Here is a 54,522-nt window from a genome sequence, read left to right as displayed (position 1 = left end):
ACGGGACATATCAGCTTGCGTAAAGCTCTGGTAGCTGCCCTTGAGATGGTCGGGAAAGGGGATGAATTCAATCTCGCCTTTCCCCAACGTGTCGATCACCGTTTCGGCTATGGCGCGGAAGGGCTGGGCACGGCCGGTGCCGCAATTGAAGATGCCGCTTGAGCCCTGTTTCCACAGCCACAGATTGACGTCGGCAACGTCGCCGACGTGGATGAAGTCACGGCTTTGTTCGCCGGGTCCGAACCCGTCATAGGCGCCGAACAGTTTCGGGTTCTGGCCTTGTTCGACCTGGTTGAACAGATGGAAGGCGACGGAGGCCATGGCGCCCTTATGCGCCTCGCGCGGGCCATAGACGTTGAAGTAGCGCAAGCCCACGACCTGTGAATGGTCGGTATCGAAGGCGGTGCGCCCGGCGAACACGGTTCGCCTGACGTAATCGTCGAACAGCTTCTTGGAATAGGCGTATACGTTGAGCGGCCGCTCGAGCGCGGGATCCTCGCGAAACTCCGAGCCGCCGCCATAGACGGAAGCCGAGGAGGCATAAAGGAAAGGCACGCGCAGCGCCTGGCTTGCATGCAGCAGCCGTTTCGAGAAGGCGTAATTCACCTCCATCATGAATTTGCCGTTCCACTCGGTGGTGGTCGAGCAGGCGCCCTGGTGGAACACCGCCTCGATGCGGCCGAGCGAGCCGGCCTCCATGCGGTCCAGGAAATCGTTCTTGTCGAGATAGTCGGCGATCTTGAGATCGGCAAGATTGGCGATCTTGTGACCGTCGGTAAGGTCGTCGACGACCAGGATGTCGTCATGCCCTTCGGCATTCAGCGCGGCGACGATGTTGGAGCCGATCATGCCGGCGCCGCCCGTGACGATGATCATGAAGGGCCTCTGGTTGCTTGCGATTCCGGTCCTTATAGGGGAGGCTAGGCGGGCTGTCGACAAAGCCAGGCGCATGCGCCTGTCCTGCCACTTTTATGCGCTTGTCTGTTTTGTCTGTTTTGTCTATTATGGACAAAACAGGGTGTCCCATGAAAAACTATCCATCGACCGATCTGAAACAGAATCTTGGAGATGTGCTTGCAGCTGCCAGCCAGCAGCCGGTCTCCATCACTCGCCACAACAAGCCGAGATACGTCCTGATGAGCATCGAGACCTACGAAGCGCGCTTCGGCAACGACAGCCGCCGCGTCTACGCTGCGGAGGATGCCCCGACCGAACATGTCGAGATGCTCGAGGAGTACGCCGCGGAATTGGACCGTGATTAAACCCGCCGCTGCGGACGTCTGGCGATATCCATATCTTTGGCATCGTCAACACGGAGACGGCGAGACCGAAGGCCGGAAGTCACGGCCTGTGGCCTTTGTGGCTGTCCTTCCTGGGAAAGCCGGCGGTACGAACCTCTTCATCCTTGCAATCACTTCCACGCAGCCGGGCCGTGATCGCGTTGCCGTCAGCATTCCGGAAATTGAACGCCACCGTGCGGGCCTCGACCCTATGCCCCTTTGGGTCATGGTCGATGAGTACAATCATGATATACTGGAAGCGTCGGCCTATTTCGAGCCGGGTGCGCGAATCGGCGCGTTCAGCCCGTCATTTCACAAGAAAATTATGTTCGCTTTTACTGCGGTTGTCCGCACGGGTCAGTCCAAAGCCATCCCGCGCGCGGACTGAATCGACAGAACAGAGCACGATCGTGAGGGACCAAAAATGCCATCGACCGAACTGCTCATCGCGTTTTTCGCCACCACGGCGATTTTCGCCTACATTCCAGGCCCGGCCATGCTCTATGCGGCCGCGCAGACGATGGCGCGCGGCCGCTGGTCCGGCCTGACGGCGGCACTTGGCATTCATCTGGGCGGCTACGTGCATGTTTTCGCAGCGGCTGCCGGGCTGTCGGTGCTGTTTCATGCCGTGCCGACGCTCTACCTGGCGGTCAAGCTGGTCGGCGCGCTCTATCTGATCTGGCTTGGCGTCTCGCTGTTTCGCAAGCGCGTGGAGGGCGATGCGGCGCTGCCCGCGATCGAGCGCAAATCGGCACGGCGTGCCTTTTTCGAGAGCATCACCGTCGAGGTGCTCAATCCGAAGACAGCGATCTTCTTCATGGCGTTCCTGCCGCAATTCATCGACGCCTCGGCGGCGTTTCCGGTCTGGCTGCAGTTCGTCGTGCTCGGCACGATCGTCAATCTGATGTTCTCTTCGGCCGATATCGTCTGTGTGTTCCTGGCGGGCGCCGTGATCGGCCGTTTGCGGCGTTCGAGCCGCGCACAGCGGCTGATGCAACGGGCGGGAGGGGCTGTGCTGGTCGGGCTGGGCGTCCATGTCGCCCTGCAGAAGAGCTGACCGCCCGAGCCTACCGGGATCATGCCCTGCCGTTGCGCTGCGTGAATTTGCGGTATATCGGCTTTCGCCATGAACGATCCGACCAGTCGATTGATGAGCACTTATGAGATTGAAATCGGCCTTTTCCCTGTGTTGCCAGTGACATGATCAAGCACAATCCGCCTTCTCCCGAACCGTTGCACCGCGCCATTGCGCGGTTCGGCCAGGCCACAGTGCTGGTGGTCGGCGACTTCATCCTCGATCGTTTCGTCAACGGCGTCATCGAGCGGATCTCGCCGGAGGCGCCGATACCGGTGCTGCACGGGCGCGGCGAGACCTCGACCATGGGCGGCGCCGGCAATGTCGTGGCCAACATCGTTTCGCTCGGCGCTGCCGCTATTCCCGTCTCGGTCATAGGCACCGATGTGGCAGGCGATAGCCTGGTGCGGATGCTCGGCGAGCTTGGCGCCGATACGGCGGGCCTCGCGCAGGAGCGTGGTCGCATGACCTCGTCCAAAAGCCGCTTCAGCGCGCTCAACCAGCAGGTGCTGCGTTTCGACGAAGAGGAGATCAAGCCGCTCGGCGCTGCGGAGCGAGCCGGCCTGATCCGGCATTTCCGCGCCGCGCTGGCGCACGCCGACATCGTCATCCTGTCCGATTACGGCAAGGGCATCCTGCTCGACGGCGTCGCCGGCGACTTGATCGCCATCTGCCGCGAGGCTGGAAAGCCGGTGCTGGTCGACCCGAAAGGCCGCGATTACGCGCGCTATGCCGGGGCGACCGCCATTACCCCCAACCGCAAGGAACTCGGCGAGGCCGCCGGCCATGCGGTGTTCGCCGATGACGAGATCGTGGGTGCCGCACGCGAGCTGATTTCGGCACATGGTTTCGATTTCGTGGTCGCGACGCGCAGCGAAAAGGGCATGAGCGTGGTCGGCCCCGACGAGGCGCGCCACATCGCCACCCAGGCGCGCGAAGTGTTCGACGTTTCGGGCGCCGGCGACACGGTGATCGCGAGCTTCGCGCTGGCGCTGGCCGTGGGCGCCGATACGGTCATGGCCGCTTCGATCGCCAATGCCGCTGGTGGCGTCGTGGTGGGAAAACGCGGCACCGCGCGGCTGACGGTCGAGGAACTCACCGGCGCGCTGTTCCGTTCGCATGGGCCGACGGCCCACAAGGACGCCATCCTCGACGCCACGTCGGCCGCGCGCATGGTGGCGGCGTGGAAGGAAGAGGGCCTGAGCGTCGGCTTCACCAATGGCTGCTTCGACATCCTGCATGCCGGCCATGTCAGCTTGCTGCACGCGGCGCGCAGCCAATGCGACCGGCTGGTGCTCGGCCTCAACAGCGATGCTTCGGTGCGGCGACTGAAGGGCGCCGGGCGCCCGGTCAACGACCAGCACGACCGCGCCTGCGTGCTGGCAGCACTTGCCTCGGTCGATGCGGTCGTGGTTTTCGAGGAAGATACGCCGCTGGCGCTGATCGAAGCGCTGCTGCCCGACATACTGGTCAAGGGGGCCGATTACACGGTCGACACCGTGGTCGGCGCCGATGTGGTGCAGAAGGCCGGCGGACGCGTCGTGCTGGTCGATCTGGTCGCCGGAAAAAGCACCACCAACACCATTGGCAAATTGCGCGCCGGCGGCACCACAAACTGAGGGTTTCATGTCCGAGTTGAACGATTACCTTGTCCGCTCCGTGGCTGCCATATCAGCCATGGTCGAACGGGACCTGACCGGTGAGATGGAGCGGGCAGCGAGCGCCGTGGTGACTGCGCTTTCGTCGGGGAAAGCTTTGCTCATCGCCGGCAATGGCGGCTCGGCCAGCGACGCCATCCACATTGCCGGCGAACTGGTCGGCCGCTTTCTCAAGGAGCGCAAGGCCTACAATGTCATCGCGCTGCCGGCCAATGCAGCGGTGCTGACCGCCTGGGGCAACGACTATGGATTCGACACGGTGTTTTCGCGCCAGGTCGAGGCGCATGGCGCTGCCGGCGGCGTGCTCCTGGCGATCTCGACCAGCGGCAATTCGCCGAGCATCCTTGCCGCCGCCGAACAGGCGCGGAGGATGGATATGACGGTGATCGGCATGACCGGCGACACCGGCGGCAAGCTGAAGCCTCTGTCCGATATCCTGCTCAACGTGCCGTCGACCTCGACGCCGATCATCCAGCAGGGGCATCTGTGCCTTTACCATCATCTGTGCGAGGTGGTCGAAGCGCGCCTCAGCAATGGCTGATCCCACGACCTCTGGCCGCTTTCCGCTGGCGGAGCCGGGCCTATGGGTCGAGCGGGTCGGCTCAAGGGTGTTCGCCGCCGGCTCGCCGGCGCTGTTCCTCGATCGCGACGGCACCGTCAATGTCGATACCGGCTATCCGGATGATCCTGCCGAAATGGTGCTGCGCGCGGACATAGCCGCGGTGATAGCCGCCGCCAACCGGGCTGGCATTCCGGTCATCATCGTCACCAACCAGTCGGGCATCGCGCGTGGCTATTTCGGCTGGGGCGATTTCGCCGCCGTCAATGGCCGCGTGCTCGAGCTGCTGCGCGTCGACAATGCGTTCGTCGATATGGTCGTCGCCTGCGCCTATCACGAAGCTGGCTCCGGTGTGCTTGCGGTTGCCGATCATCCGATGCGCAAGCCCAATCCGGGCATGCTGCTGGAGGCGGCCGGGCGCCTCGGGCTCGATCTGCGGCGTTCGCTGATCGTCGGCGACAAGGAGGCCGACATGGAGGCGGGACAACGCGCCGGCCTCGCGCAGGGCTGGCTGGTAGATGGACAAGCAGCTGTCCGATCGGGCTTCACAATTCGGCCTTGGTGCGAGCGCGCGGATTTCGACGGCCTGCTCGCCGCAATAGCTGCGCTTGGCACCGCCTCGGGCGCGCCGTGACGGCTTACATCCGATCTTTGTCTCGCCAGGCTTCATAAAGCTTGGCCTCTGTCGCGAACGAATACAGCATCACCAGCATCGAATAGACGAACCCGTGCCGGCCGCACAGGAAGTAGCGCTTGGCCAGGTAGAACTTCAGAAAGTTGCCGAGCGGCGACAGCACCAGTCTTATCAGGCCGGGCTTCTTGGCTCGTTCGACAAGCGTGGCAACCTTGAGGCTGGAGTAGGTGTTGGCCCTTGCCAGATCCTCGGCAATAGTCATTTCGCGGCGATGCAGCAGCACGCCATTTTCTATCGTGCCGGTTTCGCCTGGCACCTCGAACGACTCATGGACCCGCAGATTGAGGTCCATCGTGGCCTTGTCGCGGCGGAAAAGACGCAGCAGCCTGTTGTGAAGCACCCAGCGGTGCGCATAGCCATAGCCCTTCAGCTTGTCGCGGCGTCTGATGTACCATCCGTCGAAGGCGTCATTCCCAAGCTGGGTCACATTCGTGATTGACTGCCTGAGCACGTCGTCGATGGCCTCGTCGGCTTCAATCGAAAGGCACCATGGTTGCGTGGCCTGATCGAGCGCGAATTGCCGCTGACGAGGAAAGCCCGGCCAATCGTTGTGAAACAGCCTTATCGGGTAGCCTTTGGCGATGTACCCGTTGACGACGTCCAGAGTGCTGTCCGTCGAGCCCGAATCGACGACGATGATCTCGGCGCAGAAATCGACGCTTTCCAGGCACTCGCCGATCATGTCGGCCTCGTTCATGCAGATGACCAGCGCCGAAACCGGGCTAGAAAATCGAGTCATCGTCCCACCCCACGGCACACTGTTCTCGGAATTGGGCTGCCCTGCGCCCCTGTTTACGCAATCCCGAAAGCGCTATGCGCTTTACCCGGGAAAACCGTTACATACTTTTTCTGGAATTGCTCTAGGAAACCAACAAGACGGCTACGGCAGAAATTCCGGCTTCACAGGAGAGCTATCGAACGCCAAAGCGGCGCTGATATGGCGAGGCCTTCAAGCGACATCGGCGAAAGCTCGTTGCGGTTCAGCCGGCTCAAGGCTGTGCGAACGAGACCAGCCCTTCGTCCTTGACCCGGCGGATGGTGAGCGCTGTGCGCACCGTGTCGACATTCGGGGTCGAGGTCAGTTCCTCGATGACGAAGCTCTGGAAGGCGCCAAGGTCGCTCGCCACGCAATGCAGCAGGAAATCGGATTCGCCCGACACCATCCAGGCGTCGCGTACGATCGGCCAGCCGCGGGTGCGCTCGGCAAAGATGCGCAGTTCGGCATCGGCCTGATGATGCAGGCCGACCAGGCAGAAGGCAACGACATCGAGGCCGAGCGCTGGTGCATTGAGCAAGGCACGGTAGCCACGGATGATGCCGGCTTCCTCCAGGCGCTTGACGCGGCGCAGGCATGGCGGCGCCGAAATGCCGACGCGGTTCGACAGTTCGACATTGGTCATGCGGCCGTCGCCCTGCAATTCGCGCAGGATCTTCCAGTCGATGGCGTCGAGGTCGGCCTTGAGCGGCATGGGGGCTCTCGATCATGAGGGGCAATACGCAAGAATCTTGCGTGATTTTGTAATTAAACGACTTCGCTGTCCATTCCATCCTTCGCCCGGAATATTTCGCGGGATCAGCGGCCGACAGGTGCGACAAAGCTTTCCGGGGACGAACACCAACTTGCCTTGCTGGCGTCGTGGGCAACACTTACATTACGCGCGACAATGATCGAGTTTTCCATGCCGCAATTGCCGGCAGCCCTCCGCAGAGGCTTTAGATGACCACCAAGCACGCGCCCGTTCTCATCATCGGTTCCGGCCCGGCCGGCTATACGGCGGCGGTCTATGCCGCCCGCGCCATGCTGAAGCCGATGCTGGTCGCCGGCCTGCAGCAGGGCGGGCAGTTGATGATCACCACCGATGTCGAGAATTATCCCGGCTTCGCCGACCCGATCCAAGGTCCGTGGCTGATGGAGCAGATGCTGAAACAGGCCGAGCATGTCGGCACCGACATCATCAACGACATCATCACCGAGGTCGACCTCAACGTGCGACCGTTCCGCGCCAAGGGCGATTCCGGCACGACCTATACCGCCGACGCGCTGATCATCGCCACCGGCGCGCAAGCGAAATGGCTGGGCATCCCGACCGAGCAGGACTTCATGGGTTTTGGAGTCTCGGCCTGCGCCACCTGCGACGGTTTCTTCTACAGGGGCAAGGATGTCGCGGTGGTCGGTGGCGGCAATTCCGCGGTGGAAGAGGCGCTCTATCTGTCCAATCTCGCCAGGAGCGTGACGGTCATCCACAGGCGCAGCGATTTTCGCGCTGAACGTATTCTGCGCGAGCGGCTTCTGAAGAAGGACAATGTCCGCGTCATCTGGGACACGATCGTCGATGAGATCACCGGCCGGCCCGGCAAGACGCCGCTGCCGCCCTCGGTCGAGGGGCTGAAGCTAAAGCATGCGGTGACCGGCGAGGTGTCGCACCTCAAGATCGACGGCGTGTTCGTGGCCATCGGCCATGCGCCGGCGGTTGAACTGTTCGCCGGCAAGCTCAAGCAGAAGCCGAACGGCTATCTGTGGACAGCGCCGGATTCGACCCGCACCGATGTGCCGGGCGTGTTCGCGGCCGGCGATGTGACCGACGATATCTACCGCCAGGCGGTGACGGCAGCGGGGCTCGGCTGCATGGCCGCGCTCGAGGCGGAGAAGTATCTGGCCGGCATCGAAGTGCATCGCGAAGCGGCCGAGTAGAGAGTTCAGAGAGCGGCTTAGAAACGCCGTGTAAAAGCCTGATTTTTCATTCAGACGCCAAAACAGAACGAGGGGAATCATGGCGTTGGACTGGGACAAGCTACGCGTGTTTCACGCTGCGGCGGAGGCGGGGTCGTTTACCCATGCGGCCGAGACATTGCATCTCTCGCAATCGGCGATCTCGCGGCAGGTCAGCGCGCTCGAGCATGATGTCGGCGTGCCGCTGTTCAACCGCCACGCCCGCGGGCTGGTGCTGACCGAGCAAGGTGAGATGCTGTTTCGCACGGCGCATGACGTGCTGATGAAGCTGGAGACCATCAAGTCCCGGCTGACCGAGACCAAGGATCGCCCGTCGGGCGTGCTGCGGGTGACGACGACGGTGGGGCTGGGCGCCGGCTGGCTGACCGAGCGGGTGCAGGAATTCATCGAACTCTATCCCGAAATCAGCCTGCAGTTGATCCTCGCCAACGAGGAGCTGGATCTCACCATGCGCCAGGCCGATTGCGCCATCCGGCTGCGCCAGCCGCAGCAGCCGGACCTGATCCAGCGCCGCCTGTTCACCGTGCATTTCCACCTCTACGCGGCCCCATCCTATGTCGCCAAGCACGGCAAGCCGTCTTCCGTCGCCGAGCTGAAGGCCCATCGCATCGTCACCTTCGGCGTGCCGGTGCCGTCGCATCTGTCGGAGCTGAACTGGCTGGAAACGGTCGGTGATTTCGAAGGCGGACAAAGGGTGCCGACGCTGCAGATCAACGACATATTGTCGATCAAGCGGGCGGTGCAGGGCGGTGCCGGCATCGCCATGCTGCCCGACTATGTGATCAGCAAGGACTCCGATCTGGTGCAGCTGCTGCCGGAGACCGAGGTGCCGTCTTTCGACACCTATTTCGCCTATCCCGACGCGATGAAGAACCAGGCCAAGCTGCATGTGTTCCGGGACTTCATCATCGCCAAGGCCCGAAGCTGGTCCTTCTGATTTTCGTTTTCACGCCCTACGGGATTATCCCCGCCAGGGCATCAGCCGAGGCAGCCAGCCGGGCACGTTGCGGCGGTAGGTCTCGTATTCGGCGCCATAACGGCGGCTAAGCGTCGGCTCTTCATAGAGCCTGACGAAGGCGCCCATGGAGACAGCGCTGACGGCGGCATAGGCGACCAGCGCCCAGCTCGAGAACAGCAGCGCCTGGCCGAGGATGATCGACAGCACGGCGACATACATCGGGTTGCGGACATGGCGGTAGATGCCGCCTATCACCAGCCTCTCGGTCGGGGCGACCGGTGCGGGTGTGCCCAGGCCCTCAAGCGCAAAACGGCCGAAGGCATGCAGGAGTGCCGCGCCCGCGGCAACGATCAGAAGCCCGCCAACAGGGGCAAAGCCCGGCAGGCTCGACCAGGGCAAGCCCCAGCGATCGGTCAACAGCCAGGGCACCAGCCCGGCAACCACGCACGGCGCCGCGATGAAGAAGGCCGCACTGCCGGCGATCGCCGAAAACCTCCGCATTGGCTGCTTGCTCCGCGATTGCCTTAGAAATGCACGCCTGCTGCCCGCTTCCACATCATTGCCCAGTTTTGGCATTTCGAGCCGAAAGCCAGCCGAGATTAGCGATTCTGTAGTTGCAATTGCCCGATTCAGCGCTCCATTTCGACGATTTTGCTGGTCCTATTGGCTTCTGGAATGGGTTAGACCACAGCCTGCGTCTTTTTGCATGTGTGTGTTGCAAAATAGATGCTTGTTTCTTGGGCATGATGAGCACATATATAGATCATCTCCTGGGCGCGTTCTCCTCCCATTAGCGCCCTCGAGTGTTCCCCTCTGGAGGTTAGCCTTAACAGGCACTCCAATCAAACTCAGCCGGATCTTCATTGATCCGGCTTTTTTGTTGCCTGTACCCTGCTGGGCCGGCCAAAAATTCCATCACAATTGCCACGTAACGGTGACATGTAACCTCTGGTAACATATCCCGGACGCCCGCGACCTGCTATGTAGATCATAGGACGCGGTGTGGTTCGGACGGGAGATGGGGGCATCACTCGTACGGCCCGGGCTCAGGCGGCTACCGCGTCCGAACCGTTTTTCCGCCGAACTCGGCGGTACCAAATGCGGCGGACCTGACGTTTTACCTCCCAAGGAAACGGTCCGCGAACAAAACGACGTCCGGTCCCCGCCGGACGTCGTTTTCTTTTGTTCCCCCGAATCAGGTTCGAGAGGAACGCCACGCCATCAGGCAGCCTTGCCGTTGGTGTTCATGGCGTCGTCAGCCAGACGGCCGGTGAGTTCGGCCATGTGGTCGAAGACGGCACGATAGCTGGCAACGCCCGCGGTCGCCGAGCGCAACTCGATGATCAGGTCGCCGATCTCGGCTTGCGGCATGGTTGCCTCGACGACATCCCATCCCGGCCAGTCGGGTCGCGCGTCGTAGCCGAGGATCTGGCCGCGCCGCTGCGGGATGAGAGCGATGATCTTCGAGGTGGCGTCGGAGGGGGTGACGATCTCGACCTTCATCACGGGCTCCAGGAGCACCGGCAAGCACGCGGCCATGCCTTCCTTCATCGCCAGCCTGGCCGCCATCTGGAAGGCCATGTCGGAGGAATCGACCGCATGATAGGAGCCGTCCGACAGGTTGACTGCGACATCCACGACCGGAAAGCCCAGCGGCCCGGATTTCAGATAGTCGCGGACCCCGGTCTCGACCGACTGGATGTAGGTCTTGGGCACGACGCCGCCGGTGATGGTGTCGGTGAACTGGAAGCCGGAACCGCGCGGCAGCGGCTTGATCTCGATCACCACGTCGCCGAACTGGCCATGGCCGCCGGACTGTTTCTTGTGACGGCCGCGCTGCTGCGCCGATTTGCGGATCGTCTCGCGATAGGGCACCGCCGGCGGATGACCTTCGACCGGTATCTGGTTCTTGCCTTCCAGCCGCTCGCGCACCACGCGCAGATGCATCTCGCCATGGCCCGACAGCACGGTTTCGGCCGAGTCCTGATTGTGGCGCAGGCTGAGCGAGGGGTCCTCCTCGGCCAGCCGCTGGATGGCGGCCGACATCTTCACTTCGTCCTTGCGCTCCTTGGGGCGGAGCGCGAAGGCGAAGACCGGCTGCGGCGGCTCGAACTGGACGAGCGGCTTGATGCCGCCCTTGGCCGAGCTCAGCGTCTGGCCGGTCTTGACCTCGTCCAGCTTGCCCAGTGCCACCGTGTCGCCGACCTTGGCGATGGAGAGCTTGGACTGGTCCTTGCCGAGCATCCGGTAGATGCCGGAAACCTTGGCCGTGTCGCCGCCGGGCAGCCAGAGTTCGGAACCGTCGACGACCTGACCGGAGAGGATGCGCGACACCGACAGCTTGCCGCCATGCGAGGTGTGGATGGTTTTCATCACCTGGACCAGGGTAGCCGCGCCGTCGGGTGCACCGAGCCGTTTGCGGGTCGCCTCGATGTCGGGCGCGTCGTGGCGGATCGCCTTCAGGAGGCGCAGCACGCCGTTGCCTTTCTCGGCGGTGCCGATCAGCACCGGGATCACCGCACCGTCACGCAGGTCGGCGGCGAGGTCGTCGAAGATCGCATCCTTGGGCGGCTCGATCTCCTCGAGCAGTTGTTCCATCAACTGGTCATCATGGTCGGCCAGCGTCTCCAGCATCGAGAAACGCGCTTCGAGCTCGCGCGCCTTGTCGTCGCCGGGAATCTGCGCCACCTCGCTTTCGGCATATTCGCGATAGATGTAGGCGCGCTCCAGCGCCAGGTCGATCGAACCAATGACGACACCGTCCTTGCGCAGCGGAATCTGGCGCAGCAGCAACGGCACGGCACTGGCCGGCTGCAGCATCTTCAGCGTGTCGCGCACGCCGGTGATTGCCTTGTCGACCTTGTTGAGGAACAGAATGCGCGGCACTCCGAGATCGTCGAGCTTGCGCATGATCAGTTGCAGGGCAGGGATCTTCTTTTCATCGGCCTCGGCTACGACGACCGCGAGGTCGCAGGCGGCCAGCACCGGTTCGGCCTCGAAAGAGAATTCGATGGAACCGGGACAGTCGACGAAGGTGATCTGCTCGCCCATGAATTCGGTCGTGGCGACCGTCGCCTCGACGCTCATGGCGTGGGCGCGCGCCTCGGGCGAATGATCTGAAACGGTGTTACCTGATGAAACGGGATTTTGTCGGGGAATTGAGCCCGTACGGGCCAATATGGCTTCGAGAAGTGTCGTCTTACCGCTTGCGAAGGGACCGACTATGGCAATGCATTTCGGTCCCGTGCGTCGTCCTCCGGCGCGAGTACCCATGACTGACCTCCACTCAGGCGTTTCCCGTAGGACCGACTGGCATGTATGGTTCAGGCTTGGTCAATCGGTCCTGAGCGGCGGCCGGCCTGTTCGACCGTCGCGGGCGGGGTTCTTTTCAAGTGCCACCTGCCCAAAGCCATCGTCCCACTTGTTTGCCGGCAGGGCAAGAAAAATAGAAACCCTTTGCTCGGCAGTGGACCGTGCGGATCATATGCTGGGGCTGGCAGCGGGAAGCTGTTGCACGTCGACCGATATCGGCCGAAACTGAAAACAGGCGACCCGTCGCCCGCTGCTTGAAGGACCATCGACCCATGAAGATCATTGCCTGCGGCAGCGTGCCGACCGTCATCGCGCCGGAAAAATACTTCGCCGGCCGGGTGCTGCAGACGCCGATCATCGAGAAAGAGGCGCCGGCGCGGCTGCGGGCCACGCTGGTCAGCTTCGAGCCGGGCGCGCGCACCCACTGGCATACGCATCCGCTTGGCCAGACGCTGTACGTGACGGAGGGCGCCGGGCTTGCCCAGACGTGGGGCGGCCCGATCCAGGAGATCAGGGCCGGCGACGTCATCTCGTTCGCGCCTGGCGAAAAACACTGGCATGGCGCGGCGCCCAAATCGGCGATGACGCATATCGCGATGCAGGAGGCGCTCGACGATGTCCATGTCGATTGGCTGGAGGGGGTCACCGACGAGCAGTTTGGCGGTCGAGACACCTAAGCCGGCGGAGGGCAGGCTTCTTGCCGCAGCGATGACGATCGTCGCGCAAGCTGCAAAACCGCTGGCATTTAAACCACTCGGACGCCCAGAAAATTCAGCCTCCGCCGGGCGCCTTCCCACGCCCTGATGCTGACATCGTTGAGATAGCAGTCCATCAAGACCCTGCAGCCGACCAAGATCTCGACCGGTTGTCCAGCAAAAACCATTGCGCCCGGCCGCCCAAAAAAATTGTGTATTGTTCCGTCGTCAAAGCCATTTTCTCCGAAATTGGCGAAATCCCCTACGTCCCCTTCAAACCAACGCTGAAAATCGACAAGGGTGCTGTTGCTTCGGTAATCTCGTCCCACGGCTTGATCGCCTGAAAAGGTGCCAAAAACGACATCGGTCGCCTGAAGGACTCTGGTGTGGCTGTAGCCGATTTCGTCACGCATCCACCTGTACCTTGTGTCGTAGGTGGAGACGAATTCCGCAAACAAGTCGAGCCGGCCGGTCTTCTTGGGAGTGTAGGTAAACCAGATGCCGCTTTCGAGCATGGCGTGCAGGTAATCTCTATCGCCGGCGCTGTTGTTTTCGAAAAATACCAAGCCGCCCAAATCCGGCGCCCCATCCCACTCGTAAGATTCGTCTCGCAGAATGCGTCCGTCCCCGGTCCGGTTGAACCAGCTGTATTTGTAGTTACCGAAGGTGCCAGGCCAAAAATGGAAATACTCATAGGGATCGCCTTGCAGTTGCCGCGTTTCCATCGGCATCGCCCCATCTTTGCGGCGCGGCAAGACAACCATTTCGGAGCGATCGAAACTGTTGCCTAGAATTCGCTTTCGATCGTTGCGATCGGCAAAGCGTTTCAGTTTTGCCCTGGTCCATTTTTCAGCTTCCTCGGTCCAGTAACAGCCCGACTGTGCTTTCAGGTAATCAATTTTTGCCTCGCCAAGAGCGGAGATCTGGCCCTCGTCGTTAGGGTCCGACTGCTTGAAATAGTTCATTGATGTGGCTGTCTGCTCGGCAAATGAAACACTGAGCGCCTGCTTGAACCGCTCGGTATTTTCAGTGCCCGGCCCGGACACTATGAATTCGCCGTCGTGATTGTTTGATGGATTGCCGCCTTTGGCCATGATGCATCTCCCTTCTGAGGCTTCATGGTTGATCGAATGCGGCCGGCTTCCTAGTCGTCATATGACGATGGTCCGCGGGTTCGCTGCGCACGTTTCCCGGATTGCAAGCTGATTTCGCGCGTCTGGCTCGCACGCCATGCCGGCCGGCAACGTCCCTCGGAGCCACTTCGGCTTTGACTGTAGCACCTGCATGGCCTCTAACTCACGTCTGGATATAGCCATGTCAAAGCACCGTCTGCCCCTGGTCGCCGCTATCTATCTTGGTTCGTTCGTGGCTCTGCTCGACGTCAGCATCGTCAATGTCGCGCTGCCGACCATCCAGCAGGCGTTGCAAACCGATTTCGGCGGCCTGCAATGGGTGGTCGACTCCTACACGCTGTGCCTGTCCGCCTTCATGCTGTCGTCCGGCCTGATCGGCGATCGCTATGGCCGCAAGCGCTCGTGGCTGGCCGGCGTCGGCATCTTCGTGGCCGGTTCGCTGATCTGCGCCGTCGCGCCCAATCTGCCGGTTCTGCTGGCCGGCCGGGTGGTACAGGGCATCGCCGGCTCGCTGCTCATTCCAGGCGCGCTGTCGATCCTGACGCAGGCCTTTCCCGATGCGCGCCAGCGCGCTGGCGTCATTGGCGGCTGGGCGTCGTTCGCCGCCATCTCTCTGCTCGTTGGTCCCGTCCTCGGTGGCATCCTGGTCGAGACCGTCGGCTGGCAAAGCATCTTCTTGATCAACCTGCCGCTGGGCTTGATCACGATCGCGCTCGGTGCTGTTTCGATCAACGAGACGGCGCATCCCGAACATGCCCATCTCGACCTCGTCGGCCTGGCTCTCAGCATCCTTTGGCTGGGGGCGCTGACCTTCGGCCTGATCTCGGCCGGCGAGAATGGCTGGGGCGAGCCAAGGACGGTCGCGGCGCTGGTCGCCGGCGTCGTCGGTCTGGCTGCTTTCCTCGGCTTCGAGGCGCGCACTGCACGCCCGATGCTGCCGCTTGGCCTGTTCCGCGATGTCCGCTTCGCCGTCGCCAATGTCGCTTCGTTCGCGCTCGGCTTCACCTCCTATTCCAGCGTCTTCTTCTTCTCGATGTTCCTGCAGCAGGTGCAGGGCTGGTCGCCGACGCAGACCGGCCTGCGCATGGCGCCGGCCTTCATCGTCCAGATCGTGGTGTCGCCATGGATCGGCAGGCTGAGCGCGCGCTATGGTCACTCCGCGCTGATGACCATCGGCTATGTTGCTATCGGCCTGTCCATGCTCGGCATGTGCTGGGCCGGCCCTTCGACGCCCTATGCGATGCTGTGCCTTCTGTTCGCCATTGGCGGCCTCGGCAATGCGCTTGCAATCCCGACCGGCAGCGCTGCCGCCATGTCCTATGCGCCGCGCGAACGCTCGGGCATGGTGTCGGCGGTCATCAATGCCACCCGCCAGAGCGGCCTTGCCATCGGCATCGCCTTGCTCGGCGCCTTGATGAGCATGCGGGCAACCAACCTTTTGACCGGGTATCTCGGCGATGCCGGTGTCGCCAACGCGGAAGCGGTCGCCCGTGCTGCGATTTCACGGCATGATTTCGCAACCGATGCGGCGATGGGCGAAAGCGGCGTGCATGAACTCTATGCTGCCGCCTATGCCGGCGGCTTCCACGCCGCGATGCTGACGGCAGCGATCGGCGCGTTCCTCACCGCCGCATTGCTGGTCGCCGTGCTGGCGCCGGCCGAGGCGCGCTCGGCCAAAGAGACCAAGCACGAGGCGTGAGGCTGACGGCCCATTAAAAAACCCGGCGGTGAAGCCGGGTTTTTGCATTCATAGTGCGTCGGTCAGGTCAGCGAAGCCGTAAAACGCTGGATGCGTGTGCAGGCTTCTTCCAGAAGCGTCTCCGAGGTCGCGTAGGAGATGCGGAAGTTGGGCCCGAGGCCGAAGGCCGAGCCGAACACCACCGCGACGCCCTCGGCTTCGAGCAGTTCCGAGCAGAAGGTCTCGTCGGTGTCGATCAGCCTGCCGGCCTTGGTCTTCTTGCCGATCAGCTGGGCGCAGGAAGGATAGACATAGAAGGCGCCTTCCGGCGACGGACAGGTGATGCCGCGTGCCTGGTTGAGCATCGACACGACAAGGTCGCGCCTGCCTTGAAAGATCGCCTTGTTTTTGGCGATGAAATCCTGCGGGCCATTCAGCGCCTCGACGGATGCCCATTGCGCAATGGTGCAGGCGCCCGATGTCTGCTGACCCTGGATCATGTCCATCGCCTTGATCAGTTGAACCGGACCCGCCGCATAACCGATGCGCCAGCCGGTCATTGCATAGGCTTTCGACACGCCGTTCATGGTCAGCGTGCGCTCGTAGAGCTTAGGCTCGACCTCGGCGATGGTCCTGAAGACGAAATCGCCATAGGTCAGGTGCTCGTACATGTCGTCGGTCAGCGTCCAGACATGCGGATGCTTCAACAGCACGTCGGCCAGCGCGCGCAATTCGGCTTCGGTATAGGCGGCACCCGACGGGTTCGACGGCGAGTTCATCAGCAGCCATTTGGTCTTCGGCGTGATCGCCTTTTCCAGCACGGAAGCGGTCAGCTTGAAGCCGTTGTCGATCGAGGTGTCGGCAAACACGGAGGTGCCGCCGCATATGGCCACCATCTCGGGGTAGCTGACCCAATAGGGGCGAGGAATGATGACCTCGTCGCCGGGGTTCAGCGTCGCCATGAAGGCGTTGAACAGGATCTGCTTGCCGCCGGTGCCGACTATGGTCTGCTCGGGCTTGTAGTCGAGATTGTTCTCGCGCTTGAACTTTTTTGCGATCGCCTCGCGCAGCGGCACGATGCCCGAAACCGGCGGATACTTGGTTTCGCCACGGCGGATCGCCTCGATTGCCGCATTCTTGATGTTGTCGGGCGTGTCGAAATCCGGTTCGCCGGCGCCAAGCCCGATAATGTCACGGCCGGCATTTTTCAGCTCGCGCGCTTTCTGCGTGACCGCGATGGTGGCGGAAGGCTTCACGCGGGAAAGGGTGTCGGCAAGAAAGGCCATGAGCTTGACGTCTCCATGGAAGATCGGCGCGGCCAGGAGCGACCGCGGCGCTTCTCATGTCGCATGATTTCGCGCAACGCAAGTATTGTCGGCTGATCCAGGTCTCAAGGAGCTGTGATCGGGACCCGGGGTCGGCAACAATAAATTCATTAACGAGCGGTAGAGGCTTGAGTGGCAGGATGGCAGACCAATTGCGGAGCGAGGAACCGTGTCGCGCAGCGTCGGGCTTGCCCACATCATCCGTCAGGACGACGGCACCTCCACCGGTGTCTGGGGTATCTACACGCTGCAAAGCGCCTTCCAGCCGATCTTCGCTTTCAAGGAAGGCAAGCTGTCGGTGGTCGCGTTCGAAGGGCTGATCCGGCCGTTCCGCGACGGCGAGCCGCAATCGCCGATGAATTTCTTCTCGACCTGCCCGGCCGCCGACCGGCTGCATATCGAGGCGCTGACCAGGACGCTGCATCTTCTCAACGCCGGTGCCTGCCTGCCGCGGGAAGCATCGATCTTCGTCAATTTCGACCCGTCAGTGTTCACCGAACGCGCCGTTGCCGACGCTGCCTTGCGCGAAATGCGGCTCGTGCTGCACGAGGCCGGCATCGACCCGCGTCGCGTCGTCTGCGAGGTGACCGAGCAGCGGTCGGCGTCGCAGGAAGCCTTGCATGGCTTCGTCGCGGCACTGAGGGCCAACGGTTTTCGCATCGCCGTCGACGATTATGGCGCGGACGATTCCGACATCAATCGGGTCAAGGAATTGAAGCCGGATATCGTCAAGTTCGATGCCTACTGGATCACGCAGCTGATGGAGTCCGGCGCCGGCTTCGCGTTGCTGACCACCATGGTGAAGAACTTCGAGGAGCAAGGTATCCATACGGTGTTCGAAGGCATCGAGGAGGGCTGGCAACTGGAGCTCGCCGAGAAATCGGGTGCGTCGATGGTGCAGGGTTTCGTGCTGGCGCGGCCCGAATTGGCGCCGACCAGCTTTGGCGTCTTCGACAAGGCCAGGCAGGCGCCTGTCGCTGCTGCCGTCGACACGTCGGCTCCTGCCGTGGGAACGCCTTCGGCGCGGCCGGTCAAGGCCTTCGGGCGCCGCGTGGCGACATGAGAGACGATCGGCGGCGCAATGTCGGCGATGCGATCCGGGTCGACGAAGTCGGCATCGAATACGGCATCCATGGCGAGTTCCGGCTGCGCAGCGCCTATCAGCCGATTTTCGCGCCGCGCGGCCGTTTCCTTCACGCGGTCGCGGCCGAAGCCCTGATCGAGCCGCACCGTGCCGGCCGCCCCGGCGCGCCGAAGGTGTTCTTTGAAAGCGTTGCCGTCTCGGACCGGCTGTTTGTGGAAACCATGTGCCGGGCGCTGCATCTCAGGAATTTCCGCAACATCGGCGTCGACGGGCTCGACCTGTTCTTCAACTACAACCCGTTGATCAACGACCATGCCGGGCGGGCATTGGCCGAGATTCGCCTGATGACCAGGCATCTCGGCGAGTTCGGCCTGGCGCCGGCCATGCTGGTCTGCGAAATCACCGAACAGGCGGCGGACGACGCGCTTCTCGTGCGGCTGGTGCGCGAGATGCGGCGCGACGGCATCCGCATCGCCATCGACGATTTCGGCACCGGGCACTCGACCGAGGAGCGGGTGAGCCTGCTCAAGCCCGACATCGTCAAGATCGACGGCACCTGGTTCGCGGAGTTCTGCCGCCACGCTGCCGCCGAACGGTTCTTCCGCCCGCTGGTTTCCAGCCTGCATGACCGCGGCGCCAAGGTGCTGGTCGAAGGCATCGAGCAGCCCACCCATCTGCGCGTCGCGCTCGAAGGCGGCGTCGACCTGCTGCAGGGTTTTCTCCTTGCCCGTCCGGCCTTGGCCGGCACGGTATTCGAGGAGAAACCGCTGGTCATCGATGCGCTGCTGGGCCGGGACAGCAAGGTCGTGCCCCTCTTTGGCTAGGGCATGTCGATATTCAGGTGATGCCGGCCTGCAAACGGCGGCTTCCTGCGCTTCCCTAGTTCTACTGCCACGCAGTAGAACTGAGCTCACGTACTTAAGTACGCTCCGCTCCGGTTCTCGGAACCCACCGTTTTCGGCTCGGCCTGACCTGAATCTCAACATGCCCTTCAACGGCCTCAGATTTTCGGCGATTCACATATCAGCGGCGCTGATCGTCGTACCAAAACAAATCATTGGTTGAGACCGCCGCCGCTGCGATAATCGCGCGGAGACAGTGCTCCGGGGAACAGCCATGATACTTTACGGCATGATCGACAGCGGCAATTGTTACAAGCCGCGCCTGCTGATGGCCAAGCTTGGCCTTGGCTTTACCAATGTCGAAGTGAGTTCGCACACCGGCGATACGCGCAAAGCCGACTTTGTCGCCAAGAATCCGAATGCTATGGTGCCGCTGCTCGAGTTCGACGATGGCCGGCGGCTGGCCGAATCCAACGCCATCCTGCTCTATCTCGCCGAAGGCACACGCTTCCTGCCGGCGGACAGGTATGAGCGTGGGCTTGCCTATCAATGGCTGTTCTTCGAGCAATACAGCCACGAGCCTTACATTGCCGTGCGCAAGGCGCTGCTGACCTTCCCCGAACGTGCTGGGGATGCGACCCCGGAGCGGCTGGCGGTGACGCTGGAGCGCGGCAACAAGGCGCTCGGCGTGATGAACAGGCATCTGGAAAACAATGCTTTCTTTTCCGGCAGCACGCTCAGCGTCGCCGACATCGCGCTCTATGCCTATACGCATACGGCGGAGCAGGGCGGCTTCCATCTCGACGCCTATCCGGCGGTGGCGGCCTGGCTTGGCCGAGTGGAAGCGGATCCGGGGCATGTGCCGATCGAGTGGATGGGGTAGTTTGTCCCGCGCCAGGTGGGCGGATGGGTAGCTACTTCAAGAGATGATCATAGTCCGCATGGGTGCCGATCCAGAACCAGATCACATCATCGTTGGTGCGGGTGGCAACAGCCCGGTAATTGTCGTCAACTCGCGCAGACCAGTAGCGTCCGACCTGTTTGAAATGCAGCGAGGGATCAAAAGGGTGGGAGCGGAGTCTTTCAAAACGCCTGTCCGCTTTTGCTCTGATCGCCGATGGCAGTTTTTCGTAAGCCTCCCAGAACGATGGGGAGGCGACGTGATTCACAGAGGCCGCGTCCGACCAGCGCGATGGTCCGTCAGTGCCTGTTCGGCAAGCTTATCCAATCGGCCGGCTTTCGCATCGGCCTCGATCTGCCGATCCCACATATCCTCCCGAAGCGCTTCGAACCAGGCAGCAAACGCCTTCAGTTCTTCAGGGCTCAGTTCCGCAACGGATTTTTCAATTTGCTCAAGCTTGGTCATGGCCGAATGATACCACTACTAGGCTAAAAGTACCACCGGTGGGACTGTAGCGCCCGTTGCAGCACCTAACCCCAGACAGCAAAAAGGCGGGATTAAATCCCGCCTTCCATGCTTGGTAGCCTGATCGGGAACGTCCGGTCCGGGCTGGCAGCTATCTGCTGATCCAGCTTGTCGGGTCTTTCCGCTCCAGCGCGCTTCTCGCGCGACTGTCAGTACATCCGTGACTTGCCGCGCGCCCCGAGCTCTCGCCCGGCGCGCGCTATCGCAAAATCAGGCTGCCTTGCTCAGAGATCCAGCGGACGACTTGCCAGTGCGGCGGTCCTGCTCGATCTCGAAGTTGATCTTCTGGCCTTCGACCAGGGTCGACAGTCCAGCACGCTCGACAGCGGAGATGTGGACGAAAACGTCCGCGCCGCCCGCGTCAGGCTGAATGAAGCCGAAGCCCTTGGTGGCGTTGAACCACTTGACCGTTCCAGTTGCCATTTAGATAGTCCTTCACATTTGCTTTAGATTGACCAGACCGAGGTCCAGCCGGTGTGCATCGAGATTTTGGAGATAGACGTCAGCAAACGCGATTATCGCGAGGCCCGGATCGATCGGCCGAAATATCAATGGAAGGCATATAGGCTGCTTTCGCACGAAAAACAAGACTGCGTGAGAAAGCCGTGATGAGGGCGCCGCCCAATGGCCGCCCCAATCGCGTGAGAGCGTCGCGATGATCGGAGCCTGTGGGCGCTCGATCCACACCCGCTTGGGAGGGGATCTTGGGGGAGAGGACCATGAAAATCATTCTGCTTGCCGCCTGCCTCACGCTTGTCGCCGCCCAGGCGCAGGCGATCTCGCGCTACGACCCGACGCGTATGGGTTGCGGCAAGGTTCAGGGGACGATCGCCCGGCAAGGGGCCGTCATCCTGCGCTACCAGTCGAAGCGGGTGCCTAGACTGCCGCTCTACGACCGCTATGTGCAGAGCCAGCGATTCTGCAGCATGGGCGAGGTGAGGACACGGGCCTACGTGCCGAGCGCCGACACAAAGTCCTGCCCGGTCTACAACTGCAAGCGGCCGGACAATGACCGGCATTTCCGCCGGCGGTTCTTCCACAACAACTAGGCACCTGCCTACAACAATTAGGCACCTGCCTACATCAGAACCCGAACGACACCTGCGCTGGTGGCGGGGGGCCGACGCGCACGCCTTCCATGGCCAGCATCTTCTCCTTGGTGATCGATCCGCCGGGCGCCGAGAAGCCGCCGATCTTGCCGCCGGCGGCAAGAATGCGATGGCAAGGGATGACCAGCGGCACCGGATTTGAGCCAAGGGCGGCCCCGGTTTCGCGGGCGAGCCCGGCATGGCCGGCGGTTTTGGCCAGCTCGCCATAGGTGGTGGTTTCGCCGAAGGAGAGTTTTCGCGCCGCGTCGTAAATGGCGAGGCGGAAATCGTCGACGCCGTCGAGATCGACCGGCACGGCGGAGAAATCGATGTCCTCGCCCGCCGCATAGGCCTTGATCGCCGCGATCAGCTCGACCACCCATGGCGGCTGCGCCGTGGCACTGGAAACGCCGCCATGGCGCAGCAGGCGCCGCTCCACCGCTTCGCGGCTGCGTTCGGGCAGGCAGAGCCGGATCAGGCCCTTTTCGCTCCACGCAATGCCCATGAAACCGATCACTGTTTCTAACACTGCGTGGCCGGCCGTGATCGAAGCTGTCGTGACCATGATGCGTTCCTTCCCGCAAAGTGGCGAAATCCGGGATTGGTCCCAGTACATATGCGGAACAATATGGCATCACCGCCTGCGTCTCGCCACCCGAAAACCACCTGATCGCCCCGATTGCCCGGCCTGAATCGCTGGTGTAAGGAATTTCTTAACAACCCGACAAACCGGACCCGAGCGCGGCTTGCCAGCAAAACTCAACCTTATCGTGATCGGCGTGATCCTGGCCGCCGCCGGCATCAGCGGCTGCACGTCGACCTCGCAGATGAAGTCCGCGCCTGCTCTCACCGAAACAGCGACCGTCGCCGGCACTGACGCCGGTTTCACCGTGCCGCTGCCGGAGACGGTTTCGGTGCTGCCGGAATCATCAGGGATCGCCCCCGTTCAGACGGCCGAGCTGCCGCTCGATCCCGCCGCACAGCCGGCTGCGGCGACCGCCGCTTTTGCCGGATCGACACCGATGGCACCAGCCGCGCCCGCGGTGATGGCCGCCAATGCCTGGCAGGCGCCGCCACCAGCAAATGCGAGCAAGCCGGTCAAGGCGGCCGAGGCCTACACGACCGCGGGGCTGGTCGTGCCGGCAACCGCCAAGGGCGATCGCATGCCCGGCGTCCAGCAGGTCGCCTATGTCGTGCCGCAGAACCCGGCGGCCCTGGTCCAGTTCCCGGCAGGGCCCGTGCAAGAAGAACACGCGACGGGCGTGCGTGGCGATGTCGAGCGGCTGATCGAGAAATATGCGGCGATCTATCAGGTGCCGGTGGATCTGGTGCGCCATGTCGTCAACCGCGAGAGCACCTTCAACCCGAAAGCCTACAACAACGGCCATTGGGGGCTGATGCAGATCAAACACGCGACGGCGCGCGGCATGGGCTATGACGGGCCGGCCAAGGGCCTGTTCGATGCCGATACCAATCTGAAATACGCGGTGAAATATCTGCGCGGCGCCTGGCTGGTGGCCGGCGGCAACGCCAAGAAGGCCGACTGGCTCTACCAGACCGGCTATTATTACGACGCCAAGCGCAAGGGCCTGCTCGAGGCGACCGGCCTTGGCCGCGACCGCCAGCGCCGTCGCCTGCAGCCCGACGCCTGAGCGCGATGCCTGAACCGCGCCCGCCGGCTCTCAACGACATCCGGCTGCGCAAGATCCTCGACGAGACGCTGGTTCCGCCGCACTGGCCCGACGGCTTTGTCATGCGCAGCTTCGAGCCCGGTGATGCGCTGCCCCTGCATGCGCTGTTGACCGAAGTGTTCGACGACGGCGCCGACGGTCCGTTCGATGAGTGGTGGCCGCGCATCGCCGACGATCCCGAATTCGACCCGGCACTGTGCTTCCTCGTCATCGACGCCAAGGGCCGGCTGGCGGCAGCGGCACTGTGCTGGACCCGCGCCTTCGTCAAGGATCTAGCCGTTCATCCCGAGGCTCGCGGCAAGGGCGTTGCCGAAGCGCTGATGTGGCACGCCTTCGCCGTTTTTCGCGAACGCGGCGCCGATCATGTCGACCTCAAGACCAACACGGTCGAGAATCCCACCGCCGTCCGGCTCTATGAGCGGCTGGGCATGATGCCTGTCGCCTGGGAAGGCTAGGGTGTGCTGATATTCAGGTGATGCCGGCCTGCAAATGATGGCTTCCTGCGCTTCCGGTGCTCACGTACCCAAAAGTACGCTCCGCTCCGGTTCTCGGAAACCACCATTTTCGACTCGGCCTGACCTGAATCTCAACACACCCTGATGGGTGTCGCCCCACGCAGGAACGGCGCGATTTGGGAACCCAAAAGCGCCGCTTCGCATTCAATGGGAGGTGAGGGCCTGACAAGCTGCCGGCGGGTGGGAGGATTTTCGGCGGCCGGCTGCGGAGGGACATTCACCATTATGAAACTCTCTCGCGCATTCCTGGCGCTCGGCGTCACTGCCATCCTGGCTGGCACGCCGGCGCGGGCCGTCGAGCTGTCGATGGTGTCGGGCGATACCGGCGACGGCATCAAGGTGCTGCGCGAGATCCTCGACCGTTACGAGAAAGACAGCGGCAACAAGGTCAGCATCGTCGTCATGCCGACGTCCGGGACCGACCAGTTCGGCCAGTACCGGCTTTGGCTCGCCGCCGGAAACAGTGACATCGACGTCTACCAGACGGACGTGATCTGGGCACCGCAGCTCGCCAGTCAGCTCGTGGATCTGACCGCAGCGACCAAGGACGTCGTGGCCGAGCATTTTCCATCGATCATCCAGTCACAGACCGTCAACGGCAAGCTCGTCGCCTTGCCGATCTTCACCGATGCGCCGGCGCTCTACTACCGCAAGGATCTCCTCGACAAATATGGCGCCAAGGTGCCGGCCACCTGGAAGGAACTGGCGGACACCGCCAGGCTGGTCATGGACAAGGAGCGTGCGGCTGGCAATCGGGATATCTGGGGCTTCGTCTTCCAGGGCAACGCCTATGAGGGGCTGACCTGCGACGCGCTCGAATGGGTGATGTCGAATGGCGGCGGCCAGATCATCGAGCCGGACGGTTCCATCTCCATCAACAATCCAAAAGCGGCGGCGGTGCTCGATATGATCAAGGGCTGGGTCGGGACCATCGCGCCGCCCGGCGTACTCGCCTACCAGGAAGAGGAATCGCGCGGCGTCTGGCAGACAGGCAATGCGGTGTTCATGCGCAACTGGCCCTATGCCTATGCGCTCGGCAACGGCGAGGGCTCGCCGATCAAGGACAAGTTCGACGTGGCACCGCTGCCGGCCGGCACGGGCGACGGCGCGCGCCCGGTCGCGACCCTGGGCGGCTGGAATCTCGCCGTCTCCAAACATTCGAAGCATCCGGATGCCGCGATCGGGCTGGTCAAGTTCATCGCTTCGCCCGCGATGCAGAAATACCGCGCGCTGAAGACGTCCAACCTGCCGACCATCCAGGCGCTGTATGACGATGCCGACATTGCCAGGGAGCACCCGATTATTCCGCGCTGGAAGCAGATATTTCTCAATGCGGTGCCGCGCCCGTCGGCCGCGACCAGGATCAAATACAACGAGGCGTCGAGCCAGTTCTGGAACGCCGTTCACAACACGCTCTCGGGCGACGGCACCGCCGCCGACAATCTAGCCGACCTCGAAGCGATGCTGACCAAGCTGAAGGGCAACGGCTGGTGACCACAGTGCCGACAGGGACCGACGCCCGTGCGGCGTCGGAGACACAGGCTGTTCGTCGTCGGCCATCGCCGTTGACGGCACAGCGCGTTCGCTCGGCGTGGCTTTTCCTGGCGCCGATGCTTCTGGTGCTCGCCGGGGCGGCCGGCTGGCCGCTCGCCCGCACGGTCTATTTCAGCTTCACCGACGCCTCGCTGGCCGACCTCGACGCGCGCCAATGGGTCGGCTTCGCCAATTACTTCTCGGTGCTGCATATGCCGAGCGGCCGGACCCTCTATGACGGGCTGCTCGTCGACCCGGTCTGGTGGCGTGCCGTCTGGAACACGGTGCGTTTCACGGTGATTTCGGTGACCTGCGAGACCATCCTCGGCACGATCGTTGCCCTGGTTCTCAACGCCGAATTCGCCGGCCGCGGCATCGTCAGGGCAGCGATCCTGATCCCCTGGGCGATCCCGACGATCGTCTCGGCGAAGATGTGGCAATGGATGCTCAACGACCAGTTCGGCATCATCAATGTCGTGTTGCTCAACCTCGGCCTGATCAGCGACAAGATCGCCTGGACGGCCAACGCCGACACGGCGATGGCGGCCGTCCTCATCGTCGATATCTGGAAGGCGACACCATTCATGACGCTGCTCATCCTGGCCGCGCTGCAGATGCTGCCGAGGGAGATCATCGAGGTCGCCAGGCTCGACGGCGCCAACCCCTGGCAGATCTTCTGGCGGGTGACCTTGCCGCTGATCCGCCCGGCGCTGATGGTGGCCGTGATCTTCCGCGCGCTCGATGCGCTGCGCATCTTCGACCTGATCTATGTGCTGACGCCCAACAATGTGCAAACCAAGTCGATGTCCGTGTTCGCCCGCGAGAACCTGTTCGAGTTCGACAAGTTCGCCTATGGCTCCGCCGCCTCGACCTTGCTCTTCCTGATCCTAGCTCTGCTCACCATCGTCACCATCCGGATCGGCCGGATCAGGCTGGACGGAGGCCGCTGACATGTGGATCGTGAAGCGCACGGCCTTTTACCTGCTGGTCGCGGTCATCGTCTTCGTCGCCGTGTTCCCGTTCTACTATGCCATCGTCACCAGCCTGAAATCGGGGACCGACCTGTTCCGGGCCGATCTGTGGCCGACGACGATCAGCCTCGCCAACTACCGGAATGTGCTGACCGAAGGCAGCTTCGTGCGCAACTTGCTGAACTCGCTGTTCGTCTCCGGCGCGGTGGTTGCGCTTTCGCTGTTGCTCGGCGTCACATCGGCCTATGCGCTGGCGCGCATTCGATTCCGCGGCCGCTCGGCCCTGCTGTTCATCATCCTGTCGGTGTCGATGTTCCCGCAGGTGGCGCTGCTGGCGGGGCTGTTCGAACTGGTCCGCCTGTTCGGCCTCTACAATTCGCTGTTCGCGCTGATCTTCTCCTACATGATCTTCACCTTGCCGTTCACCGTCTGGGTGCTCACCACCTTCGTCCGCGACCTGCCGGTCGAGGTCGAGGAGGCGGCGATCCTAGACGGCGCGACGCCGTGGCTCATCATCACCCGGGTCTTCCTGCCGCTGATGTGGCCGGCGCTGGCAACCACCGGCCTGCTGGCCTTCATCGGCGCGTGGAACGAGTTCCTGTTTGCCCTGACCTTCACCTCCAACAACGCACAGCGGACCGTGCCGGTGGCGATCGCGCTGCTCTCCGGCAACTCGCAGTTCGAGATCCCATGGGGCAACATCATGGCCGCCTCGGTGATCGTCACGGTGCCGCTGGTGGTGCTGGTCCTGATCTTCCAGCGCAAAATCGTTTCCGGCCTCACCGCGGGCGGGGTCAAGGGGTGAGGGACGAGTCCTCAGATGTCCGGCGCGTTGCCGATCTTCTGCTTGAGCTCCAGCGCCCAGGCGCGGCCTTCGTCGCCGCCCCACAGCAGCCAGGCAATATAACCGGCCGAAGGGTTTTGCTCATTGCCGTAGTTCCTGCCGCGCTTGTCGACCTCGTGGCGGGCGAAATAGCTGACCATGCGGCGGATGGTGGAGGGCGCGAGCTTTTCCCGGTTCTTCAGCTCGGTGGCTCGGGCGACGCCGATCTCGGTGCCGCCACGGCCGAACTCGCCGCGCAGCCTGAGGCCCTTGGCGGCATTGTCGGCCACCACTTGCGGGCAGCGCAGATCGATCTCGCCGTCGTGCATGTTGTTCCCCGGATCACGCTGCCCGAACAGGTATTACGACATCTCACCATGCGCAATAAATGTCGGGACCGATCGCTGCCGAACGTCCTTGGGTCGCAGAGCAACCGCGCCGGGACGCCGGCGCCGCGACTTGAAGGAGCCGATCATGATCACCTTTCCCAATGAATCCGCCAAATACCGCACCGCGCGCGAAAAATTGCTGAAGAAGGAAATCGAGCTGCGCCGCGCCATGGAAGAGGTCGCCGAGGCCCGGCGCGCGTTGCCGCCGGGCGGGCTGATCCGCCAGGACTATGAATTCGACGGGCTGGACGGCGATGGGAGGCCTGCAAAGATAAAGCTGTCGGAGCTGTTCGCGCCCGGCAAGGACTCGCTCATCCTCTACAACATGATGTTCCCGCGCCATCCGCAGGAAAAGCGCGAGGTGGCGACCAGCGGCGGCACGGCGAAGCTCGCCCGGCAGGACCAGCCATGCCCCTCCTGCACGGCATTGCTCGACCAGTTCGACGGCGCGGTCGGGCATCTCCAGGCCGCCGGCTTCAATTTCGCGGTGGTGGGCAAGACCGCGCTCGAAAACCTGGTCACGCTCGGCCTCGACAGGGGCTGGCGCAACATGCGGCTGGTGTCTTCGGCTTCCAACAGCTTCAAGCGCGACTACAATGCGGAGGCGGCCGACGGCTCACAGATCCCGCTGCTGTCGGTGTTTCACCGCGACGGCGAGGGCATACGCCATTTCTGGAGTTCGGAACTGGATTTCGCGCCGACGGAGCCGGGCCAGGATCCGCGCAGCCTCGGCACCTGCGAAACGCTGTGGAACCTGATGGATTTCACGCCGGAAGGCCGCCCGAACTGGAACGAGCAGCTGCAATATGGCGAGGCGTGTTGCCACTGAAAGGCAGCTCTGGCCAGCCGCCGCGTTTCAGTTTTCGGAACATGAGTCCCATGGGCTGGCTCGAACGAGGGCATCGGCGAGCGTTCGAGCAAGCCACATATACGGCGGGGCGATCGAGGCGATATGCGCAGGCTTCTTCCTCAAGAGCTGCAACCGGAGTGCCCAAGCGACGTTGGATTGTCCGAGGGACAATTCCAACCGGAGACATGCCATGAAGACGCTTGCCATTCTGACCGCAGCAGCATTGCTTGCCGGCGCGCCGGCCTTTGCCCAGTCGAACACGACCGCCACGACCACGCCGCTCGCTACGACGACGAAGGTCGACACTTCGACCTTCATCAAGACGGTGCCGAGCGCCAATGAGTTCGAGATCGAGTCCAGCAAGCTCGCCGAGCAGAAGGCGACCGATGCCGACGTCAAGGCGTTCGCCAAACAGATGATCGCCGACCACACCAAGGCCGGCGAGGAATTCAAGGCGGCGCTTGCCCAGGGCCAGACAACCTCGGCCACCGCGCCGTCAGGTCCGGCCCTGCAGCCCAAGGAGCAGAAGATGCTCGATGAGCTGAAGGGCGCCAGCGGCGATCAGTTCCAGGCCAAATACATCGAGATGCAGACCAACGCCCACAAGGAAGCCGTCGCGCTGTTCAGCGGCTATGCGCAATCCGGCGACGACCCGGCGATGAAGGAATTCGCCAAGAAAACCCTGCCGACGCTGCAGATGCACGAAAAACATGTGAAGGAACTGGCGGCCGCGCATCAGGGGTGAGGGCGGTTCAAGGCCGACGCTCTACGGCGCCCCCCTCTGTCTGGGGGCGCCGTAGAGCGTTACGGTGGCAAACCAAGCACAATGAGCGGCGCTCAGGTCGACCTGATCTGCTCCACCGCGGTCACCAGCAGCTCTTCCATGGCGGTGCGTATCTGGGCATCCGACTGGGCGATGCCCGCCGCGTCGAAATCGGCGCGCACCTTGCGGAACACGTCGTTGTCGCCGGCCTCTTCGAAGTCGGCGTGCACCACTTCCTTCGCATAGGCGTCGGCGTCCGCACCAGATTTGCCAAGCTTTTCGGCGGCCCAGAGGCCGAGCAGCTTGTTGCGGCGCGCCATGGCCCTGAACTTCGTATCCTCGTCCATCGCAAACTTCTTTTCGAAGCCTTCCTGACGGTCTCTCATGCTGCTCATGGTTTGCCTCGTTCGATGTGAGTCCGATCTTCAGCCCAAGGGAAAAGCGGGCAGGGAAGGCGAGAGTGGCGTGCATGGATGTCTTTAGCAAGGCCGGATCGTTCACGCCGGCGATTGAGCGGGGTGCTTGGCGGTTCCGGTCATTTGGCCGATGTGATTTGACGTTGCCGCGCCGTGTCCTACTCTCGAATGCATGGTGGACGAACCGAGGAGACGAGTGATGCGGTCGCCTTTCAATGGAATTCGCAGCGTCGCGCTGACGGCGGCCGTGATGCTTGCCGCCGGCACCGCGGCCTATGCCCATCATGGCTGGTCGTGGACGCAGGACGGGTTTTTCGAACTCAGGGGCAAGATCACGGCCATCTATATCGGCAATCCGCACGCCACGCTGGATGTCGACGCCGAGGGAGAGGCCTGGCGGGTGGAGATGGCGCCGCCGTCCCGCACCATCGCCGCTGGCTTCACGGAGGAGGTGGCCAAGGTCGGCGACGAGGTGACCGCGATCGGCAACCGCTCGGTCGAGGCGAGCGAAAAGCGCATGAAAGCGGTGCGCGTCATCGTCGGCGGCAAGACATACGATGTCTATCCCGACCGCGTGCCGCCGGCCTAGATGGCGGAGTTCCTCGCCGGCATCGAGCAATTTGCCCTGGCGCGGTGGCTGAAGGGCTCCTTCATTGCCTACCCCATCGTCAACGCGCTCCACATCTTGTCGATCGGCGCGCTGCTGACCAGCGTCCTCCTCATGGACCTCAGGATCTGCGGCGCTTTCCGCTCACTGCCGCACGCCGCGTTCGTCGCGCTGCTGCGCCGCGTTGCTTTAGGCGCGTTCGTCGGTGCGCTCGTCACCGGCTCGCTGCTGTTTTCGGTCAAGGCGAGCACCTATGCGGCGATGCCGGTCTTCCTCGCCAAGATGGCACTCATCCTTCTCGCCGGCGTCAATTTTTTCGCCTTCCTGCGCTTCGCCAGAGGCGGTGACGAGCCGGCCGGCAGCGCCATCCTGGCTGTGCTCTCGATACTGCTGTGGACATCAGTGCTGTTCGCCGGACGGTTCATCGGTTTTCTTTAGCGCCGCATCCACCTTCTCCCCCTGTGGGAGAAGGTGTCGCCGAAGGCGACGGATGAGGGGTGTTCCAGGGAACGCCAACGTCTCACTCCGCTGGACCACCCCTCATCCGTCTCGGCGCTATCGCGCCGATCCACCTTCTCCCACAAGGGGAGAAGGGAAGAACGGCGCTGGCGTTCCGCCAGTGCCGGGATAAGCTTCCTGCAAACAAAGGAGAACTGCCGTGAAAAAAAGAAATCATCGAAGTCCCCGTCATGTCGGACAAGGTGCGGGCGCTTGGCCTGCCCTGCTCGACGGCGGTCAAGGCCAACGGCTTCGTCTTCATCTCGGCGACGCCGCCGGTGGACATGGTGACCGGCGAGATGGTGCGCGGCGACATCGAAACACAGACCGAGGCGTCGCTGAAGGCGCTGAAACATTGCCTGGAAGCGGCCGGAACCTCGCTGGAAAACGTCGTGATGGTGCGCATCTACGCCGTCAATTCCGGCTTCTACAACGCGATTAACCGGGTCTATGCCAGGTATTTTTCGACCAATCCGCCGGCGCGGAGTTTTGTGCCGGTGGCGTCTTGGCCGATGGAGTTTGATATTGAGATCGAGTGTGTGGCTGTGGCGTGAGGGGGGCACGCCGGTTACATTGCTCACGCAAGCGGGAAAGCATTAGGTGTTAGAAAACGGGGGTTGGGATTGCGGAGATTAGCGGCCCTCTCTATGTGTCGACTAAGTCTGCTGCGACGCTGGGTTCGGTCGTCGAGTTCCCCTCTTGCGGCTGGCACGCCTATAGAGCAGGGTGGCCTTAAATGCCACGACTCCAGACCGATAATTGGGCACTAGTGTCTTCAATGAGCAAAAGTTACACAGAGATTATTTCTGACTTTGACACGGCGCAGGCAGCATGCGTGTGTATTATGATGTCGTCAGAAAGCATAGCGGATGGTATTAAGAAGCAAGGTGGCAACTTAAAACTTGTATTTGGAAAAGAAGAATTTACCGTATCTGCCTTTGATCTCCTAAAGTATTCGATTTATTTCAAAGACATCTCTAAGACTTTTTATACTGATAAAGTTTTGCCGGAAGGCTTGGAGTTTGAATTCGACCTCGTAAAGCTCGCAGTTCGGTTTGCTTTTGACGAGGCCGATGTTCTATTTTTTGAGCCAATGGTGCGGCGTCGGGAAATAATATTGAATCAGGCTACCAGATTTAAGATGTCAGAGTCTCAGTTTCGGTTTCTACTGTCGAATTCAAGAGTGTTGCAGAGGATCATATTCGTTTGATGGGCAAAATAGTAGCTATTGAGGGTGTTGATGGAGCAGGAAAATTTACAGTATCAAAGTCGTTAAAAGCCCTGATCGAGGATCGAGGGAAGACTGCTACCATTGTCTCTTTCCCGCGGTATTCTGAAACCATAGCAGGTCAGGCGCTAGGTAATTTCTTGTCGGGGAAAACATATATTCCTGAGGACCCGAAATCGATTGCCACGCTCTATGCGATGGATAGATTTGAGTCGAAATCCCTTATCGAAAGTATTAATTTAAAATCCGATTTTCTGATATTCGACAGGTATATTGCTTCAAATATGGCTTATCAGTCAGCAAAAGTCGACCTCGAATTCCAGGATCAAATGATAGAATGGGTCTTGAACCTAGAATTAAAAGTGTTCGGGCTTCCAGCTCCTAATCTCAACGCCTACCTGCGTATATCACCGAACGCGTCGGCGAAAAACGTCCTAAGAAAACCTAAGAGAGACTATACTGACCTTGATGCCGATAGGCATGAGGCGGATAGCTCCTTACTTACGAGGGTTCCGCTCGTGTATGAAAATCTAATTGCGAAATCGGTTTTAGGGGAGTGGTGCGCTGTTGATGTAGATTTTGACGGCAACCTTAGGAGACCTGAGGAGCTTGCCGCCGAGATTCTGACACAACTGTAATCGTCAGAGATTGGCTATCGACTGATATATCGCATTCGCCCTGTGCTCCTTTTCGAATGAAAGCCCAACGTATTGTACGTCAAGCATTTCGAGCGCCTCTAAGCTATGGTTTTCCATCTTTAAACGGTATGCTGGGTCAGCAACGCGTAGTGAGTCGACCTGAACAGGAATGCCGTGATCGACTGGACAAAAGAAGACTTTGCCATATGTGGAGCACCATTGTTTCAGCGCGGGGAATAGAGCGTCTAAGAATGGGCCCGGCTTTGATGCCTTTTCCATGGTATCTAGAAAATGCGAAAATATGTCTGGAATACCCCTGTCACAGATGGTGATTGCAGCTCCATCCTTACTGGCTTCGATCTCACTACAGATTTGCTGGCAGTATAACCACGATGTAGTCTCAAAATCCTGAGATTTGTTGAGCGCAAATGGTGCTTTTCGGGCGACTTCCTCGACAAGTGACACCTTGTGTCCGTTAGTCTCCAGCAAAGTCTTCGTTGCAAGCACCGTTTCTGTTTTTCCTGCTGAAAAGGCCCCGCATATCAGTATCTTCACTTTTCTATTTTCCCGGTCGCCCGAAATTTGACCAGTGAATGAAGAGTCACCCCTTTGTTTGCTAAAACGAGGCGTGGATCCTTGATCTCCGGCTCAAACACGACAAGAAACTCCGTGGCCTTTAGCTCGAATTTCTTAAGGTCATCGATCAGTTTCATTGCTTTGGCGCCTCCAGTGGTACTGTCATCGACAATAAGGCCCACAGAATTTTTTGGCGGCTGCGCCAATGCGTCGAAATAGGACGAGAACATAGCAGGGTCTATTTCGAATTTTGGCTTCGAGTTGTGCACAACCAAGGGGAGGTTCAGTATTTTAGACATTTCGTAGGCAATGAATGGACTTCCGCTCTTAGGAGCAACTATAAAGGAAAATTCGAAATTCTTGAGTTCTGCGTCGTTATTCAATTTTTCTCGCCAAAAAGTGACGAGGCGTTTAGCGTAGCGCTCAGCAACCTCCGAAGAGGTCGTTGCGCCCATCAGATCAATAAATCCATTAGACTGAGTTGAATTAACGCTACCAACCGAAACCTTCTTGGAAATTTTTATCGAATTTAAATCCCGTATGGTCCCAGAGTACAGATCTTCTTTGTTGTAAAAAGAATGAAATAAGCTTGAAATTGTTCTTCTTTTGACGACCCTTCCTTCGATCCCCATTTCGCGCAGAACGTCTAGGGTTGAAGCCAGCTTATTTCGATTTAACCACTTGGATATAAATCCAGGAAGAAATCCAACAAAATCTAAAACCGCCACAACTGTCGATATCGAAAGTATTATTGTAATTAATAATATAAACGGATCATTGGTAGGTATGGTCATATCGTCAGCCCCCTAGTTATGCCCTAGGGGGCTGAATAACACGTTTCTTTTGACTTCGCTATCGTTGGTGCAGGGCCCCTGATTGCCGCTTTCGATCACCACTGCTGCCGCCTTCGCGTCGATAGAGGCGATGCAATTCTGTTTCTGGCTGAACTCTGCCGCAGCGAGGCCCCAACAGATTACGATCACCCGTGCGGGCTTCCGTCATCTGCCTACGGCAGCTTCTCCCTGTTCTCACGCAAAATACTCCTGCAGCGGCCTGACCTCGAGGCTCCCCGCCTTCAGCGCAGCAATCGCTTCCGCCACCGCAGCCGCACCCGACAACGTGGTGTAATACGGCACCTTCTGCATCAGCGTCGCCCTGCGCAGCGACTTCGAGTCCGACACGGCCTTCTGGCCGTCCGTCGTGTTGAAGACGATCTGCACCTGTCGGTTGCGGATGGCGTCCTCGATGTGGGGGCGGCCTTCCAGGACCTTGTTGATCTTCTGCGCGTCGACACCGTTTTCGGCGAGGAAGCGGGCGGTGCCCGAGGTGGCCAGGACCTTGAAGCCGAGGCCGGCAAGGCGCTTGACCGCCGGCAATATGCCTTTCTTGTCCTCGTCGCGCACCGAGACGAACAGCGTGCCGGAACGCGGCAGGTCGACACCGGCCCCTAACTGGCTCTTGGCGAAGGCGAGCGCGAAATCGCGGTCGAGACCCATGACCTCGCCGGTCGAGCGCATTTCCGGGCCGAGCAGGATGTCGACGCCGGGGAAGCGGGCGAAGGGGAAGACCGCTTCCTTGACCGCGATGTGGCCGGGGTTTCTGGGGTCGGGCATGGCGCCGTAATGGGCGAAGGCGTCTTCCAGTTTTTCGCCGGCCATGATGCGGGCGGCGATCTTGGCAATGGGCCGGCCGATGGTCTTGGCAACGAAGGGCACGGTGCGCGATGCGCGCGGGTTGACCTCCAGCACATAGACCGTGCCATCCTTGATCGCATACTGCACGTTCATCAGCCCGCCGACATTGAGAGCGCGGGCAAGCGCTGCCGTCTGGCGCTCCAGCTCGTCGACCAGTTCGGAAGGCAGCGAGTGCACCGGCAGCGAGCAGGCACTGTCGCCCGAATGGATGCCGGCCTCCTCGATGTGCTCCAATATGCCGGAGACGAAGGTCGACTTGCCGTCGCACAGGCAGTCGACATCGACCTCGATGGCGCCGGAGAGATAGGTGTCGAACAGCAGCGGGTTCTTGCCCAGCAGCGTGTTGATCTGGCCGGTCTTGTCGTTGGGGTATTTCTGCTTGATGTCCTCCGGCACCAGGCCGGGCACGGTGTCGAGCAGATAGGTCTGCAGCATGCCCTCGTCATGGATGATCTGCATGGCGCGGCCGCCCAGCACATAGGACGGGCGCACCACCAAGGGGAAGCCGAGCTCGCCGGCGACAAGGCGGGCCTGCTCGACCGAATAGGCAATGCCGTTCTTCGGCTGGCTGAGGCCGAGCTTGTGCAGCAGCTTCTGGAAGCGGTCGCGGTCTTCGGCGAGATCGATCATGTCGGGCGAAGTGCCGAGGATCGGAATGCCGGCCTTTTCCAGCGCGTCCGCCAGCTTCAGCGGCGTCTGGCCGCCGAACTGGACGATGACGCCAACCAGTTCGCCCGAGGCCTGCTCGGCGCGCAGGATCTCCAGCACGTCTTCCGCCGTCAGCGGCTCGAAATAGAGCCGGTCCGACGTGTCGTAGTCGGTCGAGACCGTCTCCGGGTTGCAGTTGATCATGATCGCTTCGTAGCCGGCATCGCGCAGCGCAAAGGCGGCGTGGCAGCAGCAATAGTCGAACTCGATGCCCTGGCCGATGCGGTTCGGCCCGCCGCCCAGGATGACGACCTTCTTGCGCGACGAGACCTGCGCCTCGTCGGCCAGCGCACCGGCAAACGGCACTTCATAGGTCGAATACATGTAGGCGGTCGGCGAGGCGAACTCGGCCGCGCAAGTGTCGATGCGCTTATAAACCGGATGAACGTCGAGCTTTTCGCGAATCTTCGCAATCACTTCGACGTCTGTTTTCGTCAATGACGCGAGGCGGGCGTCGGAAAAACCCATGGCCTTCAGCATGCGCAGATTGACGGCATCCTCGGGGATGCCGTGCTCGCGGATGCGGGCTTCCATGGCGACGATCCCGGCGATCTGCTCAAGGAACCACGGGTCGATCTTGCACATGGCGTGCACGTCTTCCAGCGACGTGCCCATGCGGATCGCCTGCGCCACCATGCGCAGCCGGTCGGGCGTCGGCGTGCCGAGCGCGGCGCGGATGGCGTTGCGGTCGTCGGCATGGTTGGCCGTCGCCGCACCGTAGCCGAGGCCGGGGATCTCGATTTCGTCGAGGCCGGTCAGGCCGGTTTCCAGTCCACGCAGCGCTTTCTGCAGCGATTCCTGAAAAGTGCGGCCGATGGCCATGACTTCGCCGACCGACTTCATGGCGGTGGTCAGCACCGGCTCGGCGCCGGGGAATTTCTCGAAGGCGAAACGCGGGATTTTCGTCACGACGTAATCGATCGACGGCTCGAAGGAGGCCGGCGTGGCGCCACCGGTGATGTCGTTCTCCAACTCGTCCAGGGTGTAGCCAACGGCGAGCTTTGCCGCGATCTTGGCGATCGGGAAACCGGTCGCTTTCGAGGCCAGAGCCGACGAGCGCGAGACGCGCGGGTTCATCTCGATCACGACCAGGCGGCCGTCGGCCGGGTTGACGGCGAACTGCACGTTGGAGCCGCCGGTCTCGACGCCGATCTCGCGCAGCACGGCGATCGAGGCGTTGCGCATCATCTGGTATTCTTTGTCGGTCAGCGTCAGCGCCGGAGCGACGGTGATCGAGTCGCCCGTGTGCACGCCCATCGGGTCGATGTTCTCGATCGAGCAGACGATGATGCAATTGTCCGCCCTGTCGCGGACGACCTCCATCTCATACTCCTTCCAGCCGAGCACGCTTTCCTCGATCAGCACTTCGGTGGTCGGCGAGGCATCGAGGCCGGACTGGACGATCTCGTAGAATTCGGCCCTGTTATAGGCGATGCCGCCGCCGGTGCCGCCCATGGTGAAGGACGGGCGGATGATGGCCGGCAGGCCGACATGGTCGAGCGCCTGTGCGGCGATCGCCATGCCATGGCTGATGTAGCGCTGCTTGCGGTCGCCTTCGCCGAGGTTCCAGCGGGTCTCCAGCGCGTCGAGCGCGGCATCGAGATCGGCAGGCGCCTCGGCCTTGACGGCGGCGCGCTCGGCCTCATGCGTCTTGCGGTCGGTGTTCTTGACGTCGGTGGCGTTGGCCAGCATCGACTTCGGCGTTTCCAAGCCGATCTTCTTCATCGCCTCGCGAAACAGCGCGCGGTCCTCGGCCTTGTCGATGGCCGTGGCGTCGGCGCCGATCATCTCGACATTGTAGCGCTCGAGCACACCCATGCGGCGCAGCGACAGAGCGGTGTTGAGCGCGGTCTGGCCGCCCATGGTCGGCAGCAGCGCGTCGGGCCGCTCCTTGGCGATGATCTTGGCGACCACTTCGGGCGTGATCGGCTCGATATAGGTGGCGTCGGCCAGTTCCGGGTCGGTCATGATGGTGGCTGGGTTGGAATTGACCAGGATGACGCGGAAGCCTTCCTCCTTCAGCGCCTTGCAGGCCTGGGTTCCGGAATAGTCGAACTCGCAGGCCTGGCCGATGACGATGGGGCCGGCCCCGATGATCAGGATCGACTTGATGTCAGTGCGTCTTGGCATGTCAAAGGTCCGTTCGGCGGGCGGCTTGCACAAAAAACCGGGACGGGAAGACCCGGCCGGTTGTGCTCGCGATTCTGGTATCAGGCTAGGAGGGCCTTATAGGGAAGAGTTTTAACTGATGTAACCCCGAAAATGAGGGTTGTTGTGGGCGGCGCCAGCCGAGAAGCGCCTTGTTCCGGCGCGCCCCCCTTTACCCTGCCAGGCATCTCCCCCTCAAGGGGCAGGGCTATCGCATATGGACTCCTGAGATGTCTGCCTGGCACGGACCCCCACCCCTAACCCCTCCCCACAAGGGGGAGGGAGACTCCAGTCGGCGCTGACAACGGCAAACTGCCAATGTTTCAGACGCCAAAAGGATCGGTGCGCGGCAGCGTTCCCTCCCCCTTGTGGGGAGGGTCCTTCTTCGCAAGAACCCATATGCGATAGCCCTGCCTCAAGGGGGGAGATCGGACGTCGCGACCATTTTCGCCAATTTTCGACGTTAGAAAAAAGCTGTGAAGTTGAAGCTGCCAATCTCCCCACTTGAGGGGGAGATGTCCGGCAGGACAGAGGGGGGCGCTGTCTCGCCGACATCCAAAGAGTCCGGCTAATTCCCCGACACCAATGTATCCGTGATCTCAAACCGCTCGGCCACCCCGATGCGGATCATGTTGAGGCTGCCTTCGCGGGTGAAGCGGAAGTCGCCGGGCGCGTCGGAACCGGCCGGCTGGCCGGCACGGAAGGAAATGATGCGCGTGCCGCCGTCGGGCCAGGTCACAGTGATGTTCGCCTTGTCGGCGGTGTGCACCACGCTGACCTTGCAGCGCTCCATCGGCTGGCCGACATAGCGGGCGCAGGGAATCTCGGGATCCGGCGAGACGTCAGGCGCCGCCAGCGCCAGTACGTACGCATCCTGCATGGCGGCGCGGCCGATTTCGGCGGCGGATTTTGGCGTGCTTTCGGCTGCCGGGCCGGCGCCGCCAAGCCGCGCCGTCAGGTCGGGCGGTGCGACCGGCGCGCTGTTGGCCGGGCCGGTGGCATGGGATTGATCCGGCGCCGAGGACTGCCCGGCGTCATTGGCGCTGCCGGTGGAGGCAACCACCGGCGCGTCGGCCGGTCTTGTCTCGCCTTCGACATAGGGAGCCGGATTGAGGGGGATGAGATAGCGCGCCGGCGCCCAGCCGCTCAGCTTCTCCTTGCCCGTGCTTTCGATTTTGCACCATTTGTAGCCGTTGATGTCGTTGCAGCCGAGATTGGTGACCATGTCGCCGCTGCTCAGCCGCGCCTCGACCGTGGCGACCGGCGATGCGGTGGTGCGGACTTTGAGAAGGTCGTCCGGCGCCAGGCCGGTGACGACGGAGATGACGAGCTCCGGCGCCTCTTGGGCCATCTCTTCAGCCATAGCGGGGGCAATCACCGGCCACGCCGTCATCAACAGCGGAGCCGCAATCAGCGCATGGAGGGTTGTTCGGAGCGTAACTGTGCGCCTCATCTTTTGGCCGTGCGCTGATACCGTGCCGCGGCGGATCGAGCCCGCCGCAAGCCCGGCCGGTTTTATAAGGGACGACGCGGCGCCATGTAAGCCCGAAAATTCGGCTCGCCGTTTCGCCAGCCTCAACCCGGACCGCCGGGCCGTGAGGCAGCTCAGCTGGACGGGCGTGAACGCGCAAGAGCGTTCAGCCGGGCATGAACGCAAGAGCGTTCAGCCGGGCAGGGGCATGAAGCCGGTTCTGAGCGCGTGAGCCCATTCCGGCCGGCCCGCCTGTTCGGCTTGCCTGGCGGCCGCCTCGTGGTCGTAGTCGACGGCGATGGCCTCGAAGCGGTCGGGTTGGCCGTTGCTGCCCAAGGTGACGATGCCGTAGCGCGCATGCGGCGAGCCCTGCTCGGAGACATGCGCCGGCGGTGTGGAATCCTCATAGGCAGGGCAGCCGATGCTGCCCGGATTGAAGATGACGGGACCATCGGGGACGCGGATCAGTTCCGCGCGGTGGCTGTGGCCGCACAGCGCGATGCGGCAAGCCGGGTCGAGCGTCTTCAGCCGCCGCCGGATCGCCGCCAACGGCGCACGCACCAGCTGGCCATTGACGATGGTATCGGCGAGATATTTCTCGTCATGGTCGGGACGGGCGTGGAAAGCGATGATTCCGGGTGCGATCTCCAGCGTCAGCGGCTGGGCGAAAAGCATCTGGCGCTGCGTCTCGGTCAGCCGCTCCTGCGCATAGACGTCGGAGGGCCACATGGTGTCATCGGCGGGGTCGGCGGCGACACGGCGGTCGTGGTTGCCGCGCACGGTCGGCAGGTTCAGCGCCTCCAACCGCGCAAATGTCTCGCGCGGCCAGAGCGGGCCGGAAACGCTGTCGCCGAGATTGACGGTCAGGTCGGCGCCGCCGCGCCGCTCCAGATCGTCAAGCACGGCGTCGAGCGCCAGCACATTGCCGTGGATATCGGCGAGGACGGCGATGCGCATTTCGGGAAGCTCCTGTGTGACGCCGCTTTTCCTTTTCCCCACGTTCGTGGGCGAGGAACCCAAGTTCTGCAAGGTCAGGCGTGCACTTCAATATCGTGGCCGCCGACCGCCGGCAGTGCCGGATCGTCGCCGGCGGCGGCGATGACGCTGTCGAGCAGGCCGGGGAAGCGGGCGTCGAGATCGGCGCGGCGCAGTGTGATCATGCGGTTGGTGCCGACCACCTCGGCGCGGGTGACGCCGGCCTCGCGCAATTTGGCCAGGTGGTAGCTCAGATTGGTCTTCGAGCCGAAATCGAGGAACTGGCTGCAGTTCAGCGGCACGCCTTGCTTGCTGGCGAGATAGCGCACGATGGCGAGCCGGGTCGGGTCGCCGAGCACGCCAAGCACGATCGGCAGGCTGATCTGGTCCGTATTGGGGTGTGGCAAGGTCATGGCTCGAAACTAAGCACAGTCGGGTCCGATTTCAACGCATCCATCATTGTTGGCCCGCACGCGGCCTTTCTCCGTCTGGCGCCGACCTGTGCTGACACAGGGCTGTCAGGAAGGTTCAGCTATTTTTCCCTGGCTTCATTGACATGATGCCCTATTGTGTCCAATTGTTCAATAACTTTTGAACTAAGGACATCCCGCCATGGACAAGCGCCTTTTCTGGCTCGCGCTCGGATCGTTCACGATCTCGACCGAAGGCTTCGTCATCTCCAGCCTTCTGCCCGACATCGCGGCGGATGCCGGTATCTCCATTCCGCTGGCCGGCACGCTGATCACCGCCTTTGCGCTCGCCTATGCGATCGGCACGCCGATCCTGGCGACGCTGACAGGCGAGTGGGACCGGCGCCGCGTCATCCTGTGGACGCTGGTGTTCTTCGTGCTCGGCAACGTCGCCGCTGCCTTGAGTTCCTCCTTCGAACTGCTGCTGGTCGCGCGCATCGTCATGGCGCTGTCGTCGGGCCTGTTCGCCGCAACCGCGCAAGGCACCGCGGTGGCGCTGGTCGATGACCATCACCGGGCGCGTGCCATCGCCGTCGTCGTCGGCGGCACCACGGTGGCCGTTGCGCTCGGTGCGCCACTGGGCGCGCTCGTTGCCACCGTTGCCGGCTGGCGCGGAACTTTTTTTGCCATCGCCGGCCTTGGCGCGCTTGCCGGCGCGATCCTTTGGTACCGGCTGCCGCGGGGCATCGTTGGCACCAGGCTGCCCTTGAAGCGCAGGCTGGGGGCAGCGCTGCGTCCCGGCGTGATGCCGATCCTGTTGACGACAGTGCTGGCGCTGATCGGCGCCTTCACCGTCTTTGCCTATGTCGCGCCGCTTGCCATCGAGGGCGGCGGTCTCAGCCAGATCGCGTTGCCCGGCATGCTGCTCGCCTTCGGCGTCGGCGCCGTCATCGGCAACATTGGCGGCGGCCAGGCTGCCGACCGGTTCGGCGCGACCCGCACCGTCGGCTGGTCGTTGGCGCTGAGTGCCGGCATGCTGGTCCTGCTGTCGGTCATCCCGACCTTTCTGCCGCCGCATATTGCCGGACCGGCGCTGATGGCGATGATGGTGCCGTGGGGCATCGTCGGCTGGGCCTTCCCGCCGGCGCAGGCCAGCCGCATCATCAAGCTGGCGCCCGACGCCGCACCGATCGTGCTGTCGCTCAATGCTTCGGCGCTCTATCTCGGCGTCGCACTCGGCGCGGTGGTCGGCGGTGCCGTGCTGCGCTACGGCGCGCCGGCCGATCTCGGCCTGGTCGCCGCGATCTTCCCGATCATCGGGCTTGGCATCGTGGTCGCCGGCCGCCGGGCGGCTCGGCCTGTAGAGATGCCTGCCGAGTAATCTCTTTGAAAGCCGTCGGCCGGCTCAGCTGGCCGGCGGCAGATCGAAATCGAGCGCGGCGATGTCATCCAGCGCCGCGCGCAGCTTTTCAGCCTTGTCCCTGCCGACGACATCCTCGAAACGCTGCTGGGCGATCTGCCACAGTTTCATCGCCGCCTCGAGCTTGGCCAGCCCCTGCGGCGTCAGCCGCACACGCTTGACGCGGCGGTCGTCCGGGTCGGCGAAGGTCTCGACATAGCCGTCGCGGATCAGTGGTTTCAGCGTATGGCCGAGCGCCGACAGGTCCATGATCAGCGACGCGGCGATGGCCCCCATCGCCGGCTCGTCGCCGATATGGATTTGGTAGAGCAGTCCCTGCTGTGTCGCCTTGAGGCCTGACGGATCCACCACATCATCATAAAACTTGCCGAGTTTGCGCGCCGCGCGGCGCAGCGCGGCGTTGTTGCAGAGCGTGAGGCCGGGCAAGCTGTCCTTTGACATGATGGTCCTTGGCGCCGGCGAATGACGCCCGGCTGCACCCCTCAAATAATCCCCGTCCGTATCATTGACAAGATAGTGGCATATGCCTACTTCGCAATTAGTGGTATATGCCACTAAATCAATCAAGCGGCTTCCGGCAATGCGGCAGATGCCACGGCGCCGGATCAGTCGAAACGAACCAGATCAGTCGAAGAAGGAACAGGACAATGAGTGGACAGGGCAACAAGGGCACGGCGGTCGTCACCGGTGCTTCGTCGGGCATCGGCGCGGTCTATGCCGACCGGCTGGCGGGGCAGGGCTACGATCTGGTGCTGGTGGCGCGGCGCGCCGACCGGCTGGAGGAACTGGCCGGGAAGCTGCGCCAGACCTATGGCCGCAAGGTCAGCGTGATCAGCGCCGACCTCTCCAACGACGGCGACGTCCGCCGCGTCGAACAGGCGATCGCCAGCGACGACAGCGTGACGCTGCTGGTCAACAATGCCGGCCTTGGCGGCCAGTCCGTGGTGGCAACCGCCGATGCGGACGCTGCCGAACGCATGATCAAGGTCAATGTCATCGCCCTGACGCGGCTGACCCGTGCCGTGCTGCCGGGGTTTTTGGCGCGCAACCGAGGTGCGGTCGTCAACATCGCCTCGGTGCTCGCCTATGAGACCTCGTTCGGCGGCATCTACAGCGGTACCAAGGCCTATGTCGTCAACTTCACCGAGGCTCTGCACCGCGAGGTCGAGGGTACGGAGGTGAAGGTGCAGGTGGTGCTGCCGGGCGCGACACGGACGGATTTCTGGGAGCTTGCTGGCAGCGATATCGACCAGCTTCCGAAGGAAATCATCATGAGCGCCGACGATATGGTCGATGCGGCCCTTGTCGGCCTTGCCAGGGGTGAAGCCGTCACCGTGCCGGCGCTCGCCGAGCCAGCCAAACTGGACATTTTCCTCGGTGCCCGGCAGGCCTTCTACGGCAGCCTGCACGCCGACAAGCCGGCAGCCCGCTACGCGGCTTGAGGGCCACCTCTGTCCCCCGCTCTGTCGCTACGCTATGCACACATCTTCTGTGACTGGCGTGACTGATCGGTGTGAGGCTTGATTGCCACGTGGTTCCCCCAATCCGTCGCTGCTTCGCAGCGCCACCTTTCCCCCCTCCGGAGGGAAAGGAAGGGAGCTTTGCTGGACGAGCGTTGACGGCAAAAAGCCTGGCGCCTTTCCTCTACCCCGTCGATCGGGGGAGAGGTGGCTCGGCGAAGCCGAGACGGAGTGGGGGTCGACCAGCGCCGCATAAGAGCTTTGTTGGGGCAAGCCCCAGGTTCTGCAAGGCCGCCGCGTCCCTACACCGTCCGCCACATCGGAATGATCGAGGCGGCCAGCACCAGTGCCAGCACGATGTTGAGCGCGCGCCATTGCCATTCGGTCTTGAGCAGCCGCGCCAGCACCATGCCGGCCACGCACCACAGTGAAAGCGAGGCGGCGGCCGCGAGGCCGAAGGTGGCGCCGAGCAGCAGCGCAAGTTGCACCGGTCCGCTGGCCAATGCCGCGAACGAAGCCGCGGCGCCTAGTCCCATCGCCCAGCCTTTCGGGTTCATCCATTGAATGCCGGCGCCGCCCAGAAAGCTGTTCGGCCTGGCCATGCTCACATCCAGATTGGGCGGTCCGCTGCGGCCGATCTTGATCGCCAGCCAGAGGAGATAGAGCGAGCCGACGACCTTCATGGCCAGTTGCAGCGAAGGCACGGCAAGCAGCAGACCGGCAAGCCCGGCGGCAGCGGCACCCGTGACGGTGGCGAGGCCGGCGGCGCTGCCGACCAGCAGGGGCACGGAACGGCGAAAGCCGAACTGCGCGCCGGACGCCGTAGACAGGGTCGTGGCGATGCCGGGCGTGGTGGTGGCGACGATGGCAAAAAGGATGAGCGGGAGAATGGGCTCGAGCATGCGGCGTCCTCTGTCAGAGGGCTGCGATCGTAGCTGCGTGCGAACTTCAGTAAATGCAATGTTTGCTATGGTCAGCATTAGGATAGATAATGCCACCCATGATCCGAAATCTCGACATGGCGCTGATCCGCACCTTCATCACCGTCGCCGACAAGGCCAGCATGACGGCGGCGGCCAATGCGCTGCACCTGACGCAGGGTGCTGTCAGCCAGCAGGTCAAGCGGCTGGAGGAGGCGCTCGGCTCCAGCCTGTTTACGCGCGACCGGCGCGGCTTGCGGCTGACGCGCGCCGGTGAACAGCTGTTCGGCAGGGGCAAGCGGTTGCTGGCCTTGAATGACGAGATCTGGGCCGAGATGGCTGGGACTTTGGTGGCCGGCCAGGTGCGGCTCGGCGTGCCCTACGACCTTGTCGGCACCTTGCTGGCGCCGGTGCTGAAGACCTATGCCGAGACCTATCCGCAGATCGAGATATCGCTGGTCTGCGCCTCGTCGCCGGAACTGACGGCTGCCCTTGCGGCCGGGACCATCGACCTTGCGGTGATCGAGGAACGCGTCGGCCCGTCGGCCGGTGAGTGCCTTGCCATCGACCGGCTGGTCTGGGTCGGTGCCAAGGGCGGCATTGCCCGCGCCAAGCGGCCGCTGCCGGTCTCGATCGTCGCCGATACCTGCGCCTTCCGTCCGGCGGTGCTGGCGGCGCTCGGTGAGCATGGGCTGGAGTGGCGCACCGTGTTCGAAAACGGCAACATCGACGCGACGACGGCGACGGTGCGGTCGGACCTTGCCGTCACCACCTGGCTGGCCTCCACCGTGCCGGCCGATCTGGACATACTGCCATCGGAGTCCGGCCTGCCGCCGCTGCCGAATTTTGCCATCAACCTGCATCTGCCGAGGCACGGTGTCGGGCCGGCGGCGCAGGAATTCGCGCGGCATATCCGCGACGGGCTGGCGCGGCGGCCGGTGGCTGCTTGAGCCAGGCAGAACTTGGGTTCCTCTCCCCCGTCGATCGGGGGAGAGGTGTCGAGTTGTCCGAACCGGATAGATAGGTAACAGAATGGACCGATAGCATGGGTGACAGTTTTCTTGCTGGTCGGGTATGTCTGTCTTGCGGCGGCGGCGCGATTGACGAGCGGCTTCCCCCACTCCGTCGCTGCTTCGCAGCGCCACCTCTCCCCCCTCCGGAGGGAGAGGAAGGGAGCCAACCTTTCTAAAGCTCGCGCCTTTCCTCTACCCCGTCGATCGGGGGAGAGGTGGCTCGGCGAAGCCGAGACGGAGTGGGGGTCGATCTTTCATCGTGGGGCGAGGAACCCAGGTCCTGCTACTTCCAGTTCTTGCGCCGTTCGAGCTCGGCCTCGGATGGCTCCCCTGTGACAAACGAGCCGACCTTGATCTCGCCTGATCGTTCGTAGGTCGCCATGATGACGCCGGTGCTGGTTGCCTGCGACTTGATGAGCTTGAAGGCGGCCGGCATCGCGCTGTCGCCGAACAGCCGCTTGCCCTTGCCCAGCAACAGCGGGAAGATCATCAGCCGAATTTCGTCGATCAGCCCGTTGGCGAGCAAGGTCTGGATCAGATCGCCAGATCCCTGGATGAGCAGGTCAGGGCCATCCTCCTGCTTGAGGCGGCGCAACGTCGCGACGATATCGGGTCCGAGCGCTTGCGTGTTCTGCCAGGTGAGGGTGTCAGGCCGATGCGTCGCCACATATTTGGTCGCGGGGTTGAAGGCATCCGCGATCGGATCCTTCTGATACGGCCAGTAGGCGGCGAAGATGTCGTAGGTTCTGCGGCCGAGCAGCAGGGCGAAAGGCTTGGAGAACAGTTCATCCATCGCCGCGCCCCCCGCCTCGTCAAAGTAATGGAAGGTCCAGCCGCCGAACTTGAAGCCGCCGACCGGATCCTCTTGCGGGCCGCCGGGCGCCTGCATGACGCCGTCGAGGCTGACGAATGTCGCCGAGATGATCTTTCTCATTCCAGTGCTCCCGTTCTTCGGTCCACGCCGTCGTGGCCGGACTTCAGCCCAAGGACGGGCGACGAGCCACCAGTCCGACATATAAATTTTGGCGAACCACCATCATTTGCGAGGCCCGGGGTGGAGATCTTCCGACGAGAACCAGACATCGCCCGATATGGCGGTGGCGGTGTCGTCCGGCGCCCTGTCCTGCACCAGCCAGATCGAGCGGCTGCGCGCGGCCTGCTCGCGCGTCGGGATCCTCGACGCTGAGTCTGCGAGCGAGGCGCCGACGCAGGGAATGAACCACGATCGCATGAACGGATCGCAGGCGAAGCCTTTTTCGGTGCGGATCACCATCACCGCCAGCGGGACGCGCTCGGCCGGGCGCCAGGGGAAGATCATGCGGCCGCCGGGCCGCAGCGCCTTCAGCCACCCTGCTGGTGGCGCTGCGACGCCAGCATTGACGTAGATGATGTCGGATGGCGGCAGGGGCGTCGTCACCGCATCGCCATGGACGACCGTTGCATTGCCATATGCTTCGAGATTTTTGCGCGCCAGATCGGCCAGCTTTTCGTCGAGTTCGAAGCCGGTGACGGTGCCGCCTGGTAAAACCAGCTTGGCCAGCACGGCGGTGTAGTAGCCGGTGCCGGCGCCGATATGAGTGACGGCCTCGCCAGGTTTAGGCGCAAGCTTTCCGATCCACATGGCATGCAGGAAGGGCTCGCCATTGTTGATGCCCTTGTCGTCGTCGAGCGTCACCAGCACGTTCTGGTAGACATGGGCCGGGTCGGCGCTCGGCGTCGTGACCTTGCCGTTGCCGGCGATGACCGTCCACGGCCCGGGACCGAGAAACGCCTCGCGCGGCACCTCGGTGAAAGCCGCTTCCAGGCGTGGGTCGGGCGAGCCGGCATGGGCGACCAGCAGCCGCGCGTAGAATTTCCTGATGTCTTCGATCCGGGCCATGCTGCGGGACAACATAGCGCGGATTGCCGATTTGTCGCGAGACTACCCTTGGCGCACGGTAGTCGATTTTCGAAGCGGAGCTTAGCCGATGCCGAACATGGTGTCGTAGAGCAGCTTGAAGTTGAGCCCCAGGATGACCGCGGCGACTACCCAGGCAAGGGCGGCGACGCCGCGCGGAATGGCGAGATTGCCCATCTTCTTCTTGTCGGAGACGAACTGCACCAGCGGGACGACCGCGAAGGGCAACTGCATCGACAGGATCACCTGGCTGAACACCAGCAACTGGCCGGTGCCCTTTTCGCCATAGAGCGCGGTGACGACCACCACCGGGATGATGGCGAGGCCGCGCGTCAAGAGCCGGCGTGCCCAGTTGGGGATGCGCAGGCGCAGGAAACCCTCCATGACGATCTGGCCGGCAAGCGTTGCGGTCACCGTCGAGTTCAGGCCGGAAGCCAGCAGCGCCACCGCGAACAGGATCGAGGCGATGCCAAGGCCGAGCAGCGGCGACAACAGCTCGAAAGCCTGGCCGATCTCGGCAACATCCTGATGGCCGGTGTTGTGGAAGGCGACCGCCGACACGATCAGGATGGCGGCATTGACGAACAAAGCCAGCATCAGGGCGATGGTCGAGTCCGTCGTTGCCCATTTGATGGCGTCGCGCTTGCCCTTTTCGGTGCGTTCATAGGCGCGGGTCTGCACGATCGAGGAGTGCAGATAGAGATTGTGCGGCATGACGGTGGCGCCGATGATGCCGATGGCGATGTAGAGCATCTCCGGGTTGGTAACGATCTGCGACGATGGCACGAACATGGCATGCAGGATCGAGCCTGCCGGCGGGGCGGCGACGAAGATCTGGATGGCGAAGCAGCTGAAGATGATGATCAGCAGCGCGACGACGAAAGCTTCGAGATAGCGGAAGCCCTTGTTCATCAGCAGCAGCACGAGGAAGGCGTCGAGCGCCGTCAGCATGGCGCCGCCGATAAGCGGAATGCCGAACAGAAGTTGCAGCGCGATCGCGGTGCCGATGACTTCGGCCAGGTCGCAGGCGATGATGGCCAGTTCGCAGGCAATCCACAGCACGAAGTTGACCGGACGGGGATAGTAGGCGCGGCAGGCCTGGGCGAGGTCGCGGCCGGTGGCGATGCCGAGTCGTGCCGCCAGCGCCTGCAAAAGGATCGCCATCAGGTTGGACAGCATGATGATGAACAGCAGCGTGTAGCCGAACTGCGCGCCGCCGGCGAGGTCGGTCGCCCAGTTGCCCGGATCCATATAGCCGACCGAGACCATGTAGCCGGGACCCATGAAGGCGAACAGGCGGCGGAACCAGACCCCCGAACTCGGAACGGCGATCGACGCGTTGACCTCGCGCAGGCTGGGCTCCTCGTCCTCGTCGGGCCTGGCGAACCGCCATGAGGAACGGGAGGCTGTGGCTTCGACTTCGGACATGGGGGAGGGCTTTCCGGGAGACTGGGCGATGTTCCCTTAAGCTATGCCATGGCTCAACATTATGCAATATGCTATATTTCATTGTCGGTGCTTTTTATTCTGCTGGCGGTATCGGGCGAACTCGCAATCGGAAGTCCGGTTGCACCTGTTGCGGAATGCAAATAAACGGCCTGAAGAATCAGAGCCCGTGCTATGAAAGCATGGATGGCAAATAGTCCTGGGAGGAGCGCGTATTGGCGCTGAAGAACAGACCGGTCCCGCGCGAGCCGCTGCTCGACGCCGAAATTCATTCGGAGGGCTTCCGGCAGCAGCGCGAAGCGCGCCGCAGCGCGCTGGTCGAGGATTATGTCGAGCTGATCGCCGACCTGATCGAAGACGGCAACGAGGCGCGCCAGGTGGACATCGCCGCACGCCTGGGCGTCGCCCAGCCGACAGTGGCCAAGATGCTGACCAGGCTGTGCGCCGACGGCCTGGTGTCGAGAAAGCCCTATCGCGGCGTGTTCCTGACCGATGCCGGCCGCAAGGTCGCGGAGCAAAGCCGCATCCGCCATCAGACGGTGGAAGCCTTTTTGCGCTCGCTTGGTGTCAGCGCCGAGACGGCACGCATCGACGCCGAAGGCATCGAGCACCATGTCAGCGCCGAGACGCTGGAAGCTTTCCGCAAGGCGATGACGGCGCGCTGAGCCGCCAGATTTCCGGCGCTGCCGGAACCGTCGCACGCCGGGCACGTTGCTCCCGACAGCGCGCGTTTTGTCGCGCGAACGGAGGAAGCGATGGGCATCGAACAAGCACCGACCGCAAAGGGCAAGCAGGCGGCCGCGGGACTGAAACGGGCGGCGGCGAGGGACGAGCGCAAGACCGAGGCGGAAACCGGCCGTCCGCTTAAAAAGGGCGCGGCGCGTTTCGAGGAACGGTCGAAGAGCTCTGACGGCAAGAGCGCCGGCGCCAAACAGGAAGATTAGGCGTCTGACGTGATTGGCTGCAGGCCAAGGCCGCTGTTGGACGTGGTTTACGTCCTTTCTTGCGGCAGTGTCTATCGCCCTCCGCTATGGCTGCGGGCGTTCGAGCCTTTTGAAAGGTCCAGTGGACCTTTCAATTTGCCTGCGGCAAACCGTTCCCTCACTCCCTGACATCCTGCACCCAGCTGCGCGGGTGGCCGTCGACGCGGAACTGGAAGATGAAATAGGGCGGGATGCAGGTGCCTTTGCCGGCTTTTGCCTGCACCAGATCGTCATAGCCTGCGGTGCAGATATAGTCCTCGCGGCAGGGATGCGCCTTGTCGCAGGCGCGCAGGCCGGCGGTCTTGGTGAATTCCTTCGTGCAGAATTTGTGGTCCTTGCCCGACGCGATGCAGTCGTTGAAGCCGGTCTTGGCCAGACGTCCGCACGTCGCCTCGTCGGGAAGCTTGTCGCAGCTCGCCTTGCGCAGCATGCCACCGGGAAAGCCGCCGGTCTTCTGCTGCGGATTGTCGTAGCGCTGGCGCGCCGCGCCATAGCCGGCGAGCTTGACCGGCGGCTTCTTGTCCCGCGCCGGGTCGATAGCGCAGGCCTTGGCGGTGGTCGGCGAGATGCGGCAATATTGGTCGCTGCCCCAGCTCGACATCCTGATCTCGCCGAACTCGACGGGATCACCGACCGCGGTGCCCGCGTCACTGACGCAGGTGCCGAAGCCCGGATGGATGGCGCTTTCGTGGACACCTGCGCAGCGCAGGCCCGCACCGCAGTTCCAGTCCTTGAAACTTGCATCCTCGCCGCGATAGCAGATCGAGCCCCAGCCATTGTAGAGGTCGGTGCCTTTCAGCGCCTCGGCATATCTGGCGTCCGGACGGGCGGCGAAGCCGCGCGTAAAGTCCGGGTGACTGCCGGCGGCGAACTGCTCGACGATGGCGCGGCGGCGCGGCAGGTCGGCGAAGAACACAGCCGAGCCCGGCACGAAGACGGCGTTGCGGCGCGGCTCGCTGGCCGGATCGGCGCCGGTGTAATGAAAGCCGGCAATGCCGCGCGTCTGATGGCAACCGGTGCAACTCATCTCGTTGAGCCGCAATTTGAAGCCGGCCGCCGACTTGATGGTGGCGAGCGTATTGCCCCTGGCGACGTAGTCCTTCAGCGCCTTGTCGATGTCGGCGTCGTCGACCAGCCCGTAGACGATGTTGTTCTGCGACCGGCTGAGGCCGCCGGGTGCGACGGAGACGGCGCTCCTGGCCAGGAATTTTTCATCGATGACCAGCCGGCCGTGATCCAGATCGTAGACGTTGCGGTCGGTGAGCAGCCATCTGGCAAAGGACGGCTTGTCGGCCAGCACGGTGGCGCGGTCGATCTGGTTTTCCATCTTCGCTTCATAGAAGCTGGACGTCGCCGGATCCCATTTGAAGATCTTCAGGAGGTATTCGGCATGACCGCCGAAATCGCGCCGCGTCGAGGCAGACAGGCGCAGCACCTGCATGTTGAGTTCGAGTCGCATGATCTGCGACGAATTGAGCATGGCGCCCGACAGCGGCCCCTCGTCGGAGCGCAGCCAGGCGGCAAGCTGGTCGGGCGGCAGGTCCTTTTTTCCGGCTGCCAGCCAGCGCTGGGCAATATCGGCGCAGGACACATCGGTGGCGCCTGGCAGGTCCTTGGAGGCGCGCGCTTGTGCCTGCCTGGGTTTGGCGTTGAACACCAGGCTCATGGTCAACGGCAGCCGCGAGGAAATGCGCTGGCCCGCCTTTCCCTTCACCGGCTTTTCAGCGATCGAATAGTGGAAGCGGTAGATCAGCCGGATCTCGCCGCATTCGGTGTGGCCGAGATAGCCGCGGTCCATGCGGTTGACAACGCCGGTGAGGTCCAGCGTCGAGCCGTCGTCGTCGATGTATTTCGGATTGAATTTCTGGCTGGTGTCCTTCGATCTGGCCATGTCGGCGACATAGGGGTCCGGACTGGTCTTCGGCTCGTCGGCGATCTGCTGCTTGACTGTGTCGCGCACCGTCGCCAAAGCCGGTACCGAGAACAGACCGCGATTGTCGACCTCGCGGGTCAGGCCGAGCGCTGGCCCCAGCAGGCGGCTGATCGACAGTCCGCCGCGTTCCAATGCCTGCAAAGTGGCGGGGTCGGTGACGGCAACGCTGGAATCGAGCGTCACCGCGCCGGCTACCGGCGTGCCGAGGCAAAACAACGCCGCAATCAGCGACAGGAACGAACCGATCGTCTTCAAGCCCAATACATCCCCCATCCACGAGCAATGCTACAGGCCTTGCGCACTCTCGGCCAGAGCGGTGAGGCCGTCATGCCAGAACCGCCGCGGTCTGGAAAAATGCTGTGACTTGGAGCAACCATTGAGATAGTTGTTTGTTGGGTTGAGCCCCGCAACAACGGGGAAGTTTGCAGCGCGAGGAGTTGCCATGCTCTGGAGAGGCCGTCGTCAGAGTGACAATATCGAGGACGACCGCAGCGGCGGTGGCGGGCTCGGCGGCGGCGGTGGCCAGTTCCGCATTCCGATCGGCGGCCGCACCGGTGGCGGCGGCAGCATCTTCCTCGTCATCCTGGTGGTGCTGGCCGGATGGTATTTCGGCTTCGATCCGTCGACGATCCTGGGTGGCGGCGGCGGACTGGCGCCGGGCGGCGGCGGCCAGATTACCGAGGACAGCGGCTCTGCTACGCCCGCCAATGATGAGATGAAGCAGTTCGTGGCGACCGTGCTGGCCGAGACCGAGGACACGTGGACCGGGATCTTCAAATCGCAGGGGCTGACATATGAGGACCCGAAGCTGGTGCTGTTCAGCGGCCAAATCCGTTCGGCCTGCGGCTCGGCATCGTCGGCCGCCGGGCCGTTCTATTGTCCGGGCGACCACAAGGTCTATCTCGATACAACCTTCTTCCAGCAACTCGACCAACAGTTCGGCGCCTCTGGCGACTTCGCCCAAGCCTATGTGATCGCGCACGAGGTAGGCCACCACGTGCAGAACTTGACGGGCATTATGTCCAAGTTCAACCAGATGCGGCAAGGCATGGACCAGGCGGAGGCCAACCAGATGTCGGTGCGCATCGAGCTGCAAGCCGACTGCTTCGCCGGCGTGTGGGCGCATTTCACCGGGCAGAAGGGCATCTTGGAGCAGGGCGATTTCGAAGAGGCGCTCAATGCTGCCCAAAAGATCGGCGACGACACGCTGCAGAAGAAGACGCAGGGCTATGTCGTACCGGAAAGCTTCAACCACGGCACCTCGCAGCAGCGGCAGACCTGGCTGGCGCGTGGTTACAAGAGCGGCAAGCTGTCGGATTGCAACACGCTGAGTGGGCCGATCTGACCAGACCGTTTTCAAGCTTCACCTGCCGGCGATGTTGTCGTCAGGGGGTGTCAGGATGACCAGATTCGGCCTGTTCCCGCATTGTTCCTTGCCGCGAGCTCGCCTATAAGCTGCGTCCGCCTGCGCCTGAGGGCGAGCAGAGGAGCTTGACCCAGCATGATCGACCCCAAAACCGCCAGACGGGGCCTTGCGCTCGTCTTCACCACGCTGCTGCTCGACATTATCGGCTTCGGCATGATCATGCCGGTGCTGCCGGCCTATCTCAGGGAATTGACCGGGGTCAGCATCAGTGGCGCGGCGATCGAAGGCGGCTGGCTGTTGTTCGTCTATGCGGCGATGCAGTTCGTCTTCGCGCCGATCATGGGTGGCTTGAGCGACCGGTTCGGGCGGCGGCCGATCCTGCTCGCATCGGTGCTGACCTTCTCCATCGACAATCTGATCTGCGCGGTCGCCTGGTCCTACCCGATGCTGTTCATCGGGCGTGTGCTGGCCGGCATTTCAGGCGCCAGCTATTCGACGACTTCAGCCTTCATCGCGGATATCTCGAACGATGAGAACCGGGCAAAGAATTTCGGCCTGCTCGGTATCGCGTTTGGCGTCGGCTTCGTCATCGGGCCGGTTCTGGGCGGGCTGCTCGGCACGTTCGGGCCGCGCGTGCCATTCTATTTCGCCGCCGGGCTCGCCTTCGTGAATTTCCTCATTGCGTTGTTTTTCCTCCCGGAAACGCTCGATGACAAGCATCGCCGCCGCTTCGAGTGGAAACGCGCCAACCCGGTCGGCACGCTGCTGCAGATGCGCCAATATCAAGGCATCGGCTGGATCGGGCTTGTCTTCTTCCTGATGACGCTCGGACACATGATGTATCCGGCGGTCTGGTCGTTCGTCTCCAGCTACCGCTATGGCTGGAGCGAGCAGCAGATCGGCTTCTCGCTCGGCGCCTTCGGCCTGTGCGGTGCGATCGTCATGGCGACGGTGCTGCCGCGCGTGATCCCGAGGCTTGGCGAGTGGAAGACGGCGGTCATCGGCCTGACATTCACGGCAGCCAGCGCCTTCGGCTACGCCTTCGCGTCGCAAGGCTGGATGATCTATGCGGTGATCGTCGTCGGCTGTCTGGAAGCGCTGGCCGATCCGCCGCTGAGGAGCCTCGCCGCCGCCAAGGTGCCGCCCTCGGCACAAGGCGAGTTGCAGGGCGCGATGACCTCGATCTTCTCGATCACCTCGATCATCACGCCGCTGCTCTATACGGCGATCTTTTCCTGGTTCACCGGGCCAAGCGCGCCGGTGACCTTCGGCGGTGCGCCCTATCTGGTCGGCGCATGTTTTCTGACGCTGGCGGTCATCGTCTTCGTCACCAAGGTGGCGAGGCCCGCGGCGCGCGCAAATGTCTCCGCCGGCGTCGCCGAAGATGGAGCGCAGGTGTGAGCCACAGCCGCATTGCGCTCACCTGGGAGGGCCATCCCAGAAGCCAGCGAGGGCCGGGCGGTGGCTTGGACATTCCGATGCGTTCGCTGTGAAGCGCCAATCGTCCTGACGCTTGCGCCGCCCCTTGTATCTGCACGAGATGATTATGTGCGATGGAAGCGATTGAGCCTCGGGCCGGATGGCCATCCGGCCCGAGGCTTGGCGAAGTCGCCCGCTGCCCCTCCGGCTACAACCGTCAATG

General features: G+C 62.6%; 58 protein-coding genes (1 of these 58 only partly in view). 33 read left to right on the top strand and 25 right to left on the bottom strand.

The features are described 5' to 3' along the window. Nucleotides 1-876, bottom strand: partial view of an ADP-glyceromanno-heptose 6-epimerase gene (gene rfaD / locus NP503_RS24340; protein ID WP_127269898.1) — the 5' portion only. Its footprint begins 93 nt before the window's first position; 876 of the gene's 969 nt are visible here — the first part of the coding sequence; it begins with the start codon at nucleotides 874-876; its stop codon lies beyond the left edge, outside the window. A gap of 149 nt (nucleotides 877-1,025) precedes the next feature. Here rfaD and NP503_RS24335 point away from each other — a divergent pair, with 149 nt between their 5' ends. From NP503_RS24335 to NP503_RS24310, 6 genes are all read left to right on the top strand, one after another. Then, nucleotides 1,026-1,262 carry a type II toxin-antitoxin system Phd/YefM family antitoxin gene (locus NP503_RS24335; protein WP_127269900.1) on the top strand — a complete coding sequence of 79 codons (237 nt, stop codon included), beginning with the start codon at nucleotides 1,026-1,028 and terminating at the stop codon, nucleotides 1,260-1,262. Continuing rightward, on the top strand, nucleotides 1,255-1,668 hold the full coding sequence (locus tag NP503_RS24330; RefSeq protein ID WP_236382885.1) for a hypothetical protein: 414 nt from the start codon (nucleotides 1,255-1,257) through the stop codon (nucleotides 1,666-1,668). Before NP503_RS24335 ends, NP503_RS24330 begins: the two co-directional genes overlap by 8 nt. 36 nt (nucleotides 1,669-1,704) lie before the next feature. Next, nucleotides 1,705-2,337, top strand: a complete 633-nt coding sequence (locus NP503_RS24325; protein ID WP_127270423.1) for a LysE family translocator — start codon at nucleotides 1,705-1,707, stop codon at nucleotides 2,335-2,337. A 143-nt stretch (nucleotides 2,338-2,480) separates the two neighbouring features. Further along, a complete protein-coding gene (gene rfaE1, locus NP503_RS24320; RefSeq protein ID WP_127270424.1) occupies nucleotides 2,481-3,974 on the top strand; it encodes a D-glycero-beta-D-manno-heptose-7-phosphate kinase in 1,494 nt (497 codons plus the stop codon). 7 nt (nucleotides 3,975-3,981) lie between these two features. Continuing rightward, nucleotides 3,982-4,554, top strand: coding sequence for an SIS domain-containing protein (locus tag NP503_RS24315; protein WP_127270425.1), 573 nt, complete (start codon nucleotides 3,982-3,984; stop codon nucleotides 4,552-4,554). Next, nucleotides 4,547-5,206 carry an HAD-IIIA family hydrolase gene (locus NP503_RS24310; RefSeq protein WP_127267434.1) on the top strand — a complete coding sequence of 220 codons (660 nt, stop codon included), beginning with the start codon at nucleotides 4,547-4,549 and terminating at the stop codon, nucleotides 5,204-5,206. Before NP503_RS24315 ends, NP503_RS24310 begins: the two co-directional genes overlap by 8 nt. A gap of 4 nt (nucleotides 5,207-5,210) precedes the next feature. On the opposite strand, the gene NP503_RS24305 is transcribed toward NP503_RS24310, so the two are convergent. Next, nucleotides 5,211-6,005, bottom strand: a complete 795-nt coding sequence (locus NP503_RS24305) for a glycosyltransferase family 2 protein (protein WP_127267435.1) — start codon at nucleotides 6,003-6,005, stop codon at nucleotides 5,211-5,213. 250 nt (nucleotides 6,006-6,255) lie between these two features. Next, nucleotides 6,256-6,735 (bottom strand): Lrp/AsnC family transcriptional regulator, encoded by a 480-nt coding sequence (locus NP503_RS24300; RefSeq protein WP_013530077.1) that lies wholly within the window; start codon nucleotides 6,733-6,735, stop codon nucleotides 6,256-6,258. 248 nt (nucleotides 6,736-6,983) lie between these two features. Here NP503_RS24300 and trxB point away from each other — a divergent pair, with 248 nt between their 5' ends. Both trxB and NP503_RS24290 read left to right on the top strand, forming a co-directional pair. Then, nucleotides 6,984-7,958 carry a thioredoxin-disulfide reductase gene (gene trxB, locus NP503_RS24295; RefSeq protein ID WP_127267436.1) on the top strand — a complete coding sequence of 325 codons (975 nt, stop codon included), beginning with the start codon at nucleotides 6,984-6,986 and terminating at the stop codon, nucleotides 7,956-7,958. A 79-nt stretch (nucleotides 7,959-8,037) separates the two neighbouring features. Beyond that, nucleotides 8,038-8,934: a LysR family transcriptional regulator gene (locus NP503_RS24290; RefSeq protein WP_023809733.1), complete on the top strand. Its 897-nt coding sequence runs from the start codon at nucleotides 8,038-8,040 to the stop codon at nucleotides 8,932-8,934. A gap of 24 nt (nucleotides 8,935-8,958) precedes the next feature. Here NP503_RS24290 and NP503_RS24285 read toward each other — a convergent pair whose 3' ends face one another. Beyond that, the gene (locus NP503_RS24285; RefSeq protein WP_127267437.1) at nucleotides 8,959-9,456 is read right to left on the bottom strand and encodes an isoprenylcysteine carboxylmethyltransferase family protein; all 498 of its coding nucleotides are present in this window, start codon (nucleotides 9,454-9,456) and stop codon (nucleotides 8,959-8,961) included. Nucleotides 9,457-10,176: 720 nt separating this feature from the next. Next, a complete protein-coding gene (locus NP503_RS24280; RefSeq protein ID WP_127267438.1) occupies nucleotides 10,177-12,228 on the bottom strand; it encodes an elongation factor G in 2,052 nt (683 codons plus the stop codon). 311 nt (nucleotides 12,229-12,539) lie between these two features. Between NP503_RS24280 and NP503_RS24275 the strand changes: the two genes are divergently transcribed. Further along, entirely contained in the window at nucleotides 12,540-12,944 is a 405-nt protein-coding gene (locus tag NP503_RS24275; RefSeq protein ID WP_127267439.1) for a cupin domain-containing protein, read from the top strand. Nucleotides 12,945-13,012: 68 nt separating this feature from the next. Here NP503_RS24275 and NP503_RS24270 read toward each other — a convergent pair whose 3' ends face one another. Beyond that, complete coding sequence (locus NP503_RS24270; protein WP_127267440.1) at nucleotides 13,013-14,056, bottom strand: hypothetical protein; 1,044 nt, start codon at nucleotides 14,054-14,056, stop codon at nucleotides 13,013-13,015. 220 nt (nucleotides 14,057-14,276) lie between these two features. On the opposite strand from NP503_RS24270, the gene NP503_RS24265 reads away from it, so the two are divergent. Continuing rightward, on the top strand, nucleotides 14,277-15,794 hold the full coding sequence (locus tag NP503_RS24265) for an MFS transporter (RefSeq protein WP_127267441.1): 1,518 nt from the start codon (nucleotides 14,277-14,279) through the stop codon (nucleotides 15,792-15,794). Between the two features lie 62 nt (nucleotides 15,795-15,856). Here NP503_RS24265 and NP503_RS24260 read toward each other — a convergent pair whose 3' ends face one another. Continuing rightward, nucleotides 15,857-17,059 (bottom strand): pyridoxal phosphate-dependent aminotransferase, encoded by a 1,203-nt coding sequence (locus tag NP503_RS24260; protein ID WP_127270426.1) that lies wholly within the window; start codon nucleotides 17,057-17,059, stop codon nucleotides 15,857-15,859. Between the two features lie 208 nt (nucleotides 17,060-17,267). Between NP503_RS24260 and NP503_RS24255 the strand changes: the two genes are divergently transcribed. The 3 genes from NP503_RS24255 (at nucleotide 17,268) to NP503_RS24245 (ending at nucleotide 19,907) form a co-directional block, all read left to right on the top strand. Then, entirely contained in the window at nucleotides 17,268-18,161 is an 894-nt protein-coding gene (locus tag NP503_RS24255) for an EAL domain-containing protein (RefSeq protein WP_127270427.1), read from the top strand. Continuing rightward, complete coding sequence (locus tag NP503_RS24250; protein WP_127270428.1) at nucleotides 18,158-19,006, top strand: EAL domain-containing protein; 849 nt, start codon at nucleotides 18,158-18,160, stop codon at nucleotides 19,004-19,006. The genes NP503_RS24255 and NP503_RS24250 overlap by 4 nt, the downstream gene beginning before the upstream one ends. A gap of 292 nt (nucleotides 19,007-19,298) precedes the next feature. Further along, complete coding sequence (locus NP503_RS24245; protein WP_127270429.1) at nucleotides 19,299-19,907, top strand: glutathione S-transferase family protein; 609 nt, start codon at nucleotides 19,299-19,301, stop codon at nucleotides 19,905-19,907. Between the two features lie 31 nt (nucleotides 19,908-19,938). Here NP503_RS24245 and NP503_RS24240 read toward each other — a convergent pair whose 3' ends face one another. From NP503_RS24240 to NP503_RS24230, 3 genes are all read right to left on the bottom strand, one after another. After that, the gene (locus NP503_RS24240; RefSeq protein WP_127270430.1) at nucleotides 19,939-20,193 is read right to left on the bottom strand and encodes a hypothetical protein; all 255 of its coding nucleotides are present in this window, start codon (nucleotides 20,191-20,193) and stop codon (nucleotides 19,939-19,941) included. After that, nucleotides 20,190-20,390 (bottom strand): hypothetical protein, encoded by a 201-nt coding sequence (locus tag NP503_RS24235; RefSeq protein WP_027039317.1) that lies wholly within the window; start codon nucleotides 20,388-20,390, stop codon nucleotides 20,190-20,192. Before NP503_RS24235 ends, NP503_RS24240 begins: the two co-directional genes overlap by 4 nt. A 270-nt stretch (nucleotides 20,391-20,660) precedes the next feature. Next, the gene (locus NP503_RS24230) at nucleotides 20,661-20,873 is read right to left on the bottom strand and encodes a cold-shock protein (protein ID WP_010910991.1); all 213 of its coding nucleotides are present in this window, start codon (nucleotides 20,871-20,873) and stop codon (nucleotides 20,661-20,663) included. A gap of 296 nt (nucleotides 20,874-21,169) precedes the next feature. Between NP503_RS24230 and NP503_RS24225 the strand changes: the two genes are divergently transcribed. Next, nucleotides 21,170-21,499, top strand: coding sequence for a hypothetical protein (locus NP503_RS24225; RefSeq protein WP_127270431.1), 330 nt, complete (start codon nucleotides 21,170-21,172; stop codon nucleotides 21,497-21,499). 34 nt (nucleotides 21,500-21,533) lie between these two features. On the opposite strand, the gene NP503_RS24220 is transcribed toward NP503_RS24225, so the two are convergent. After that, the gene (locus NP503_RS24220; RefSeq protein ID WP_127270432.1) at nucleotides 21,534-22,103 is read right to left on the bottom strand and encodes a methylated-DNA--[protein]-cysteine S-methyltransferase; all 570 of its coding nucleotides are present in this window, start codon (nucleotides 22,101-22,103) and stop codon (nucleotides 21,534-21,536) included. Between the two features lie 181 nt (nucleotides 22,104-22,284). Here NP503_RS24220 and NP503_RS24215 point away from each other — a divergent pair, with 181 nt between their 5' ends. From NP503_RS24215 to NP503_RS24195, 5 genes are all read left to right on the top strand, one after another. Continuing rightward, nucleotides 22,285-23,190, top strand: a complete 906-nt coding sequence (locus NP503_RS24215) for a lytic transglycosylase domain-containing protein (RefSeq protein ID WP_127270433.1) — start codon at nucleotides 22,285-22,287, stop codon at nucleotides 23,188-23,190. A gap of 5 nt (nucleotides 23,191-23,195) precedes the next feature. Continuing rightward, entirely contained in the window at nucleotides 23,196-23,684 is a 489-nt protein-coding gene (locus NP503_RS24210) for a GNAT family N-acetyltransferase (RefSeq protein ID WP_127270434.1), read from the top strand. Nucleotides 23,685-23,969: 285 nt separating this feature from the next. Next, on the top strand, nucleotides 23,970-25,238 hold the full coding sequence (locus NP503_RS24205; protein WP_127270435.1) for an ABC transporter substrate-binding protein: 1,269 nt from the start codon (nucleotides 23,970-23,972) through the stop codon (nucleotides 25,236-25,238). Nucleotides 25,239-25,354: 116 nt separating this feature from the next. Continuing rightward, the gene (locus NP503_RS24200) at nucleotides 25,355-26,227 is read left to right on the top strand and encodes a carbohydrate ABC transporter permease (protein WP_236382911.1); all 873 of its coding nucleotides are present in this window, start codon (nucleotides 25,355-25,357) and stop codon (nucleotides 26,225-26,227) included. A 1-nt stretch (nucleotide 26,228) separates the two neighbouring features. Next, on the top strand, nucleotides 26,229-27,053 hold the full coding sequence (locus tag NP503_RS24195; protein WP_127270437.1) for a carbohydrate ABC transporter permease: 825 nt from the start codon (nucleotides 26,229-26,231) through the stop codon (nucleotides 27,051-27,053). An 11-nt stretch (nucleotides 27,054-27,064) separates the two neighbouring features. On the opposite strand, the gene NP503_RS24190 is transcribed toward NP503_RS24195, so the two are convergent. Beyond that, nucleotides 27,065-27,400, bottom strand: a complete 336-nt coding sequence (locus NP503_RS24190; protein WP_127270438.1) for a hypothetical protein — start codon at nucleotides 27,398-27,400, stop codon at nucleotides 27,065-27,067. 145 nt (nucleotides 27,401-27,545) lie between these two features. Between NP503_RS24190 and NP503_RS24185 the strand changes: the two genes are divergently transcribed. Continuing rightward, nucleotides 27,546-28,289, top strand: coding sequence for a DUF899 family protein (locus tag NP503_RS24185; RefSeq protein ID WP_164749022.1), 744 nt, complete (start codon nucleotides 27,546-27,548; stop codon nucleotides 28,287-28,289). 211 nt (nucleotides 28,290-28,500) lie between these two features. Beyond that, a complete protein-coding gene (locus NP503_RS24180; RefSeq protein ID WP_127270440.1) occupies nucleotides 28,501-29,055 on the top strand; it encodes a DUF4142 domain-containing protein in 555 nt (184 codons plus the stop codon). A 92-nt stretch (nucleotides 29,056-29,147) separates the two neighbouring features. Here NP503_RS24180 and NP503_RS24175 read toward each other — a convergent pair whose 3' ends face one another. After that, on the bottom strand, nucleotides 29,148-29,468 hold the full coding sequence (locus NP503_RS24175; RefSeq protein WP_127270441.1) for a DUF1476 domain-containing protein: 321 nt from the start codon (nucleotides 29,466-29,468) through the stop codon (nucleotides 29,148-29,150). Between the two features lie 220 nt (nucleotides 29,469-29,688). Here NP503_RS24175 and NP503_RS24170 point away from each other — a divergent pair, with 220 nt between their 5' ends. The 5 genes from NP503_RS24170 (at nucleotide 29,689) to NP503_RS24150 (ending at nucleotide 32,460) form a co-directional block, all read left to right on the top strand. Beyond that, on the top strand, nucleotides 29,689-30,078 hold the full coding sequence (locus NP503_RS24170) for a DUF6152 family protein (RefSeq protein WP_127270442.1): 390 nt from the start codon (nucleotides 29,689-29,691) through the stop codon (nucleotides 30,076-30,078). Continuing rightward, the gene (locus tag NP503_RS24165; RefSeq protein WP_127270443.1) at nucleotides 30,079-30,534 is read left to right on the top strand and encodes a DUF6644 family protein; all 456 of its coding nucleotides are present in this window, start codon (nucleotides 30,079-30,081) and stop codon (nucleotides 30,532-30,534) included. 251 nt (nucleotides 30,535-30,785) lie between these two features. Next, nucleotides 30,786-31,148 (top strand): Rid family hydrolase, encoded by a 363-nt coding sequence (locus NP503_RS24160; RefSeq protein WP_127270444.1) that lies wholly within the window; start codon nucleotides 30,786-30,788, stop codon nucleotides 31,146-31,148. 182 nt (nucleotides 31,149-31,330) lie between these two features. Then, nucleotides 31,331-31,804 (top strand): hypothetical protein, encoded by a 474-nt coding sequence (locus NP503_RS24155; RefSeq protein ID WP_127271807.1) that lies wholly within the window; start codon nucleotides 31,331-31,333, stop codon nucleotides 31,802-31,804. Beyond that, complete coding sequence (locus NP503_RS24150) at nucleotides 31,804-32,460, top strand: thymidylate kinase (protein ID WP_127270446.1); 657 nt, start codon at nucleotides 31,804-31,806, stop codon at nucleotides 32,458-32,460. Before NP503_RS24155 ends, NP503_RS24150 begins: the two co-directional genes overlap by 1 nt. A gap of 3 nt (nucleotides 32,461-32,463) precedes the next feature. Here NP503_RS24150 and NP503_RS24145 read toward each other — a convergent pair whose 3' ends face one another. From NP503_RS24145 to NP503_RS24120, 6 genes are all read right to left on the bottom strand, one after another. Then, entirely contained in the window at nucleotides 32,464-33,015 is a 552-nt protein-coding gene (locus NP503_RS24145; RefSeq protein ID WP_127372850.1) for an AAA family ATPase, read from the bottom strand. Further along, entirely contained in the window at nucleotides 33,012-33,830 is an 819-nt protein-coding gene (locus tag NP503_RS24140) for a phosphoribosyltransferase (protein WP_127270149.1), read from the bottom strand. The genes NP503_RS24145 and NP503_RS24140 overlap by 4 nt, the downstream gene beginning before the upstream one ends. 234 nt (nucleotides 33,831-34,064) lie before the next feature. Then, a complete protein-coding gene (carB, locus tag NP503_RS24135; protein WP_127270447.1) occupies nucleotides 34,065-37,568 on the bottom strand; it encodes a carbamoyl-phosphate synthase large subunit in 3,504 nt (1,167 codons plus the stop codon). A 586-nt stretch (nucleotides 37,569-38,154) separates the two neighbouring features. After that, a complete protein-coding gene (locus NP503_RS24130; RefSeq protein ID WP_348627439.1) occupies nucleotides 38,155-38,964 on the bottom strand; it encodes an SH3 domain-containing protein in 810 nt (269 codons plus the stop codon). Between the two features lie 285 nt (nucleotides 38,965-39,249). Then, on the bottom strand, nucleotides 39,250-40,014 hold the full coding sequence (locus NP503_RS24125) for a metallophosphoesterase (protein ID WP_127271223.1): 765 nt from the start codon (nucleotides 40,012-40,014) through the stop codon (nucleotides 39,250-39,252). 74 nt (nucleotides 40,015-40,088) lie between these two features. After that, on the bottom strand, nucleotides 40,089-40,445 hold the full coding sequence (locus NP503_RS24120; protein WP_127269317.1) for a helix-turn-helix transcriptional regulator: 357 nt from the start codon (nucleotides 40,443-40,445) through the stop codon (nucleotides 40,089-40,091). A 199-nt stretch (nucleotides 40,446-40,644) separates the two neighbouring features. Between NP503_RS24120 and NP503_RS24115 the strand changes: the two genes are divergently transcribed. Further along, nucleotides 40,645-41,823, top strand: coding sequence for an MFS transporter (locus NP503_RS24115; protein WP_127269318.1), 1,179 nt, complete (start codon nucleotides 40,645-40,647; stop codon nucleotides 41,821-41,823). 24 nt (nucleotides 41,824-41,847) lie between these two features. Here NP503_RS24115 and NP503_RS24110 read toward each other — a convergent pair whose 3' ends face one another. Then, nucleotides 41,848-42,303 (bottom strand): MarR family winged helix-turn-helix transcriptional regulator, encoded by a 456-nt coding sequence (locus NP503_RS24110; protein ID WP_127269319.1) that lies wholly within the window; start codon nucleotides 42,301-42,303, stop codon nucleotides 41,848-41,850. Between the two features lie 206 nt (nucleotides 42,304-42,509). Between NP503_RS24110 and NP503_RS24105 the strand changes: the two genes are divergently transcribed. Further along, the gene (locus NP503_RS24105) at nucleotides 42,510-43,304 is read left to right on the top strand and encodes an SDR family oxidoreductase (protein WP_127269320.1); all 795 of its coding nucleotides are present in this window, start codon (nucleotides 42,510-42,512) and stop codon (nucleotides 43,302-43,304) included. A 320-nt stretch (nucleotides 43,305-43,624) separates the two neighbouring features. Here NP503_RS24105 and NP503_RS24100 read toward each other — a convergent pair whose 3' ends face one another. Then, on the bottom strand, nucleotides 43,625-44,224 hold the full coding sequence (locus tag NP503_RS24100; RefSeq protein ID WP_127271220.1) for a LysE family translocator: 600 nt from the start codon (nucleotides 44,222-44,224) through the stop codon (nucleotides 43,625-43,627). A gap of 98 nt (nucleotides 44,225-44,322) precedes the next feature. On the opposite strand from NP503_RS24100, the gene NP503_RS24095 reads away from it, so the two are divergent. After that, nucleotides 44,323-45,192, top strand: coding sequence for a LysR family transcriptional regulator (locus NP503_RS24095; protein ID WP_127271238.1), 870 nt, complete (start codon nucleotides 44,323-44,325; stop codon nucleotides 45,190-45,192). Nucleotides 45,193-45,538: 346 nt separating this feature from the next. Here the strand turns inward: NP503_RS24095 and NP503_RS24090 are convergent, their stop codons facing one another. From NP503_RS24090 to NP503_RS24080, 3 genes are all read right to left on the bottom strand, one after another. Continuing rightward, entirely contained in the window at nucleotides 45,539-46,189 is a 651-nt protein-coding gene (locus NP503_RS24090; protein ID WP_127271024.1) for a dihydrofolate reductase family protein, read from the bottom strand. Between the two features lie 102 nt (nucleotides 46,190-46,291). Then, on the bottom strand, nucleotides 46,292-47,134 hold the full coding sequence (locus tag NP503_RS24085; protein ID WP_164749051.1) for a protein-L-isoaspartate O-methyltransferase: 843 nt from the start codon (nucleotides 47,132-47,134) through the stop codon (nucleotides 46,292-46,294). Between the two features lie 81 nt (nucleotides 47,135-47,215). Next, on the bottom strand, nucleotides 47,216-48,580 hold the full coding sequence (locus tag NP503_RS24080) for an Nramp family divalent metal transporter (protein ID WP_127271218.1): 1,365 nt from the start codon (nucleotides 48,578-48,580) through the stop codon (nucleotides 47,216-47,218). A gap of 233 nt (nucleotides 48,581-48,813) precedes the next feature. Here NP503_RS24080 and mntR point away from each other — a divergent pair, with 233 nt between their 5' ends. Continuing rightward, nucleotides 48,814-49,263, top strand: a complete 450-nt coding sequence (gene mntR / locus NP503_RS24075; RefSeq protein WP_127271216.1) for a manganese-binding transcriptional regulator MntR — start codon at nucleotides 48,814-48,816, stop codon at nucleotides 49,261-49,263. A 90-nt stretch (nucleotides 49,264-49,353) separates the two neighbouring features. Next, a complete protein-coding gene (locus tag NP503_RS24070) occupies nucleotides 49,354-49,542 on the top strand; it encodes a hypothetical protein (RefSeq protein WP_127271214.1) in 189 nt (62 codons plus the stop codon). 157 nt (nucleotides 49,543-49,699) lie between these two features. Here the strand turns inward: NP503_RS24070 and NP503_RS24065 are convergent, their stop codons facing one another. Then, entirely contained in the window at nucleotides 49,700-51,769 is a 2,070-nt protein-coding gene (locus tag NP503_RS24065) for a hypothetical protein (RefSeq protein WP_236382883.1), read from the bottom strand. A gap of 187 nt (nucleotides 51,770-51,956) precedes the next feature. Here NP503_RS24065 and NP503_RS24060 point away from each other — a divergent pair, with 187 nt between their 5' ends. Together NP503_RS24060 and NP503_RS24055 are read left to right on the top strand one after the other, a co-directional pair. Further along, on the top strand, nucleotides 51,957-52,859 hold the full coding sequence (locus NP503_RS24060) for a neutral zinc metallopeptidase (protein WP_127271204.1): 903 nt from the start codon (nucleotides 51,957-51,959) through the stop codon (nucleotides 52,857-52,859). Between the two features lie 156 nt (nucleotides 52,860-53,015). Further along, nucleotides 53,016-54,281, top strand: a complete 1,266-nt coding sequence (locus tag NP503_RS24055; RefSeq protein WP_127272755.1) for a TCR/Tet family MFS transporter — start codon at nucleotides 53,016-53,018, stop codon at nucleotides 54,279-54,281. The last annotated feature ends 241 nt before the right edge of the window (nucleotides 54,282-54,522 follow it).

It is taken from the genome of Mesorhizobium sp. SEMIA396 (assembly GCF_024518615.1).
Taxonomy (GTDB): domain Bacteria; phylum Pseudomonadota; class Alphaproteobacteria; order Rhizobiales; family Rhizobiaceae; genus Mesorhizobium.
The sequence above is the reverse complement of the archived record's forward strand: the minus strand, read 5'-3'. Positions and strand labels throughout refer to the sequence as shown.

Excerpts from the sequence above, each read along its gene's own strand:
- NP503_RS24265 (WP_127267441.1), top strand. The coding sequence starts at position 14,277 with ATGTCAAAGCACCGTCTGCCCCTGGTCGCCGCTATCTATCTTGGTTCG.
- NP503_RS24245 (WP_127270429.1), top strand. The coding sequence starts at position 19,299 with ATGATACTTTACGGCATGATCGACAGCGGCAATTGTTACAAGCCGCGC.
- NP503_RS24300 (WP_013530077.1), bottom strand. The coding sequence starts at position 6,735 with ATGCCGCTCAAGGCCGACCTCGACGCCATCGACTGGAAGATCCTGCGC.
- NP503_RS24055 (WP_127272755.1), top strand. The coding sequence starts at position 53,016 with ATGATCGACCCCAAAACCGCCAGACGGGGCCTTGCGCTCGTCTTCACC.
- NP503_RS24175 (WP_127270441.1), bottom strand. The coding sequence starts at position 29,468 with ATGAGCAGCATGAGAGACCGTCAGGAAGGCTTCGAAAAGAAGTTTGCG.
- NP503_RS24290 (WP_023809733.1), top strand. The coding sequence starts at position 8,038 with ATGGCGTTGGACTGGGACAAGCTACGCGTGTTTCACGCTGCGGCGGAG.
- NP503_RS24305 (WP_127267435.1), bottom strand. The coding sequence starts at position 6,005 with ATGACTCGATTTTCTAGCCCGGTTTCGGCGCTGGTCATCTGCATGAAC.
- NP503_RS24105 (WP_127269320.1), top strand. The coding sequence starts at position 42,510 with ATGAGTGGACAGGGCAACAAGGGCACGGCGGTCGTCACCGGTGCTTCG.
- NP503_RS24180 (WP_127270440.1), top strand. The coding sequence starts at position 28,501 with ATGAAGACGCTTGCCATTCTGACCGCAGCAGCATTGCTTGCCGGCGCG.
- NP503_RS24195 (WP_127270437.1), top strand. The coding sequence starts at position 26,229 with ATGTGGATCGTGAAGCGCACGGCCTTTTACCTGCTGGTCGCGGTCATC.
- trxB (WP_127267436.1), top strand. The coding sequence starts at position 6,984 with ATGACCACCAAGCACGCGCCCGTTCTCATCATCGGTTCCGGCCCGGCC.
- NP503_RS24205 (WP_127270435.1), top strand. The coding sequence starts at position 23,970 with ATGAAACTCTCTCGCGCATTCCTGGCGCTCGGCGTCACTGCCATCCTG.
- NP503_RS24120 (WP_127269317.1), bottom strand. The coding sequence starts at position 40,445 with ATGACCTTGCCACACCCCAATACGGACCAGATCAGCCTGCCGATCGTG.
- NP503_RS24185 (WP_164749022.1), top strand. The coding sequence starts at position 27,546 with ATGATCACCTTTCCCAATGAATCCGCCAAATACCGCACCGCGCGCGAA.
- NP503_RS24220 (WP_127270432.1), bottom strand. The coding sequence starts at position 22,103 with ATGGTCACGACAGCTTCGATCACGGCCGGCCACGCAGTGTTAGAAACA.
- NP503_RS24275 (WP_127267439.1), top strand. The coding sequence starts at position 12,540 with ATGAAGATCATTGCCTGCGGCAGCGTGCCGACCGTCATCGCGCCGGAA.
- NP503_RS24160 (WP_127270444.1), top strand. The coding sequence starts at position 30,786 with ATGTCGGACAAGGTGCGGGCGCTTGGCCTGCCCTGCTCGACGGCGGTC.
- NP503_RS24155 (WP_127271807.1), top strand. The coding sequence starts at position 31,331 with ATGCCACGACTCCAGACCGATAATTGGGCACTAGTGTCTTCAATGAGC.
- NP503_RS24110 (WP_127269319.1), bottom strand. The coding sequence starts at position 42,303 with ATGTCAAAGGACAGCTTGCCCGGCCTCACGCTCTGCAACAACGCCGCG.
- NP503_RS24315 (WP_127270425.1), top strand. The coding sequence starts at position 3,982 with ATGTCCGAGTTGAACGATTACCTTGTCCGCTCCGTGGCTGCCATATCA.
- NP503_RS24335 (WP_127269900.1), top strand. The coding sequence starts at position 1,026 with ATGAAAAACTATCCATCGACCGATCTGAAACAGAATCTTGGAGATGTG.
- NP503_RS24125 (WP_127271223.1), bottom strand. The coding sequence starts at position 40,014 with ATGCGCATCGCCGTCCTCGCCGATATCCACGGCAATGTGCTGGCGCTC.
- NP503_RS24140 (WP_127270149.1), bottom strand. The coding sequence starts at position 33,830 with ATGACCATACCTACCAATGATCCGTTTATATTATTAATTACAATAATA.
- NP503_RS24165 (WP_127270443.1), top strand. The coding sequence starts at position 30,079 with ATGGCGGAGTTCCTCGCCGGCATCGAGCAATTTGCCCTGGCGCGGTGG.
- NP503_RS24060 (WP_127271204.1), top strand. The coding sequence starts at position 51,957 with ATGCTCTGGAGAGGCCGTCGTCAGAGTGACAATATCGAGGACGACCGC.
- NP503_RS24115 (WP_127269318.1), top strand. The coding sequence starts at position 40,645 with ATGGACAAGCGCCTTTTCTGGCTCGCGCTCGGATCGTTCACGATCTCG.
- NP503_RS24260 (WP_127270426.1), bottom strand. The coding sequence starts at position 17,059 with ATGGCCTTTCTTGCCGACACCCTTTCCCGCGTGAAGCCTTCCGCCACC.
- NP503_RS24150 (WP_127270446.1), top strand. The coding sequence starts at position 31,804 with ATGGGCAAAATAGTAGCTATTGAGGGTGTTGATGGAGCAGGAAAATTT.
- NP503_RS24095 (WP_127271238.1), top strand. The coding sequence starts at position 44,323 with ATGATCCGAAATCTCGACATGGCGCTGATCCGCACCTTCATCACCGTC.
- NP503_RS24310 (WP_127267434.1), top strand. The coding sequence starts at position 4,547 with ATGGCTGATCCCACGACCTCTGGCCGCTTTCCGCTGGCGGAGCCGGGC.
- NP503_RS24080 (WP_127271218.1), bottom strand. The coding sequence starts at position 48,580 with ATGTCCGAAGTCGAAGCCACAGCCTCCCGTTCCTCATGGCGGTTCGCC.
- NP503_RS24200 (WP_236382911.1), top strand. The coding sequence starts at position 25,355 with ATGCTTCTGGTGCTCGCCGGGGCGGCCGGCTGGCCGCTCGCCCGCACG.
- NP503_RS24100 (WP_127271220.1), bottom strand. The coding sequence starts at position 44,224 with ATGCTCGAGCCCATTCTCCCGCTCATCCTTTTTGCCATCGTCGCCACC.
- NP503_RS24235 (WP_027039317.1), bottom strand. The coding sequence starts at position 20,390 with ATGACCAAGCTTGAGCAAATTGAAAAATCCGTTGCGGAACTGAGCCCT.
- NP503_RS24070 (WP_127271214.1), top strand. The coding sequence starts at position 49,354 with ATGGGCATCGAACAAGCACCGACCGCAAAGGGCAAGCAGGCGGCCGCG.
- NP503_RS24190 (WP_127270438.1), bottom strand. The coding sequence starts at position 27,400 with ATGCACGACGGCGAGATCGATCTGCGCTGCCCGCAAGTGGTGGCCGAC.
- NP503_RS24225 (WP_127270431.1), top strand. The coding sequence starts at position 21,170 with ATGAAAATCATTCTGCTTGCCGCCTGCCTCACGCTTGTCGCCGCCCAG.
- rfaE1 (WP_127270424.1), top strand. The coding sequence starts at position 2,481 with ATGATCAAGCACAATCCGCCTTCTCCCGAACCGTTGCACCGCGCCATT.
- NP503_RS24210 (WP_127270434.1), top strand. The coding sequence starts at position 23,196 with ATGCCTGAACCGCGCCCGCCGGCTCTCAACGACATCCGGCTGCGCAAG.
- NP503_RS24250 (WP_127270428.1), top strand. The coding sequence starts at position 18,158 with ATGAGAGACGATCGGCGGCGCAATGTCGGCGATGCGATCCGGGTCGAC.
- NP503_RS24230 (WP_010910991.1), bottom strand. The coding sequence starts at position 20,873 with ATGGCAACTGGAACGGTCAAGTGGTTCAACGCCACCAAGGGCTTCGGC.
- NP503_RS24325 (WP_127270423.1), top strand. The coding sequence starts at position 1,705 with ATGCCATCGACCGAACTGCTCATCGCGTTTTTCGCCACCACGGCGATT.
- NP503_RS24280 (WP_127267438.1), bottom strand. The coding sequence starts at position 12,228 with ATGGGTACTCGCGCCGGAGGACGACGCACGGGACCGAAATGCATTGCC.
- carB (WP_127270447.1), bottom strand. The coding sequence starts at position 37,568 with ATGCCAAGACGCACTGACATCAAGTCGATCCTGATCATCGGGGCCGGC.
- NP503_RS24090 (WP_127271024.1), bottom strand. The coding sequence starts at position 46,189 with ATGAGAAAGATCATCTCGGCGACATTCGTCAGCCTCGACGGCGTCATG.
- NP503_RS24285 (WP_127267437.1), bottom strand. The coding sequence starts at position 9,456 with ATGCGGAGGTTTTCGGCGATCGCCGGCAGTGCGGCCTTCTTCATCGCG.
- NP503_RS24085 (WP_164749051.1), bottom strand. The coding sequence starts at position 47,134 with ATGGCCCGGATCGAAGACATCAGGAAATTCTACGCGCGGCTGCTGGTC.
- NP503_RS24170 (WP_127270442.1), top strand. The coding sequence starts at position 29,689 with ATGCGGTCGCCTTTCAATGGAATTCGCAGCGTCGCGCTGACGGCGGCC.
- NP503_RS24270 (WP_127267440.1), bottom strand. The coding sequence starts at position 14,056 with ATGGCCAAAGGCGGCAATCCATCAAACAATCACGACGGCGAATTCATA.